This window comes from Vibrio fluminensis (genome assembly GCF_015278125.1).
Classification (GTDB): domain Bacteria; phylum Pseudomonadota; class Gammaproteobacteria; order Enterobacterales; family Vibrionaceae; genus Vibrio; species Vibrio fluminensis.
Map to the genome: position 1 here is coordinate 1 of NZ_JADILO010000018.1, position 57,671 is coordinate 57,671.

48 protein-coding genes are annotated in these 57,671 nt (G+C 44.2%); 16 read left to right on the forward strand and 32 right to left on the reverse strand.

Features of this window, described 5'->3' with window-relative positions:
• Positions 1-194 precede the first annotated feature (194 nt).
• Complete coding sequence (locus IRQ95_RS13075; protein ID WP_194437343.1) at positions 195-506, forward strand: c-type cytochrome; 312 nt, start codon at positions 195-197, stop codon at positions 504-506.
• 293 nt (positions 507-799) lie between these two features.
• Entirely contained in the window at positions 800-1,726 is a 927-nt protein-coding gene (locus tag IRQ95_RS13080) for an LpxL/LpxP family Kdo(2)-lipid IV(A) lauroyl/palmitoleoyl acyltransferase (RefSeq protein WP_194437344.1), read from the forward strand.
• A 94-nt stretch (positions 1,727-1,820) separates the two neighbouring features.
• On the opposite strand, the gene ppiC is transcribed toward IRQ95_RS13080, so the two are convergent.
• Positions 1,821-2,099, reverse strand: a complete 279-nt coding sequence (gene ppiC / locus IRQ95_RS13085) for a peptidylprolyl isomerase PpiC (RefSeq protein WP_005472248.1) — start codon at positions 2,097-2,099, stop codon at positions 1,821-1,823.
• A 238-nt stretch (positions 2,100-2,337) separates the two neighbouring features.
• Here ppiC and IRQ95_RS13090 point away from each other — a divergent pair, with 238 nt between their 5' ends.
• The 3 genes from IRQ95_RS13090 to IRQ95_RS13100 all read left to right on the forward strand — a co-directional run bounded on the left by IRQ95_RS13090 (position 2,338) and on the right by IRQ95_RS13100 (position 4,827).
• Complete coding sequence (locus IRQ95_RS13090; RefSeq protein WP_194437345.1) at positions 2,338-3,252, forward strand: chemotaxis protein; 915 nt, start codon at positions 2,338-2,340, stop codon at positions 3,250-3,252.
• A 217-nt stretch (positions 3,253-3,469) separates the two neighbouring features.
• Positions 3,470-4,486 (forward strand): GGDEF domain-containing protein, encoded by a 1,017-nt coding sequence (locus IRQ95_RS13095; protein WP_194437346.1) that lies wholly within the window; start codon positions 3,470-3,472, stop codon positions 4,484-4,486.
• 56 nt (positions 4,487-4,542) lie between these two features.
• Entirely contained in the window at positions 4,543-4,827 is a 285-nt protein-coding gene (locus tag IRQ95_RS13100; RefSeq protein WP_228481410.1) for a putative hemolysin, read from the forward strand.
• 6 nt (positions 4,828-4,833) lie between these two features.
• Here the strand turns inward: IRQ95_RS13100 and IRQ95_RS13105 are convergent, their stop codons facing one another.
• The gene (locus tag IRQ95_RS13105; RefSeq protein WP_194437347.1) at positions 4,834-5,661 is read right to left on the reverse strand and encodes an ElyC/SanA/YdcF family protein; all 828 of its coding nucleotides are present in this window, start codon (positions 5,659-5,661) and stop codon (positions 4,834-4,836) included.
• A 300-nt stretch (positions 5,662-5,961) separates the two neighbouring features.
• Here IRQ95_RS13105 and IRQ95_RS13110 point away from each other — a divergent pair, with 300 nt between their 5' ends.
• Both IRQ95_RS13110 and IRQ95_RS13115 read left to right on the forward strand, forming a co-directional pair.
• A complete protein-coding gene (locus tag IRQ95_RS13110) occupies positions 5,962-7,338 on the forward strand; it encodes an L-serine ammonia-lyase (protein WP_194437348.1) in 1,377 nt (458 codons plus the stop codon).
• Positions 7,339-7,609: 271 nt separating this feature from the next.
• Entirely contained in the window at positions 7,610-9,088 is a 1,479-nt protein-coding gene (locus IRQ95_RS13115) for a peptide MFS transporter (protein WP_194437349.1), read from the forward strand.
• 117 nt (positions 9,089-9,205) lie between these two features.
• Here the strand turns inward: IRQ95_RS13115 and IRQ95_RS13120 are convergent, their stop codons facing one another.
• On the reverse strand, positions 9,206-9,562 hold the full coding sequence (locus tag IRQ95_RS13120) for a DUF3316 domain-containing protein (protein ID WP_194437350.1): 357 nt from the start codon (positions 9,560-9,562) through the stop codon (positions 9,206-9,208).
• 422 nt (positions 9,563-9,984) lie between these two features.
• Here IRQ95_RS13120 and IRQ95_RS13125 point away from each other — a divergent pair, with 422 nt between their 5' ends.
• Positions 9,985-10,185 carry a DUF2986 domain-containing protein gene (locus tag IRQ95_RS13125; protein WP_194437351.1) on the forward strand — a complete coding sequence of 67 codons (201 nt, stop codon included), beginning with the start codon at positions 9,985-9,987 and terminating at the stop codon, positions 10,183-10,185.
• A 106-nt stretch (positions 10,186-10,291) separates the two neighbouring features.
• Here IRQ95_RS13125 and IRQ95_RS13130 read toward each other — a convergent pair whose 3' ends face one another.
• The 11 genes from IRQ95_RS13130 to IRQ95_RS13180 all read right to left on the reverse strand — a co-directional run bounded on the left by IRQ95_RS13130 (position 10,292) and on the right by IRQ95_RS13180 (position 20,758).
• On the reverse strand, positions 10,292-10,774 hold the full coding sequence (locus IRQ95_RS13130; protein ID WP_194437352.1) for a LabA-like NYN domain-containing protein: 483 nt from the start codon (positions 10,772-10,774) through the stop codon (positions 10,292-10,294).
• 125 nt (positions 10,775-10,899) lie between these two features.
• Entirely contained in the window at positions 10,900-12,024 is a 1,125-nt protein-coding gene (locus IRQ95_RS13135; protein WP_194437353.1) for an HD-GYP domain-containing protein, read from the reverse strand.
• A 215-nt stretch (positions 12,025-12,239) separates the two neighbouring features.
• A complete protein-coding gene (gene cobA, locus IRQ95_RS13140) occupies positions 12,240-13,016 on the reverse strand; it encodes a uroporphyrinogen-III C-methyltransferase (RefSeq protein ID WP_194437354.1) in 777 nt (258 codons plus the stop codon).
• Positions 13,017-13,124: 108 nt separating this feature from the next.
• Positions 13,125-13,976, reverse strand: a complete 852-nt coding sequence (locus tag IRQ95_RS13145; RefSeq protein WP_194437355.1) for a formate/nitrite transporter family protein — start codon at positions 13,974-13,976, stop codon at positions 13,125-13,127.
• 119 nt (positions 13,977-14,095) lie between these two features.
• Positions 14,096-14,419, reverse strand: a complete 324-nt coding sequence (gene nirD / locus IRQ95_RS13150; protein WP_194437356.1) for a nitrite reductase small subunit NirD — start codon at positions 14,417-14,419, stop codon at positions 14,096-14,098.
• A 12-nt stretch (positions 14,420-14,431) separates the two neighbouring features.
• Positions 14,432-16,993 (reverse strand): nitrite reductase large subunit NirB, encoded by a 2,562-nt coding sequence (gene nirB, locus IRQ95_RS13155; protein ID WP_194437357.1) that lies wholly within the window; start codon positions 16,991-16,993, stop codon positions 14,432-14,434.
• A gap of 247 nt (positions 16,994-17,240) precedes the next feature.
• Complete coding sequence (gene yjjG, locus IRQ95_RS13160) at positions 17,241-17,921, reverse strand: pyrimidine 5'-nucleotidase (RefSeq protein ID WP_194437358.1); 681 nt, start codon at positions 17,919-17,921, stop codon at positions 17,241-17,243.
• 132 nt (positions 17,922-18,053) lie between these two features.
• On the reverse strand, positions 18,054-18,722 hold the full coding sequence (locus IRQ95_RS13165; protein WP_228481411.1) for a flagellar basal body-associated FliL family protein: 669 nt from the start codon (positions 18,720-18,722) through the stop codon (positions 18,054-18,056).
• 85 nt (positions 18,723-18,807) lie between these two features.
• Positions 18,808-19,140: a 4a-hydroxytetrahydrobiopterin dehydratase gene (locus IRQ95_RS13170; RefSeq protein WP_194437359.1), complete on the reverse strand. Its 333-nt coding sequence runs from the start codon at positions 19,138-19,140 to the stop codon at positions 18,808-18,810.
• A gap of 12 nt (positions 19,141-19,152) precedes the next feature.
• The gene (gene phhA / locus IRQ95_RS13175) at positions 19,153-19,941 is read right to left on the reverse strand and encodes a phenylalanine 4-monooxygenase (protein ID WP_194437360.1); all 789 of its coding nucleotides are present in this window, start codon (positions 19,939-19,941) and stop codon (positions 19,153-19,155) included.
• A 235-nt stretch (positions 19,942-20,176) separates the two neighbouring features.
• Positions 20,177-20,758, reverse strand: a complete 582-nt coding sequence (locus IRQ95_RS13180; protein ID WP_194437361.1) for a class I SAM-dependent DNA methyltransferase — start codon at positions 20,756-20,758, stop codon at positions 20,177-20,179.
• Between the two features lie 336 nt (positions 20,759-21,094).
• Here IRQ95_RS13180 and IRQ95_RS13185 point away from each other — a divergent pair, with 336 nt between their 5' ends.
• From IRQ95_RS13185 to IRQ95_RS13200, 4 genes are all read left to right on the forward strand, one after another.
• A complete protein-coding gene (locus tag IRQ95_RS13185; protein WP_194437362.1) occupies positions 21,095-21,973 on the forward strand; it encodes a LysR family transcriptional regulator in 879 nt (292 codons plus the stop codon).
• A gap of 184 nt (positions 21,974-22,157) precedes the next feature.
• Entirely contained in the window at positions 22,158-23,051 is an 894-nt protein-coding gene (locus IRQ95_RS13190; protein ID WP_194437363.1) for a cation diffusion facilitator family transporter, read from the forward strand.
• A gap of 159 nt (positions 23,052-23,210) precedes the next feature.
• Positions 23,211-24,815, forward strand: a complete 1,605-nt coding sequence (locus IRQ95_RS13195; protein ID WP_194437364.1) for a response regulator — start codon at positions 23,211-23,213, stop codon at positions 24,813-24,815.
• A gap of 48 nt (positions 24,816-24,863) precedes the next feature.
• A complete protein-coding gene (locus tag IRQ95_RS13200) occupies positions 24,864-25,055 on the forward strand; it encodes a hypothetical protein (protein WP_194437365.1) in 192 nt (63 codons plus the stop codon).
• Positions 25,056-25,104: 49 nt separating this feature from the next.
• Here the strand turns inward: IRQ95_RS13200 and IRQ95_RS13205 are convergent, their stop codons facing one another.
• The 11 genes from IRQ95_RS13205 to IRQ95_RS13255 form a co-directional block, all read right to left on the reverse strand.
• Positions 25,105-26,385 carry a glycosyltransferase gene (locus IRQ95_RS13205; protein ID WP_194437366.1) on the reverse strand — a complete coding sequence of 427 codons (1,281 nt, stop codon included), beginning with the start codon at positions 26,383-26,385 and terminating at the stop codon, positions 25,105-25,107.
• A 116-nt stretch (positions 26,386-26,501) separates the two neighbouring features.
• On the reverse strand, positions 26,502-27,311 hold the full coding sequence (locus IRQ95_RS13210) for a family 16 glycosylhydrolase (RefSeq protein ID WP_228481412.1): 810 nt from the start codon (positions 27,309-27,311) through the stop codon (positions 26,502-26,504).
• A gap of 48 nt (positions 27,312-27,359) precedes the next feature.
• On the reverse strand, positions 27,360-28,313 hold the full coding sequence (locus IRQ95_RS13215; protein WP_194437367.1) for a hypothetical protein: 954 nt from the start codon (positions 28,311-28,313) through the stop codon (positions 27,360-27,362).
• Complete coding sequence (locus IRQ95_RS13220) at positions 28,310-29,692, reverse strand: DUF3131 domain-containing protein (protein ID WP_194437368.1); 1,383 nt, start codon at positions 29,690-29,692, stop codon at positions 28,310-28,312. The genes IRQ95_RS13215 and IRQ95_RS13220 overlap by 4 nt, the downstream gene beginning before the upstream one ends.
• 11 nt (positions 29,693-29,703) lie before the next feature.
• Positions 29,704-31,104 carry a DUF3131 domain-containing protein gene (locus IRQ95_RS13225; protein ID WP_194437369.1) on the reverse strand — a complete coding sequence of 467 codons (1,401 nt, stop codon included), beginning with the start codon at positions 31,102-31,104 and terminating at the stop codon, positions 29,704-29,706.
• 16 nt (positions 31,105-31,120) lie between these two features.
• Entirely contained in the window at positions 31,121-32,446 is a 1,326-nt protein-coding gene (locus tag IRQ95_RS13230; protein ID WP_194437370.1) for a DUF3131 domain-containing protein, read from the reverse strand.
• The gene (locus IRQ95_RS13235) at positions 32,436-34,295 is read right to left on the reverse strand and encodes a glycosyltransferase family 2 protein (protein ID WP_194437371.1); all 1,860 of its coding nucleotides are present in this window, start codon (positions 34,293-34,295) and stop codon (positions 32,436-32,438) included. The genes IRQ95_RS13230 and IRQ95_RS13235 overlap by 11 nt, the downstream gene beginning before the upstream one ends.
• Before the next feature lie 61 nt (positions 34,296-34,356).
• Complete coding sequence (locus tag IRQ95_RS13240) at positions 34,357-34,824, reverse strand: ATP-binding protein (protein ID WP_194437372.1); 468 nt, start codon at positions 34,822-34,824, stop codon at positions 34,357-34,359.
• Between the two features lie 18 nt (positions 34,825-34,842).
• Positions 34,843-35,964, reverse strand: a complete 1,122-nt coding sequence (locus tag IRQ95_RS13245; RefSeq protein ID WP_194437373.1) for a nucleotidyltransferase family protein — start codon at positions 35,962-35,964, stop codon at positions 34,843-34,845.
• A 10-nt stretch (positions 35,965-35,974) separates the two neighbouring features.
• Positions 35,975-36,307 carry an STAS domain-containing protein gene (locus IRQ95_RS13250; RefSeq protein ID WP_194437374.1) on the reverse strand — a complete coding sequence of 111 codons (333 nt, stop codon included), beginning with the start codon at positions 36,305-36,307 and terminating at the stop codon, positions 35,975-35,977.
• On the reverse strand, positions 36,259-37,512 hold the full coding sequence (locus tag IRQ95_RS13255; RefSeq protein WP_194437375.1) for a PP2C family protein-serine/threonine phosphatase: 1,254 nt from the start codon (positions 37,510-37,512) through the stop codon (positions 36,259-36,261). Before IRQ95_RS13255 ends, IRQ95_RS13250 begins: the two co-directional genes overlap by 49 nt.
• Before the next feature lie 241 nt (positions 37,513-37,753).
• On the opposite strand from IRQ95_RS13255, the gene IRQ95_RS13260 reads away from it, so the two are divergent.
• Together IRQ95_RS13260 and IRQ95_RS13265 are read left to right on the forward strand one after the other, a co-directional pair.
• Complete coding sequence (locus tag IRQ95_RS13260) at positions 37,754-38,722, forward strand: hypothetical protein (protein ID WP_194437376.1); 969 nt, start codon at positions 37,754-37,756, stop codon at positions 38,720-38,722.
• A gap of 145 nt (positions 38,723-38,867) precedes the next feature.
• A complete protein-coding gene (locus IRQ95_RS13265) occupies positions 38,868-43,730 on the forward strand; it encodes a beta strand repeat-containing protein (protein ID WP_194437377.1) in 4,863 nt (1,620 codons plus the stop codon).
• A gap of 161 nt (positions 43,731-43,891) precedes the next feature.
• On the opposite strand, the gene IRQ95_RS22440 is transcribed toward IRQ95_RS13265, so the two are convergent.
• The 4 genes from IRQ95_RS22440 to IRQ95_RS13285 all read right to left on the reverse strand — a co-directional run bounded on the left by IRQ95_RS22440 (position 43,892) and on the right by IRQ95_RS13285 (position 48,533).
• Positions 43,892-44,104 (reverse strand): pentapeptide repeat-containing protein, encoded by a 213-nt coding sequence (locus IRQ95_RS22440; RefSeq protein ID WP_194437404.1) that lies wholly within the window; start codon positions 44,102-44,104, stop codon positions 43,892-43,894.
• Between the two features lie 718 nt (positions 44,105-44,822).
• A complete protein-coding gene (locus IRQ95_RS13275) occupies positions 44,823-46,130 on the reverse strand; it encodes an HlyD family type I secretion periplasmic adaptor subunit (RefSeq protein ID WP_194437378.1) in 1,308 nt (435 codons plus the stop codon).
• A gap of 9 nt (positions 46,131-46,139) precedes the next feature.
• On the reverse strand, positions 46,140-47,831 hold the full coding sequence (locus tag IRQ95_RS13280) for a type I secretion system permease/ATPase (RefSeq protein WP_194437379.1): 1,692 nt from the start codon (positions 47,829-47,831) through the stop codon (positions 46,140-46,142).
• Positions 47,832-47,897: 66 nt separating this feature from the next.
• Positions 47,898-48,533: a hypothetical protein gene (locus tag IRQ95_RS13285; protein WP_194437380.1), complete on the reverse strand. Its 636-nt coding sequence runs from the start codon at positions 48,531-48,533 to the stop codon at positions 47,898-47,900.
• Between the two features lie 256 nt (positions 48,534-48,789).
• On the opposite strand from IRQ95_RS13285, the gene IRQ95_RS13290 reads away from it, so the two are divergent.
• The gene (locus IRQ95_RS13290; RefSeq protein WP_228481414.1) at positions 48,790-50,217 is read left to right on the forward strand and encodes a DUF3131 domain-containing protein; all 1,428 of its coding nucleotides are present in this window, start codon (positions 48,790-48,792) and stop codon (positions 50,215-50,217) included.
• Between the two features lie 35 nt (positions 50,218-50,252).
• Complete coding sequence (locus IRQ95_RS13295) at positions 50,253-52,667, forward strand: hybrid sensor histidine kinase/response regulator (protein ID WP_194437382.1); 2,415 nt, start codon at positions 50,253-50,255, stop codon at positions 52,665-52,667.
• A 339-nt stretch (positions 52,668-53,006) separates the two neighbouring features.
• On the opposite strand, the gene IRQ95_RS13300 is transcribed toward IRQ95_RS13295, so the two are convergent.
• The 3 genes from IRQ95_RS13300 to IRQ95_RS13310 form a co-directional block, all read right to left on the reverse strand.
• Entirely contained in the window at positions 53,007-54,671 is a 1,665-nt protein-coding gene (locus IRQ95_RS13300) for a BCCT family transporter (protein ID WP_194437383.1), read from the reverse strand.
• 190 nt (positions 54,672-54,861) lie between these two features.
• Positions 54,862-55,575: a 3'-5' exonuclease gene (locus IRQ95_RS13305; RefSeq protein WP_194437384.1), complete on the reverse strand. Its 714-nt coding sequence runs from the start codon at positions 55,573-55,575 to the stop codon at positions 54,862-54,864.
• Between the two features lie 33 nt (positions 55,576-55,608).
• Complete coding sequence (locus IRQ95_RS13310; RefSeq protein WP_194437385.1) at positions 55,609-57,495, reverse strand: DUF294 nucleotidyltransferase-like domain-containing protein; 1,887 nt, start codon at positions 57,493-57,495, stop codon at positions 55,609-55,611.
• Positions 57,496-57,671 lie beyond the last annotated feature (176 nt).

The following is a 57,671-nucleotide window of genomic DNA, read 5'->3' on the forward strand; positions in this document are numbered from 1 at the left end:
TTCCATCGTTACCATTTCCAGTTCGTATTGTTGCGGAGTCGGTTCTTGAAGCATATCGGAGTATCCATATTTCGATACCCCTATTAGATCAAAGGTCTAGCTCGAAAGCTAGACCTTTGTCAGCAGTCTGAGCTTCCCCCAAGGGGAAGCTTTATTATTTGCGCCAGTTAAATCATAGTTTCATACGACATTTTATGCGCAAAATCTATCTGCTGGCTTTACTCTCCATTTCTAGTGTTACTCAAGCGGAACCTTTCGGCGATGCCGAACTCGGAAAAGTCAAATCACCAAGCTGCGTCTTTTGCCACGGCCCAACCGGTAAGGCTGCTAATCCAAGCTATCCAAATCTAAATGGACAAAACGCTCAATACCTTTACCAGTCGATGCTTGACTATCAACAAGGTAAACGTACAACATCCATGGCTCAAATGATGGCAGCGCAGCTACGCCAGCTTAATGACCAAGATTTAAAAGATATCGCAGCCTTCTACGCACAACAGCAGTAATCTGATTATGTTATGTGAAAACAAGCTTGAACTCTTCAAGCTTGTTTCGGTGTGCCGTTCAACGCAAACAGCCCTCTAAACAACGCAAAACTCATAACAACATTCACGATGCAAATGTATAATTTCCACACACAAGATTTACATTTATCTCATTCGAGCCGAGGTTTTAAATCGCAAAAAACATAGTAAAATCATCAATATCAAACATATTGCGAGCAGCATCCATTTTTTAATTTGTTCTTGCCACAACTTCGATATAGACTGCGCGCCCTTTTAACCTATTTTTACAACGAATGAAATACAGCGCTCCTGTTTTTAAATGGCAATTCCTTCTTCCAAACTACTGGGGTACTTTATTGCTCATCGCTTTAATGTACTCATTAAGTTTGCTACCGTTTAAGGCCCAGTTAAAGCTCGGAAAGGCCATCGGCCGATTCGCACTAGGACGGATGCAAAAACGCTCTAATACTATCCGACGCAACTTAGAGCTCTGCTTCCCAGAAATGAGTGAGGCAGAAAAACAGCAACTCATTGCCGAAAATATTGAGAACACAGGTATCGCGCTTTTTGAAACCGCTATGGCTTGGTTTTGGCCAGACAGCCGCGTTAGTAAACACGTGACTATTGTTGGCATGGAGCGTTTAGAAGCTCTAGAGAGAGAAGGTAAAGGCGCATTGATGCTCGCAGTACATTCAATGAACCTCGAACTTGGCGCGCGCGCATTTGGTATCAAGAAGTCAGGTATGGGTGTATACCGCCCTAACAATAATCCATGTTTTGATTATTTTCAGTACCAAGGCCGTTCACGCTCAAACCGCACGTTAATCGACCGAAAAGACGTAAAAAGCATGATTCATGCTCTACAAAATGGTGAGCGTGTTTGGTATGCACCCGACCATGACTACGGACGTCGTCGTTCAACTTTTGCCCCATTATTTGCGGTTGAACAAGCGTGCACAACAACAGGTACTAGTCTTCTGGTGAACGCGGCTGATTGTGCCATTGTACCGTTTACTATGGTACGTGATAGCAATGATCACTACATCTTGACGATTCACCCAAGCCTTGAAGAATATCCGACAAACTGTGAGATTCAAGCAGCGGCGTACACCAACAAAGCCGTCGAAAACTCGATTATGGCAGCACCAAGTCAATATATGTGGTTACATCGTCGCTTTAAGACTCGCCCAGAAGGCGAAGCTTGTTTGTATAATGTTTAGTATCAGTCAACATCAGTCTTACTGAACTACATTCATAGCGATAAAAAAGGTCAAGCAATGCTTGACCTTTTTTATTAAATTCAGAAAGTTAAACTCAGGTTCTGTAAAGAACCTTTACCACGTGCCAGCCAAATTTAGTTTTAACTAAATGCGGTACGAGTGTTTCACCACTAAAGCACACTTTGTCGAACTGAGGTACCATTTGGCCTCGACGAAACTCGCCTAAATCACCACCCTTTTTACCAGATGGGCATGTCGAGTACTTCTTCGCAAGTGTTTGGAATTTTGCGCCCTTTTTAAGCTGTTTGATAATATCTTCAGCTTGTTCTTTATGCTTTACCAATATATGTAAAGCCGCTGCTGTATTTGCCATGATAGTCTTTTGAGTAACCTAACTAATCTTCAGATTGTATCTAAGATTTATGAGATCTTCATCAAACCTTTTCATCATTCCTGTATTGAGGGGCACTTCAACGGCCAATCTCTGATCTGTTTCAACGAAAACTTACTGATTTACCCTAATATAAATAAACTAAATAATCACAACTCAGGTAAACTTTGGTTTATTTTATGTGGTTAATCAGAGCAGTTCTCAGTATATGGATGTGGTAATGGCGGTAAAAAGTAAAGCGAATCAATCGCAAGGCATGTTGATGTTTACCTTAACTTCAAACCAGCAGATGTTTGCTATCGGTACGCTCAAAGTGCGTGAAATTGTTCCTTTCTTACCAACCACGCAAATTCCCTACTCACATCACCATGTTGTAGGCACTGTGACTATTCGAGAGCTTAACGTCCCTGTCATCGATATGCCTGCAGCAATCGGTTTTCGTCCTATCCAGCCAGAAGAATACCAATCTTGTTTTTTAATCGTAACCGACTGCTTGCGCACAGTTGTGGCATTTATGGTACGAAGCATTGAGAAAATCATTGATTGCGATTGGCGCAATATCGAACCATCGCCTTCAACTGCGGGAAGTAATGTTTTCATCACAGGCATTACCCGCTATGAAGAACAAATCGTACAAATGCTGGATGTTGAATTACTGCTTTCAAAAATCTACCCATTATCTGAATCTGCACGTATTCCGATTCTGACTGACATTCAACGCGAACGTCTCAAAGCACTGAATATCTTACTCGTTGATGACTCTAGCATCGCGCGTCGACAACTGTCTGATGCATTAGATAGCATCAATATTCCATACCAAATATGCACTAACGGTGCGGAAGCTCTCTCCTGCATGCGTGATGCGGTTAGTCATGGTAGAGCGATAGATTTACTCGTCAGCGACATTGAAATGCCCGGTTTAGATGGCTACGAATTGGCGTTTGAAACCCAGAGTGATCCTGAATTACGTAGCGCCTACATTATTTTGCATACTTCGCTTTCCAGTGAAATTTGCGTTAACCGCGCCCAACAAGTTGGCGCACATGAAGCTCTAGAAAAATTTAATGCTGGCGATCTCATCAACGCGATGTTGAGAGGGGCTGATATCATTGCCAAACAAAAAAGCATCGCTTAATTAAATAGATGTAATTTATTCCTATTTGCCAATGGGTTATGGGCTTAGTTCACAAATATCTGATGTACAAAGCAATGCTCCTGTACCTCGTATTTAGGATTGTTTAATGTTAATCAATAGTCGATCTTTTTTGGCTTCGCTGTAACGAGAGTTTGATAGTTCCTCTTACTTACTAGTCAAAACTCTCATGCCGTACTAATTTGGTTTACATAATAAAATGACAGAAGACGTATTTAAAAAGTCTACCGCTAACTTAAAGAAAGCGGTTCCGCTAATGATGAAAAATCATGTTGCCGCCACTCCTGCTAACTATGCGCTTTGGTACACCTATGTTGACAATACATCCCCGCAGCTCAACTCCGAGCTAGAAAATATTGTCGATAATTTTGGTATATGTCCGCCGAGTGAAGGGGAGAAACTCTACAGTAAGCATATCGCTCCTAAAGCAGAGATAAGGCTCAGCGATCTTAGAGCCAATATTGAGATATTGTTGGGAGAGCTCGCCACTTCAATGAGTGACACTCTTAGTGATACGTCTCAGTTTTCAGCAATGATTGATAAGAGTTTCGACAACCTCGAGCGAGTCGAAAATGAGAGTATGTCGCTTGATGAAGTGATGGTGATCATCCGCCAGCTTGTCGCCGAATCAAAAGGAATCCGTCATTCAACCGGTTTTCTAACCCACCAACTTTCAACCGCAAGTGAAGAAATCCATCGTTTGAAAACTCAGCTTGCTGAAGTACAGAAAGATGCTCTATTTGACAGTATGTCTGGCTTGTATAACAGACGTTCATTCGATAATGATATCAAGATTCTGTGTCAGAGCGAGCAGCACTTCTGCCTGATCTTAGCCGATATCGACCACTTCAAGAACTACAATGACAAATACGGTCATTTATTTGGTGACGCGGTCATTCGCGGTCTTTCAAGACGGCTGCAAACAAGTTGTCGTGATGGGGCAACTGCGTATCGCTTTGGTGGTGAAGAGTTTGCTATCGTTGTACCGAATCGAAACATCAGAGTCGTAAGACAGTTCGCCGATAGTTTGCGCCGAGCGGTAGAAAAGCTTTCGATAAAAGATCGCCGCAATGGTAAACAAGTAGGCAATATTACCGCCTCATTTGGGGTCACCGAATTTCAACAGAATGACACGGTTGAATCATTAATTGAGCGCGCCGATAAGTTATTGTACGAAGCCAAGCAGCTTGGCCGTAATCGAGTGATGCCAATTTAGGCAACTTGATGAAAAGTCGTCTATTCTTTAGCCTTAAGCATTGCTGGAGATAAATTATGGATAATATTCAAGTTTCGCCTGCCCTTTCAATGCTGATTGTCGCGGGCGTGTTTACCACTCTAATTGGCTGCACATCAGAAACGTCAAGATATCAAAAAACCGAATACCAAATGGCGTCAAACCCCGCAGCTGTTTATTGCGTGCAACAAGACGGCAAATTAGATACTGTTTCTGAAAATGCGCAAAGGGTCACTTACTGTGTTTTGCCCGATGGTACTCGAACAGAACAGTGGGACTACTATCGTAAAAATCACCAACAAAGCGATACTGCCTCTAAATAGCAAACGTTAATGAGACTCCGGATCAAGTTGCTGCTTTAGGTCAACGAGGATCTGACCAAACTCTTTCGACAAACGTTTCACAACGCCAATTTCTGCTGTAGATGGCGTCAATTCAATAAGTTCGGCCAACCGCATGATCAACGCATCATGCGGTGACATTACCGTTAACTGCCCTAGCTTTCGCAATGCCCTATTCGCAATGTATTCTGGGTCTTCACGAACAATAAATATAGCGCGTTGATAAGCGGAATTGACTACGCCTTCCAAATAGACACGATAACTCGTTAGCTGATCGAGCAATAAAAACGCATCGCTTTCCTCTGTGTTATAGGGATAAGGGGCAATTAGGTGTTGATTAATATCCAAAGGGATCGTTAACGCAAGTCCTGCCCTTTTTCCTGCACGTAAACATTGCCCAATCAATCCCTGCTCAGGCAAGATTTTCTCTATTTCAACGACACGCTCGATATGGTAGTCATTCGAAACAAGCCGTAATTGGAGATAATCGCCCGCTAGACAGAATTGGCTATCCATGAGTTTATTCAAGGCGTTGAGCAAGTTCTCGACCGTTGTTGTCGACTGATCTTCTACTAACACTCTCTCGTGACTTATTTTCTGAGCCAGTTCTGGAAAGTGCTGGTAGAAAAAATTGCGCATAGCGTCGCCTTCAGACATTGCCATCGCGCCCTGCTTTCCGCCACAAAATACGATAGCAAGTCGACTGACATTCGTCTCGGCAAGCATCTCGGCCAATTCCACTACTCTTGAGCGGCCTTCGAGCGTCAGTTGACCGTCAACCAAACGCTTTCCAAGCACTAAAAAGACTTCGCTCACATTCTCTTTTGTTGAATTGCTCAATAACTGAATTGCCACTGCCCTATTTGTCCTTCAATAGCTATAGTTAAGTTATATACCCAAGTGACTTCAAGATGCAGGATTCAGAGCGTTGTTATTGATTTGAGTTCAAGGAAAACGCCGCGGTGAAATAGTGTACTATTTCCAAGTCGTTTGACGCCGAAGTCGTAGGAATAACACGCTCCCGAAGGGCGAGTTGCCTTGTCTGCCAACCAAGGCATTCTTGCTGAACCAAGCACCTTGAGGTTACTTGGGTATATATTACACAAGGATACCGTGATGTTGTCGATATTCGATATATTTAAGATAGGCGTTGGACCTTCCAGCTCTCATACCAATGGCCCAATGCTGGCTGGGTATGATTTATCTCAATCATTGATTAACAAGCAACTTATCACTCAAGTTGCTCGCCTAGAAGTCAATCTATATGGCTCTTTGTCTCTAACTGGCATAGGCCATCACACTGACCGAGCAGTGATACTAGGTTTACTTGGCAATCGTCCCGATACGATTAAAGTCAGCAGTGCCAAGAAAGCGCTACAAACCGCACTAGACCAAGGCTCACTTACCCTTACTGAGCAACACTCGATCAGTTTTGACTATGATAAAGATATTCTTTTTCATACCAATAACCTACCGCTGCATGAGAATGGCATGACTATCATTGCATTCGATGGCGATCAAAAGGCGATTTACAAGCAAACCTACTATTCCATCGGTGGTGGTTTTATTGCGACTGAAAAACAGATGCTGGAAGGTTGTGATGAACAAAACATTGCCGTCCCATTTCCTTTTGAGAGTGCCGAGCAGCTCTTGAATGATGCGGAAGAAAACGGCTTAAGCCTAGCAGCGTTAGTTCTACGCAATGAAGTTTGCTTTCAACCAATGAATGATATCGAACGCCGCGCTGATCAAATTTGGAAAGTGATGCAGCTGTGTATGCAACGAGGCTTCGATACAGAAGGCATTCTGGAAGGCGGTTTGAACGTGACAAGACGCGCCCCTAACCTACAGAAAAAACTTGAGTCAAACCAAGAATTTGAAACTGACCCGATGGCGGTAATGGACTGGGTAAACTTGTTTGCATTCGCTGTTAGCGAAGAAAATGCCGCGGGTGGACAGGTTGTAACCTCGCCCACAAACGGCGCAGCTGGCGTTATTCCCGCCGTCTTAATGTACTACCATAAGTTTATTCGCCCGTTAGACACCAAACAGCTGAAAGACTTTCTCGCCGTTGCTGGTGCTATTGGTATTTTGTACAAAACCAATGCCTCGATTTCCGGTGCCGAAGTGGGCTGTCAGGGGGAAATTGGCGTTTCATCCTCCATGGCGGCGGCAGGGCTTACCTCGTTAAGAGGTGGCAGTAACGAACAGATCTGTATCGCTGCAGAAATTGCGATGGAACATTCGCTCGGTATGACCTGCGACCCAATCGGGGGGCTTGTTCAAGTCCCGTGTATAGAACGCAATGCAATGGGGGCAATGAAGGCAATCAACGCTTCACGCATGGCACTCAAACGCACCAGTAAAACTCTAATTTCCTTAGATAAAGTTATCGAAACCATGTATATCACGGGTAAAGACATGAATCGTAAATACCGTGAGACATCCCTCGGAGGCTTGGCATTGATTCACCTTGCGCCTCCGTGCGAGTAAACATTACCTTTATCAAATCAATTGCCGAAGCCACTTTTTCTGAGTGCTTCGGTGATTTCACCCTATTCACCATCCATTGCTGATGCCACTTCCTCCTAACTGCCACTGAGCAATGAACTTCATTTAATATAAAAACCCAGCCCGCAAACGTTTGCTAGTAAATTCAGGATAAAATCCTACTAAATAGTGGGGAAATTTCGTGCATCAAAATGATTTTCTGACATAATCGTCCGCCTTCCCATTTATTTGAACTAAATCACAAGAGAAAGTTATGTGGAATAGGCTAAACAAGTCGATGATGTTCTGCCAAATGATGTTTGGCTTGTCTTTCTACGGTGTCATGGTGATCTTGACTCGCTTCTTCCTAGAAGATCTAGGTTATAGTGAAGCGGATACTATGATGGTTGTAGGTGCATTCTCCTCAATCGGTCCACTATTCGCGATTGCGGGTGGCTTTATTGCCGATAAATTTTTAGGCGCATATCGTTCGCTCACTATTGCGTATTTAACTTTCGCTATTGGTTATCTGCTGCTAATCCTAGGTTCATCGGCAACGAATGTTCCAATGAGCTTAGTGGGTATTGCACTAGCAAGTTATGGACGTGGCCTCATGTCGCCATCATACCCTAGCCTGTACAAACGTACTTTTGCTTCTCAAGAAGATTTTGAGAATGGCTATCCGGTGAACTACTCAGTGAACAACATCGGTGCACTGTTAGGTCAATACCTATTCCCTATGTTCGTACTTGTGATTGGCTTCCACGGTAGCTTTACTCTATCTGCAGTAATGGCAACTTTGGCCTTGGTTACGCTAATCATCTTTAGAAAACCATTGGTCGGTGTCGCTGCAAATATCGATCAAAAACCGGTTGGCATTGCAAACTGGGTAGCATTTATCGCGCTATCTGCAGGCATGGTTGGCTTAGTATTCTTCATGTTCTCAAACATGGATATTGGTCAAAACATCGTTTATGCGATTGGCGGAGCGGCAATCCTGTACTTCATCTCTTTGATGTTTAAGTCAGGTAAATCTGCAGCACTTAAGATGGGTACTATCCTTATCATGACCGTGCTCACGACCTGTTTCTTCGTTTACTACGGTCAAATGATGACATCAATGACAATGGTAACGATCAACACCATGCGCGGCGATCTCTTTGGATTCATTCCAATTGCTCCAGAAGCATCAATGGCGATGAACCCATTATGGTGTATTCTTGCCGGCCCAGTCATTTCCTACACATTCTCTAAACTTGAGAAGCGCGGTATTACATTGTCTACCGCGAGTAAGATTGGTATTGCGTTTATCTTTACTGCCATTGCATTTGGTATTCTGACCATGGCGGTAATGAATGTAGGTACAGACGTCATTATTCGTCCAGAGACCTTCTTCGTGATCCATTTCTTCCAAGCGTTTGCGGAAGTTATTGTCGGTAGCTTGGTGGTTGCATTTATCTTGTCAGTCGCTCCAAAGCACATTGAGAACTTCTCAGTATCTCTGTTCTACATCGCGATGGCGCTAAGTGGCATTATTGGTGCGGTGTTCTCAACATCGATTGCCCTTGAAAAAGGTCAAGCAATTACCCAAGAAGTTGTTCAAACCGTTTATGGTGACTACTTCCAAATGCTGACAATTCTTGCAGTAGTGATGGTGGCAATTGCATTTGTATCTTCGTTTATTATTCGTAAGATGTTAGAAAGTGCACAGCGCCATGAACCAGAATTGGTAGAAGCTGACGCAACAGCATAGGCACAAAATAATAGAAAGCCCCAGCACAATGTCTGGGGCTTTTTGCATAAGGGTGAAAATGTTCACAAAACCTTATTAGAATTTATCTCATTCTGTTCGGTGCTAGCGAAAACAGAATTAATCACGCTCTCTTGCGCGGTATTCGTAACTTAGACTAATCACTGGTTGATAAGCAATTGCCCCTTCGCTGGTCACGATTTCTTCAATCTGAACTTGTGAGTTAAGGATCTCGAACGAATTTACGTCGACCAAGTCGTTACTATTCCAAGAAACATTTCTGCTTAACTCTAAAGATCCCATACGATTGACATCCACTATCATCATTCGTCCTGATTCTAGCGCTGCAGCTTTCGAATCGTATGCGTTCCCTGACATTGTACTTGATTGCATTACCGTAGAGTATGAACCACTTGTGCCGGCCATTGCTACAGAACTGAATAAAAGAACACTTGCTACACTGGCTAATTTAATCATAATTATCTCCTTTACTTACCAAAGTTCGGACTCCCTCACTGCTGCCCGAATACCTAAATAGTACGTTAGAGAAGACCCAATTGGTTTTGAATAAATTGCACGTGTTGAACAATTTTTTTGACCATCACCCATTTTCCATCTGTATCGATTTGATTAACAAAGCTTGGTCTAAATTCTGCTTATCACCTAAACAAGATGATTTATAACGGTTAATTTTATTCGCGAAGAAAACAATCTTAATCCTGTCAGCATTCTGTTTAGAGCGGATTGTTATATCGATGAACTAAATTCTTCTTAAAAAAAGATGAAGATTTCTGCAAGAAAAAGGATGGACTGGGTAAATTTCGCGTCATTTTCACAACTCATGCATTTGTGATTAATTCCTGCTATGATTCGCGCCCAACTAAATCAAGGGTGCTAGCATGAACCGTAAAAAGCGTATTAACCAAATTTTGAAATCAAAACAAAAGAAGGCGAATGCGAAACTGCATAACAGCAATAAGCCTCGCTATATCTCGAAGGCTGAGCGCGCTAAAATGGAAGCTGAGGCGCAACAAGATAACGTGATTATTGACGCTCAAGAAACAGAAATCACCGAGCAGCCAGCACAAGACAACGCTTAATTCATCGTTCAGCCTCTCGCATGTGCGCAGAGGCTGTATGAATACCAGTTGGTAAGCTAATTAGAAACTATCTAACTCTTGATTCTCTCCAGCGACCTCCGCATGGTCACGATCTCTTCAAGAGTAGCCTTTCATCAATGGCGATATAGTTATCACAGACATCAACCAAACTTTGCGCGGTCAAATCTGGTACTGAGTAAACATTAACTCTAGTATTAAAACGTTGTTGCACCCTTTCCACCAGCATTTCAAAATCGCCATCGCCTGACAATAGGATCACACGGTCAACATCAGAGGCAGCTTCATAAACATCTAATGCAATACCTACATCCCAATCGCCTTTAGCACTGCCGTCCATACGCTGGATTAGCGGCTTTAGACAAACCTTAAAACCAATACCACGCAAAATATGGTGAAACTGACGCTGTTTTGGGTCTTGCGATGCAATTGCATACGCGTTTGCACTTACAATATCAAATTCTTGGCTTACTTGAGCCCAAAATTTATTGTAATCAAAGTTCGCTTGATAGCGTTGTTTAGTTGTGTAGTAGATGTTTTGTACATCGACGAAAATCGCCACTTTTTCCATGGGTAGTATTCTCTGATTCAATTCGACGTTATTTTAACAGTCTTATCTACGTCACGCACGGCTCTCTACCCAAGCAAGGCAAGTGAGGCAATCATTATGACTGCCTCACTTGATTCTATCGATAACTAACTCGCATCCCTACCCCACTGTTCTGGCTCTGGGTATTTATGAATAATTTGCTTAAGATATTCTTGTTTAAGCCGCAACGCATCAACGCAAAGTGCATCCAATTTACCTTGCTGGACCATTTTCTCGAGTTCAAGCAAGGCGGCGGTGACTGAGCACGCTTGTTTATAACTTCTGTGCGTTGTCATTGAATCAAAAATATTGGCAACCGTCACAATACGTGCGGCCAAAGGCACTTCTTCTTGACTGAAACCATAGGGGTAACCGCTACCATCCAGATACTCATACTGGAATCGCATAATTTGATTGAGCAACGTAATACTTGGGTGATTTGGATTACCGACTGACGAAACAATTTCATCCATCAACTTGATGCCATTATCGATATGCGAGCGAGCAGACATCAGCTGCTGAGGTTCAAAGCGATTTGTGTCACAAATTAATGTGTCGGGTAACAGAGTTTTGCCTATGTCGTGGATTTGAGAAAAAGCAGCAATTGCATCTACCTGCTCATCATCCAAGTGACGATGATCCGCAACGTACTCAGCGATCAGCTTAGTGTAAGCACGCATGCGTCGACCATGGTAGTACGAATCACGGCAATAGACCGTGCTACCCGTTCTTAGCCGATCAGCGAACTCAACAATGGTGTTAACCACCTGGCTATGTGATTCAACTGCGAACTGCAGCATTTCTATGTATGGAGCGAGCGAGAGTAACGATTTGCTATCAAACACATTTGGCTCATAGGCATTTAAGAACACAAAGCCACTGAAACGATGGTTTTGAAAACAGGGAATCGCCGCCGAAGAGCGGTAACCTTTGTGCCGCAAAAATGCCAAGCGGTCACAGTGAGTCAAATAAGCTAAATCATCAATGATACGCGGAACACCCATAGCCGCCGAACGCTTTAGATGATCAAGTTTACTCAATCGCTTTTCATGATGTAATTCACTCCAAAGCTGAAACTCACTGTCAGCATAAGTCACTAGAGTGTCTTTTTCTCGATTATATTTAGCGTACGAGACTCTCGCGATTTTCGGCGCGTGGGCATGCATACGGTGCATTAACTGCTGTAACTGCTGATTAAGCGGTTTTGCGGTTTGAAAATAGTGATTGTTCATCTTATTCCCCTGCACTTAGCTCACTAAGCACATTGAGCAAAGAATCAACATTCGCAGAAATACCTCTGAGCGGAGGTCTCAATCCTTCTTACGAATGTCGCACATACCGATATATCTTATCTTTCAAACATACAAAACAACCGCTGGTTTCAGCCAGCAGAAATGGTGAAAATTCGTTCATCTCGTGATCACTATCAAATAGCGCAGTCGCTTGATTAGTGCTTGATATTAAACCAATCCAATTTTTCATGCAGGGAAGTCACACTACCCACCACAATTAAAGCAGGACTTTGTGCTTGTTTCGCTAGATTAGGCAGTTGCGCTAAATTACCACGAAAAACACGCTGTTCACGACGAGTGCCATTCTCGATTATCGCGCAAGGCATATCTTCGGCTATACCGTGAGTAATTAATTTATCGGCAATGTAACCACTTTGCTTTAGACCCATGTAGAAAACCAAGGTTGAATTCGACTGGGCTGCCGCCTGCCAATCAATTTCTTTACCATCTTTTTGCACATGCCCAGTAATAAATTGCACCGCTTGGGCGTGGTCTCGATGTGTCAATGGGATACCCGCATACGCTGTCGCCCCTGCTGCAGCGGTGATGCCCGGTACCACCTCAAAGCGAACACCTTGCTCGGCAAGCGTTTCAAGCTCTTCGCCACCGCGACCAAAGATAAATGAGTCGCCTCCTTTAAGGCGAACGACACGCTTACCTTCTAAAGCTTTGTCGACCAAAATTTGATTAATTTGATCTTGTGGCACGCAGTGATAATCCAATTTTTTGCCCACATAAATCATCTCAGCCTTCTCATTCGCTAGTGCGAGAATTTCTGGTGATACCAGACGGTCATACACCACGACCTGCGCTTGCTGGATCACGCGGTAACCTTTAACGGTTAACAAGTCAGGATCACCAGGACCTGCGCCTACTAGAGATACAAAACCTTGAGCGAGCGATGCTTGAGTAGAAATTAAAGTGGTCGTCATTGCGATACCTATCTCGAAAAATTTGGTTATAAAAAGTGCCACTTAAAACGGTTAAATAAGAACTTGTTATAGCCAAACTGCCCCGCACTACAGCGGGGCGGCTTAGGATTATTTGCTTAGCGCAGGCTCAGTGTTGAATTCTGCGTCAGCTTCAACTTCTAGACCTTTTGCGGTTTTAGCGTGAGTTAGATATAGCGGGACACAAGTAAATAGCAAACCACCAACAATGTTACCTAAGATCGTTGGGATTAGATTGTAGTTCAGCCAAGTTGCGATACCAAAGTCAGCACCTAACATCATGCCAAGTGGAAATAGGAACATGTTAACTACAGCGTGTTCGAATACGAGTGCGAAGAAGATAAAGATTGGCAACCACATTGCGGCAATTTTGCCCGCTACAGTGCGCGCGGTCATGTTACCGATCACGCCTAAACAAACCATCAGGTTACATAGAATGCCGCGCACAAAGCAGGTGATCCAACCGTCCATGCCTAGGTTTTCAAAACCCACGGTACGTGCCGTTGAAACTTTAATAAACGTTTGGCCAACTGCGTTAGGCTCTGCGCTAAAGTTCATGGTCAAAGAAAGAGCGATCAAAAAAGCCACTATCAAGGAACCAATTAGGTTACCTAAGCCAACGAGTCCCCAACAGCGAAGAACACGTCCCCAAGTGATGCCAGGGCGATCATCGAACTTAGCTAAAGGGGCAAGGCCAAATACACCCGTTACTAAGTCATAACCCATTAGGCTTAGGATACAAAAGCCCACTGGGAAGACCAATGCACCAACAATACCAATACCGGTTTGGGTGATGGTTGTAATCGCTACCACGACCGCTAATGACAAAATGATCCCTGCCATCGTGCCACGCAGAATCAAGTCTCGGGTCGAGGTTCGGACCTTAGTTTCGCCCGTCGCTATCATAGTTTGGACAAATTCAGCTGGTTTTAAGTAAGACATCATGTCTCTCCAAAAAGTTAAATTAAAATTGAATAGTGAAAGGCTCCCTACTCTCGTCCTGTGTCCCCCGCCAAGGGTAGGAAGCCTTTAAGCTATTGAATCTTTGTTAACTGATTTGACTAAGCTGTGATTTCCACTTCACCGCCCATCACACGAGCTTGGTAAGCTTTGACACTAAAACGCTCATCTTCCATACATTGTCCCGTTACTAGGTTGAAGCGCTGCTTCTTAAGAGGACTTGCTACCCAAAGTTCGCCTTGGTGCTGACAAATCAATCCGCGTGACAACACATTTGATTGGAAGAACGGATCGGTGTTACTAATTGCAAACACTTCTTCCGCTTCGGTTGGACGAAAAACCGCAACTTGCTGACCTTCCACTAGCGCACACACGCCTGTTCCCGGAACGATATCGCTGATATGACAGATTTTTTCAAATGACATAATTGACCTACCTTAATCTGCAACTGCTACATGAAGAATGTCGCCTTTCACTTCCGGGTGTTTTTCCGTGAAGGTGGCTGGACGGTGCTGTTCGCGCTCTGCGACGAACATTACGTTATCATCACGCTTATCTGAGTTAATGAAATGAGCAAAACGAGTCAGTTGCGATGGTTCATTGATGGTCGCTGTCCACTCACATTCGAAGTCATCCACCAATTTCGCCACATCTGCTTCAAGTTGAGCATTGATGCCTAACTTGTCATTTGTGATGACTTCACGCAGGTAGTCAACGCCACCTTCCATGTTTTCCATCCAAACCGAAGTGCGCTGTAGTGGCGCGGCAGTACGGATGTAGAACATCATGAAACGGTCAATGTATTTGATTAGAGTCTCTTGATCTAAGTCGCTAGCTAATAAGTCTGCGTGACGAGGTTTCATACCACCGTTACCACATACGTACATATTCCAGCCTGCATCGGTTGCGATAATGCCAAGGTCTTTACCTTGTGCTTCCGCACACTCACGAGTACAACCCGAGACGCCAAACTTCATCTTGTGCGGTGTACGGATACCTTTGTAGCGATTTTCAATATCTGATCCTAAGCCAACAGAATCTTGTACGCCGTAACGGCACCAAGTTGAACCTACACAGGTTTTCGCCATGCGCAGTGCTTTTGCATAGGCTTGACCCGTTTCAAAGCCGGCTTCAATCAACTTGCGCCAGATTTCCGGAAGGTCATCTTTTTGTGCACCAAACAGACCAATACGCTGCGCGCCCGTCACTTTGGTGTATAGACTGTATTCTTCGGCAACTTTTGCTAGTACGCCCAACGCTTGTGGCGTCACTTCACCGCCTGCCATACGTGGGATCACTGAGTAAGTGCCGTCTTTTTGGATATTGCCAAGGAAGTTATCGTTGGTGTCGTGCAGTTTAACCAATTGCGGCTTAAGGATGTGTTCACCCCAGCAAGAAGCAAGGATTGATCCTGCCAATGGCTTACAAACTTCACAACCATAACCTTTGCCGTACTTTTCTAATAGTTCGTCAAAGGTTTTAATCTCTTCAATACGAATCAGATGGAACAACTCTTGGCGTGAGTAAGCAAAGTGCTCACACACATCGTTTTTCACTTCAATGCCAGATTTTGCAAGTTCGGCATTTAACACTGAAGTCACTAGAGGAATACAACCACCACAACCCGTACCTGCGCCGGTCACCGCTTTGATGTCCGCAAGCGTATGATTGCCATCCGCAACAGCTTGAGCAATTTTGCCTTTAGTCACATCAAAACATGAACAAATGACAGCGCTCTCTGGCAGAGCATCCGCGCCAAGTGCAGGTTTTTCAGCACCAGCGTGCGCTGGAAGAATCAACGCATCTGGATGCTCAGGTAAGTCAATTTCATTGAGCATAAGTTGCAGCAAGTCACCATAGTCAGCGGTATCGCCAACCATAACGGCACCAAGCAACTTCTTATTATCTTCAGAAACGATCAGTCGCTTGTAAACTTCTTGCTCTTCATTCTGATATACATAGCTCTTACAGCCAGGCGTACGACCATTCGCATCACCGATTGAACCCACCTTCACACCCAGTAGCTTCAACTTGGCTGACATGTCCGCACCTTCAAAAGTGCTGTCGCTGTTGCCTAGCAAATGGTCAACCGCAACCGTCGCCATTTTATAGCCCGGCGCGACCAAACCGTAAAACATGCCGTTCCACGATGCACATTCACCAATTGCATAAATGTCTTGATCGGACGTTTGACAGTGATCGTTAATCGCAATACCGCCACGAGGCGCGATTTCTAGTTCCATCTGGCGAGCGAGTTTATCTTGCGGGCGAATACCCGCCGAGAAAACAATAAAATCCGTCTCAAGCTCAGTACCATCGGCAAAACGCATCACATTGCGTGCATCTTTGCCATCTGCAGTGATCTCTAGCGTGTTCTTACTAGTGTGGACGTTGACGCCCATACGCTCAATCTTTTGACGCAGTTGATTACCACCCGCTTGATCAAGCTGCTCTGCCATCAGTTTTGGCGCGAACTCAACGACATGCGTTTCCATGCCCAATGCTTTCAGTGCACCAGCCGCTTCTAAGCCAAGCAGACCGCCGCCAATGACGACACCTGATTTGCTCTTTTTCGCAGTTGCTTCAATGGCTTTAAGATCTTCGATGGTGCGGTATACAAAACAGTCCTTGCTTTCATTACCTTTGATAGCGGGTACAAAAGGGTATGAACCTGTCGCAAGAACAAGCTTGTCGTATTGAATCTCACGACCAGAAGAAGAGTAAACAGTGCGATTTTGACGGCTGATATTGATCGCACGCTCGCCTAGTAGAACTTGAATGCCATGTTTCTCATAGAAGCCCTCTTTGACCAATGAGAGTTCTTGAGCAGTGTGATGAGAGAAGTAAGAAGAAAGGTGGACACGGTCATAGGCGACACGCCGTTCCTCACAGAAAACCGTTACCTCAACATTTGAGATATCTGTTTTCTCAACGAGATCTTCGATAAAGCGGTGTCCTACCATGCCATTACCGACGACCACTAGCTTGAGCTTGCTCATAATCTTTTCCAGTTTTATTTGGTATCTGAGCAAGATTTTCATTTATGAAGAAAAATTAATACATGATGTAAATCAATTACTAATTTAAACTACCCCAAAGGGGTATAAGTACTACTTAAGGGGTATTTGAACGGAAATTTTAAGATAATTTGGTAATTATATTTCATAAATGGTATCTAATTTACCATCCGTGGAGAAAGATTATGAAAAAGGCGCAAAATGCGCCCTAACAAATATCTCGATTTATCTAAGCTGTCGCTAATAAAATCGCCTTAAGCTCAGACAAACATTTAACCGTGTAACTCGGGGTTATATCTTGGCAATGTGGTTGCTCTGCCGCGTTCAGCCAACAAGTATCAATACCAAAGTTTACACCACCCAGCACATCAGAGTGTAAGTTATCACCGACCATCAATACGCGGTTCTTCTCTGGCTGGCCCATTTGTTCCATCGCGTAACTAAAAATCCCCGCATCCGGCTTAGCTACACCGACTTCTTCAGAAATAACCACATGCTCAAACATGTCGCTTAAAGCCATTTTCTCAAGACGGACTTCTTGCAACTCAGTAAAGCCATTGGTAATGATCCCCAGCTTCGCTTTACCTTTTAATGCATCTAGCAACTCACGTGCTTGTGGGATCATCGTGCAGATATCCGCCATGGCATCAAGGAAAGCCGTGTTTAAATCGGTAGTCGTGGTATTAAACTGCTCTGCATAGCCTTTGAAGCGAATGTGCTTAATGTCAGCCGCTGTGATGGTGCCGTTTTGGTAATCCACCCACAATGGCTTATTAATTTTTTGGTATTGCTCGAAATCGTCACGCGTATACTCAACCCCCATGCGCTCGAACATTAGCTGCATCCCTTTGAATGCGTCGAATTTAAACAGGGTTTCATCCGCGTCAAACAGAATCCAATCGTACTTCATGGCTCTACCTACAAATAAGAAAAGAAAACGCCCGTTTGGGCAACAATGCGCGCGCATTATAACGCTAAAAACGACGGAAAACAAAAAAGGAGTTTACAATGTAAACTCCTTTTTTATCATAAGGTTAAACGTCTATCGGTAAAATATTTTCCCTGTATTTACGTTTAGATAAATTTTGTTGGCTTGCTTAATTCCACCACAATAAACAAAGTAAACATCTTCACTGTACCTGACCGATTTAACCCAACCTTTAAGCTCTTCAAAATCGGGGGGTAAACAAATACCTTCTCTAATCAAATCGTCCGTGGTTTTTATAAACACATCAAAATACTGTTTAAAATCATCAGACTCTTCTATATAGCTACTGATGGTTTTAATTCGTTCAGCTTTGGTTATTGTGGGCGGAACTTCAAGTAACTGATCCATAGGGATCCACTCAGCGACCTCGTCTTCACCTTCTTTATAAACATAATAGGGTGAGATACGCCCCCAGCCATCACGCTTTTCCAATATATGGACTTTGTCACCACGATAAAGCTCCGACTCAATGAAAGCACTCATGTTAGGGTGTTCTCTGATCCCTAGACGCTCAGGGCTAACGTAATAATCTGTCACTTCGGGCACTGGTGGCGGTATTTCTGGAGTGGTCACCTTTTCTTGAACCAATGGAACCCGCTGTTCTGCCTTCTGCTTAGCTGCTCGAGCAGCATCCTGCTCAGGTTTAAGATAGAACATATAATAGCCACCACCAGCTAGTGCTATGCCAACTAGTAGTAATACGACCATTAATATTTTCTTCATGCACTTTTTCCATGATATTGCTGTGGATCTAATTTACTTTATCGGCAACAGCGCAAAATCTTTAGCAAAAGTGATGACTTGGCGTCTAAGGTTCAATTAAGTCACATTTGGCTGCACAGATAAAATCATTCTTGTGTAACCCTTTAATCGAATGACTCCACCAAGTCACTGTCACTTTACCCCACTCTACTAATATCGCAGGATGATGAAACTCTTCTTCCGCAAGCTCCGCTATCTTATTGGCAAAAGACCAGGCAGAAAGAAAGTTTTTAAACTTAAACTGTTTTTCCAATTGAGGAATACCCTCTCTTTCAATAACCTGCCAATCTTTTAGCTGCTGCAACAATTCTTGCTGCTCATCATAGCTCACTGGCATCGCTTCTGGTGTGCAAGCCTCACATCTCAATTCGTTCAACATTATTTGCTTCCTTTACGTTGTTTGTTCCTTTGCGGGAAATAAGGGTGGGTACAATCCCTCTAGAGTCGCTTGTTCTACCTCTGAAACTAAGTCTAGTCGACTCAATTGGTACAACTCCGAAATATCATCCAGCATAAAATAAATTGGCTGCATAATATCAATGCGATAAGGTGTTCTCAGCACAGTGTTGAGTTCAAAAGTCGCTCTAACGGGTGTTTGTGAGTCAAGAGCATAAAGAGTTTCGCCTGGCGAGGACAAAATACCCCCGCCATAGATTTTCAATTCTTCACCTTGTTTTACCAAACCAAACTCAACAGTGAACCAATACAAGCGAGCTAAGAATGCACGCTGCTTAGGATTGGCATGGTAACCAAGCTGGCCATAAATGTGCGTGAAATGAGCAAATTGCGGATTGGTCAACATCGCGCAATGACCAAAGATTTCGTGGAAGAAATCGGGTTCTTGGAGGTAATCAAACTCTTCTCTACTGCGTAGAAAGGTTGCCACAGGAAAGCATTGGTTTGCCAGAAGTTCAAAGAAACGATCAAAACTGATTAATGCCGGGACAGGTACGACTTGCCACCCTGTTTCTTGTAGTAAGATTTTATTGATATCAGGCAACTGAGGCACGCGATCACGAGGCAAATTCAATAACTCGAGCCCCCTTAAATACTCATCGCACGCCCGGCCTTGTACTAAATTGAGCTGACGCGCGACTAAATCTCGCCAAATGGCATGCTCTTCTTCGCTCCAAGTGACATAACCTTGCTCGTCCACTGGGTTTGATACATAACACGTCATCGCTCCCTCCCTGCGGCGTCCTCCGCCGATCTTCTGTTAGTCCCTACCTCTTTTAAGCTTATTGAGACTTATACCAACAGACAAAGATGGCCTGATATTTTGATTACACAATTCGTGTAACATTTTTTTTACATATCATTTTTTAATACGATTATTCGGCCATATAGTTATGATTAACATGTAAAAAAAAGGGCATCTAAGATGCCCTGTTTCTATAAGTCATATCGTTGTAGTCTTACTTCACGGCTACTGCCATGAGAACTTTAAACACACCTTGCTCGGTGTTAATCTCAAATGGAACTGAGGTAGTTACCTCACTAAAACCAACACCAGTTAGCACTCGCTCAACGTGGTCAGGATACATCGCCATTTCTTCTCCAGGTTCAGCCGCTAACCAATCCCAATGAATAAAATGTCCGCCCTCTTCGAGCAAAGAGTAAATGATATCTGAAGTATCGGCGTAGTTTGCTAAGAAACCACACACAGATGAAGCTACGACTAAATCAAATTGATTACGAAATGCTGGGTGTATCGCAGCTAAACCGCGAGTAAGAGTATCAACTACCGCTTCAACGTTCGGCAGGGATTTATTGTCTAGCTGCTCGATCATCGCTTCAGAACAATCTAGTGCCACTATGTCTTTGACTACTGGAGACATTTTTTGGCTAAGTAACCCTGTACCACATCCAAAATCAAGCACATGCTTGCCTTTGATATTAAATGTTTTAATTAGTGAAGAATATGCTTCCTTTGCAAAGATAGTTGTCGCTTTATCTTTATCCCACGTTTCAGCATGTTCATCCCAATTGATCGCCATTGTGCTCTCCCTAAACTGCTTAAAAAGCAAAAATCTGTTATGTATACCCAAATAACCTCAAGAAACCCCGAGTAACCTCGAGTAACCTCGAGATAAAACGTTAAGACTTTGCTTTTATGACAAAGCACAAAGTCACTTGGGTATAGCGGCGCCATTATATGCTAGGCATTGCTGTGTGAAAATAGACATTTATGTTCTGATGCAGGTTTCAGACCCTTGTCACTGGTTTTATGTCACATACTTGACTCGATAGTTATCTATAGCTTTGAGTAAACTACTTGACGTAAAAGTAAAACCAGTGGAAAACTACCTCGTCGTCCAGCGCAGAGAACATCTATGAATTTGTCACAAATTGAAGCATTTTGTACCGTCGCAGATACGGGGTCGGTATCCGAAGCGGCCAGACACCTCGACTGCAATCGTACAAAACTGAGTATGGCAATTAAAGCGTTAGAGAAAGAGCTAACAGTTGCGCTATTTATCCGTTCGGGAAACCAACTTACGCTGTCCGAGGCGGGAAAAGCAATTTATCGCGACAGTCAAAACTTACTCATTACAGAAGCTCGTATTCGTCAAACCTGTGCTCAGGTATCCGGCGAATTTAGCGCTGAAGTATGGATTGCTCGTGACGACTCATTGCCCGATGACCTTTGGCAAGAGCTATCACATAAACTGAACAGTGACTTCCCAGCGACGTCGTTCAATATCGTACTTGCATCCTCTGGGGATCTGGCAAACCTCGTGGTTACAGGCCAAGTCGATTTTGCGTTTGGCGTCGACTACGAGAGAACCGACGATCCTCACGTAACCTATCAACCATTGGGTAAAATCCGCATGATGTCGGTCTGTGGCGCTGAAAACCCGCTCAGTAAAATGCGGCGTGTATCTGACAGCGATTTACGTAACTCTATGCAAGCAGCAATGGTCTACCTTAACGAAAAGGACAACCCTGAGCTCAAGCCGCTATCGCTGCGCCATATTGGATTTTCCAGTTTCGACTACATGCTGAATTCGATTCTTACTGAAAACGCTTGGGGCGTGTTACCCGAGCCACTTATTCGCCATCACTTACGCAAACAAGAGCTCGCGGTCATTAAGCATACCTATGGTTTAACCCAAGAAGACTACTGTATGTTTACCCCTTCCGGCAGAAAAGAGCACCCTGCTATGGCTTGGCTTGCTGAACAGCTTAACGAATACTTGTTCGACTTTTAAATGACAAGTGAATAAAAGTCAGTCAGCGTCAATTATATTGACAGCACAAAGCTAGTCTAACCAATTGTATTTAAACGATTTTATATATAAACCTTAAATTCCAAAAATGAAATCAGCAAGATCTAGTTTGTAAATTTCCTTAGAACTCACAAGAATAGAGTCAATTCTAAGGAGATTTTCAATCATGTGTGCCCAAACAAGTTTAAACGAAAAACGTATTCTTTCTTTCTCAGCCCTCTTAGCATCTGGGTTCGCGATCGGTGGACTCGTTGTCGGTGTAATCATGGGTTCACTGGTTATCGTTTTTGACGGTGTATACTCGTTAGTCAGCTTACTGTTAACTTTATTGTCGCTTGCGGCATCACGTTATATTAGCCGTCCTTCACAAGGTCACTTCCAATTTGGTAAAGCGGTCATTGAACCTGTCGTCATCGCAATCAAAGGTAGTGTGATCCTGAGTGTTGTTCTCTATTCGCTTTATTCAGCAGTCACCGCCCTATTTACTGGTGGACGCGAAGTCGATGCCTCATTTGCGGCACTGTTTGGTTTGGTGAACGTTGTGGGTTGTGGTTTTGGCTGGTGGTACATCCACAATAAATCAAAACGTTTTTCTTCTGGTTTGATCAAAGCAGAAAGCAAGCAGTGGCAAATGGATACATTATTAAGTGTTGCTGTCACTCTCGGTTTCTTTGCTGCGTATGGTTTAACGCTAACACCTTTAGCGCATTACAGTATTTATGCTGACCCTATGATGATGCTTTTGATGTCGTTCTACTTTATTAAAGTGCCAGCAGAAATGATTGTTCAATCAGCGCGAGAACTGCTGATGATGAAACCAGACCGTAAAATTCATGAGCGTGTGGGTCATGAAGTAGAAGAGGTTCGCAAACACTTTGAGCAAGAAATTGAACTAAATGGTGTTGCGAAAGTAGGTCAGGAACTATGGGTAAATATTGATATCCATAGTGACGCTAAACAACTTGACCTCGCAGAAGTTGAAAAAGCGCGTCGCTTACTAAAAGATAAGCTATCTTCGTTGAAACTCGACTTACAACTTACGATGAACGTCGCGATTTAATTAACTCAATCACAAAAACAAAGGCTCGCTAATGCGAGCCTTTGTTTTATACGTAGAGTTGAGCAATCACGTTTGCGATATAGCTTTTATGAAACTAGTGGACTAGTATTTATATTATCAAGCTATTACCGCTTTGCTCACTCGTTGCAGGAGGCACACTTGCGCAAAATTAATACTAGCTTTTTGAAAACACTTCGCGTACTCATCGTTGATGACTCCAGCACCGCGTTGTTGTTGGTAAAGCAGCAGCTAGTAAGCTTGGGCGTAGAACACGATAACATCGTAACTGTAGAACGCTATCAAGATGCAATTAAAGCGATGGAAACCCATCAATTTGGCGTTCTTATTCTCGATTATCACTTAGAACAACACTTAACCGGTTATGAGTTAGCAATGTTGTTATATCGTAATCGCTTGATTGGAAACTCGACTGGAGTGCTAATGATATCGGGTGATACAAGGCAAGAAACTGTACTTACCGCACTATCAGGCAAGGTCCGTCATTTCATAACTAAACCATTGAGTAATGCTTCACTCGCAGAAAAGCTCCATACTATCCATAGTGAAACACAAAAACTCAATCAAATCAGTGAAACGCTACGCGATGGAAAGCACCTTTCCGCAGCCAATATGTTCGAGCTGATTAATCGCTCTGGATTTAGCTTAAGTTTAGAGGCGTATTTAATTGAGCATCTAATGTGTAACAACCAGTGGGACTTCCTTGATGTCTATATCACGATTTCTTCAACGCCTTGTCATGCCGCTAAAGTATGTGCCATAGCGGGCTTACTTCATCGAGAAAACAACACACAACAAGCTTTGGAGGAACTGCATCAGTTTTTAACAGAAAATCCGCTATCAATACGAGTGATGGATCTGCTTACCGATATCTACGGAGAAACAGGACAATATCAACAAGCGGCAATCTGGGCAAACAAAGCATTTGAACTCACGCCGAGTATCGGTGAAAGAGCGACTAAAGCAAGTAAGTTTAGTATGCTCGCGAACAAAAAAGCTCAACTGTTAAAAGTAGGAATAACCTATGCTCAGCACATGTCTCTCGCAGACGTTAATTGGTTGAAAACCGTCATCACTCACTTTCAATGCTTATATTCGATTTATACTCTTACAGAGAGCACAAAGGCAAAAACTGAGATTATGGTTCATGCAAATAAGTTTACCCGTTTTGCTAGCCGCAAACTCACGCCTAAAAGGCTCCAGCAACTACAGGCAGTGCTATTACTCGCACAATGCCATGTACTTATTCATGAAAATAACGAAATGTTGGCTCATCAGAAACTATTGCAATCTTTATCGCACTTCTACGATGAGTTGTTTGAATGTCCACCTGTTTTATTAATGGAGTATCTACCTGCCTTGACGTTGTTTGGCGAATTACAGATCCACTCGACGATAAATCATGTACTCAAAACAAGACGTATAAAAGTCTCTCAATCTAATCACGCCACATCAAATACCTTTTCAGCTGTGATGCCGAATGACATTACATTGTTATCTCAAGACGGCCAATTTCTTAGTCACTACCCTCACTCTAGTGAAGCAAAAATGATTTACTTACATCAGAACGCCGTTAATCACTCAAATTCAGATAACAACAAAGTTAGCCGTGTATTAGCCGAATTATTGGTATTGGATCTACCACCAAATTGGCGCAACTGGCTTGTAACTAACAGACAACATGGTTTCTCTTCGGCTCCACCTGACGCTTTCTCTCTGTCAGCATCAGGACAAAATAAGGCATAAATATTCAAACTAGCTTATTTGTATCGCGACCTATATCGGGGGGTTGGTATGAATAACAAAGAACTACAGATTATCTACAGTATGATTGATTCTCTGACAGACGAGGAGAAAAAGAAAGTACTCGCGCATTTAGGCGCCTCTTCTCAAGAAGCAGGCTTTCGAGAAATCGTCACACAAGACGAACTCGATTTTTTGTACTCTACACTAACCCAAAATAGCGTCGAGAATAACGATAGGTAGCTATGTGAAATATGTGCTAGCGTTTTTATCTAGCACATATTTCGTCCCTTTACGCTTCTTGCGCGCGCAACGCTTTAGCACTAATAATCCAATGCCTGACGGCTTGCGGTGACATGACTTTCGGATTGCCCAAATCTTTATCATTGACCGCTGCTAGCTCAGGAGGCAGTACATCGATGATTAGCTCAAGATCTTCATGTGAATTGATTTCATTAGTAAAGACATCCGCCATCTCTTGGCTATATTCAACTTTCCTCGCCTTTGCAGCTTTTACCAGCCCATCCAGTAGCACATACCAGGTTGTCATTGGTCCTTGAACAATTGAAGCAGACTCAGCTGCGGAATCGATAAAAGCAAAGGGCGTTGTCGCAATAGGTTGATTCAACTCCATAGCAGCAAAAATCCAATCGGTATCAAATGAAAAATCGTAAACAGTTGGCTTCTGCAATATCTTTTCTAATACTGAACGACCATATAGCTTGAATGCCGCTTGAGTATCTTTGATTCCTCTCTCGAAGATTTGTGCACCTATCATGCGCTGCATATGACGTAGCGTTTTAATTCCGACACCCCAGCGTTCTTCTTGTTTAACCAAGATAGAGTCTGGATGCTTTCTATTACCTAATATCACTTGCTTGCCATCATGAATAAAAGGCTGTAGCAAAAAACCAATTTGTCCAAGGTGGACAGAGTTATCAGCATCGGTATAAACCACGGCATCAACTCGATCACTTAACGCTCGTTCACAGCCTAAAATAATCGCGCCACCTTTGCGCGAGTCATCGACACTATATAAGTTTCGCAATGGACCAGAACTCGTAGGAATCGCTGAGTTAAGCTGCAAAACGGTGACTTTCTCACAAATCGTCCGCGATTGCTGCTTGGCAATGCGCTTTGCAATATGCGCGCTATCATGAGGGCAACCATCATCAACACAATAAAGGTTCCATGTAACCTGTGAGTCCTTCGTCACCCATTCCAATTGGCGTATTTTGGTACGCAGTGAATCTTCACCATGAGGGTTGGTCGATGTTCTCTTTTGTAGGCGGTTGTGTTCGCCCCACATCGCAAACACAACCCCTATTTTCGTCGGTTTATCAATGCTTAGAACTTTGCGTCTAGAGCTGACTAACTTAATTGCAAGCTGGAACTCAATCGGCGCATCATGAGCATGCGCTAATGCGGCAAACTCTTGATCTGACAAATCATCAAGAGCGATGAGCTTATCTGCGAGTGTAAGTAAAGTTTGTTGTTGAGCGTTACTGGTAAGATCGAAATTGACACTTGAATTCTGCATCAAGTGCTGTGCAAGCGAAATTGATGATTTCATACTGATACCCTAGACTGACGTTATTATTATTTCCGTTCTAATCTAAGCTTAGTATGCAATAGGTTGAATACAAGTTGGTTCAATTACTCTTTGACAGTGTCTAATCAAACATCAACTTATTTGCAGAGAGCATCTGGTGTATAAGAGAAATTTCGGTAGCTGGCAGTGTGCTTCGTTCTACTCTCTGTATTAAAGTGTCCAGCCCAATTGGCTATGTCATGATCTGTAGCCCATACATTTGCCATCACACGAAGCTTTGAGTGTGTCGCATTAGGGGTCGGATCAAAGCGATTGTTACGAATTTTAAGTACTGAGCGACCGTCAATAAACCATTCTAGATACTTTTCTCCCCAATAAATTCCATAGCGATGAAACTCTTGTGATGCATCGAAATCAAGAAATATTAGGGTTTCATGAGTGTTGGAGTAATCGTCATCGTCAGTCCAAAAATTGAACTGCACCATGTTTGTATTTGCCCCAAGAAATTCAATATCAATTTCATTGTGGCGGCCATTGCCATCAACGGGTTTATCGTAAGGACCTGAAAACAAAAAAAACGAACTCACTACACCAGGAGCACTAACCGGTTTCATGTCGATTTCATAACAGCCATAGGAGTAAAAACCTCGGCTCCTTAACTCTCCCGAGTAGAAAGTACGACTGCCTCCTTCATCCAAAATTTTATCTGGGGACAGTGTTATTGTCATACCTTTAGAGTTAAAGCGCACCGCTTTTTCTTCCCACCGATTAGCAAATGGGTAACCATTTTCCCAACCATCAGCAATCTGCCAACGACTAGAGTCAAAGGCCACAAGTGGGTCTGTTATTTCATCGGCATTGCCCGCGCTGACTGCCAGTGGCATATGCGCGAACATGGTAGAAACCACACACAATGGCAAATATCGTTGCATAGTCGATTGACTCATATCCTCGGGCTGTTCTTTAAGCCTAATTCAATTCATCAACTTTGCATTTTAATTATTTTCTGTTGGCGCAAAGCTTCTTCTCTGAGTTGCACTAACTCCTTGGCTGCTTTGAGCTTCTAAATTACCACGGAATTTAACGGCCTCTCCAATATCATCATTTCTGTTGATCTCCTTATGGTTCTTTCGCATTAGAGATGAATCCGTGTCTTGCTCTAAAAACTCTTGTTCAACGCCTAAAGGTGAAACTACCACTGTAGGTTGGGTCTCTACCTTCTGAACTTCACGTTCAGTTTTAACGATAGCCTTACTTTCCTCTGTATTTTCTAACGGTTCAACTGGATTAAATGTTTGGGTTCTGGTGAAGCCTGAATTAAGGTTCAATGGGTTGGTTGGAGAGTATTGCCGTAACTGTGAACCGTTTGACTCTAGTGTTGCACCACCCGCTTGTTCTAAGCCGCCGCTTTGAGACAACGCTGTTCTTTGTGCTAAATCCGAAGACGGCTGACGATAACCAAAATAATTTAGCCTCTCTTGCCACACCTCTACCAATGAGAAAAGTTCGAGCCAAACGGTATCGACAGCGACCCCTCCATCATTAGACACCATGCTCGCTTGTAAACGACTATTCGATTGCTCAAATTCTTGGTGCAACATAGACTGTATCTCTTGCCAACTGCTGCCTGACATCAAAAAATACCTTACGCTATTGGCCCAATACTCGTAAGCAATGGGATCGCTATTTTTCTCCGCCGCAATTGCGGCCAAACCCTCAGATAAACCCGCCACTTGCCACATTAACTTCGTGCCTAGTCTTTTCTCTAAGGTTAGCGCCAAGTTACTTTGATTATGAAAGCTTTCGGCCGCTTGAGCATAGCGGCCTTTGCTTAAAATCAAGGTTGGGGCCACCAGAGTATCAATCGCTGTTTTCGGTAACATCGGCTGACTAAGACTCATGGTAGAGTAACTGAGTAAACAAAATGCAATCAGTAGTACTTTTCTCATCGGAAAGTCTCCACTAAGCAATGTCCAGGATGGCTAAAGCGCGAGTTAAATTGTACATCTCTATACTCTTTGTCTTCAGATTTTACGTAGAGCTTTCCTCGTTTTTTGTACAATAGGGCCTCTAAAACCCCTGCGTTTGTCTTTAGACTCAAACTTTTTTCATAAGCACTCGTCATTTCATATCGCCCTTCATACCAACCTCTTTGCGGATCATAGAGCTCTTTAACTAACGTCATTAAGCGGTCGGTATAATCGGTTTTCCATAGTGCCCACATTTGAAACGCGACACGAGTCGAGACCAATGCAAGATGATCATGAGAGGACCCATCTTCAGCAAGCGTAATCCATGGTGTGCCTAAACCATATATCGCATCATAGACAAAATAGGGTTCACCCGAGACAACGTGCTCTCCACGCGCAGTATAAATACGCTCATTCTCCCAACGTAACTCTTGTACTTGGTATATAGCATCGGCCATTGCTGAAAGGGTATTGTTGCTGTGATTGGCATCGTTAGAACTGTCGTCACCAATATCATCCCAATTAAATTCCAGCCCTAGCCATAGGTAAGGCGAGCTATAAACTGGCCTAAGAACATTGAATATTCGCGGATCTCGTCCATCAAAGATCAAATCAACACCATAAATTGTTGCAACATCAAAGGGCTCTATATTAAAGGCTTTTTTGGGTACCACCTGCCAATCTAGGTAACCATACGAGGTATATTCTTCGATACCCAATCGCCCCTCTTTGTAACGGTGCACTTGACCATCATTTACCGCTGCACCATACAATTCCCCATCTTCACTCACTAACTCACAGAAATTCCAACGCAACACGGCTCTATCGATATATTCCGTAAATTCGGGAGAATGACGCTTTACAATTGCGAGAACAATCAGCAGTCGCCCCATATCGAGTGAAGACCAGCCAATATCTTGAGGTTGATTACCATAATTGACCATTTGACCATGTTGAGTACTGTAAACTTTATTAGGCACTTGTCCTTGGCTTAAAGGCATTTTGTTTAAAAATGTCAGGACTAGTGAGAGCCGCTCGTCATACTCTTTATTGGTAATGAATTCAAATTCCTTGGCGGCAAGCAAAGCAATCAGATAGTCTGCTACCCCCGACATATTCGTAGTCGGATAATTATCAAGGTTATTCACCAAACCGGTCGCAAGTTGAGTGTTATTACTCACGTATTTCCAAGCCGTCGCCGCCCAAGTTAACTCTTGCTCAGTTAACTCCCCATGGCGACCCTGTCGGAGTACCTGTGATTGATTGATGGCATCAAACCCATCATTTACCCCTTGATAGATAATCCCGCAGGCCGTCAATAGGTAAATACTTGCTAAAACAACACAACTCTTTAGCATTATCACTCTCGCTATTCTACCGGCGTGATTTTTTTACGTGGTAAACATTGCCCTTCATAACCGAATGGCGACTCCAATGCTTTCTCCCATAAACTTGGTGCTGGATTATCCTTATATTTAAGTAGTTTACCCTCTTTTTTATACAACAGAATTTCTAAAGTAATGCCGTTATTATTAGAGGTAAAAGTGTTAATTAGCCCAGTACCATTCTCGAATATTCCTTCATAGAACCCTTTGTCGCGATCATAAGCAGTCGACACATGGCTAAATAACAAATCGGTGTATTCTGTATCCCACAGCACCCACATACCCATCGCGCCTTTAATCGCCACGGCAGAATACTGAGGTAAGAAATCACCCACTTCAGAGATGGTATTCCACGCAAAGCCATCGGTATAAATTGTGTCGTAAACGAAGTAAGGCGCTCCTGCTAACTGATGCTCGGTGCGTGCAGTAATAATACCTGTTTGTTTATAGCGCTCTTCTTGAACTCGATAAATCTGCAACGCGAATTCCGCCATCCAGTCGTGCGAGTACTTTTTATCAGGTGGAGAACGATCTGAAACCACATCCCAACCAAGCTCAATACCATCTAACACATAGCTTTCCGTTACAACGTAACTGTGAGCTTTGAGTTTACGTGGGTCTCGCGTATCATAAGGTACGTCATAGCCATACAAATTAATCGTTGAGTATGGCTCTGGCATTATGGCTTGAGTCACGTCAAAACCCCACAGTTCAAACCCCTTGGCGGCATACTCTTCGTAACCCAAACGCCCCTCTTGGAGATACTGAACGTCTTTCCCGGGTTCCAGTAATGCGCCAAACATAGTGCCGTTTTCATCCACAACGTTACAAAAGTTCCAACGTAGAACCGCGGAATCGATACTTGGAGCAAACTCAGGAAAACGATTTTTGACAATATGTAGCCAAATCATCAAACGCCCCAAATCGAGCGCTGAATAACCAATTTCTCCTGGTTGGTTACCATAATCCACTTTGGCAGCGGTTTGGGTGTTATAAGCTTTATTCGGCAGTTCACCACGAAATAGGTCTAAGGTATTTAGAGTGGCAAGAAAACGCGTTAGACGAGAGTCTAGCTCTTCTTTTTCAATAATACCTAGCTCATAGGCGCTGACCATACCAGCCAAATAGGACGCAGCATCCCACCATGTGACTGAAGGGTAGTTATTTACCGCATTAACTAACCCTGTATTCTCTTGATAGTTGTTCTCGAAATATTTCCACGCGATTCGCGCCATCTCCATCTCTTGCTCAGTCAGTTCACCAGAACGCGGTTGAGGGATATTCCAGTGTGACTTTCTATCGATGATATCGTCTGAAAAATGGTTATATTTATTGCCACAACCTACGAGAGCTAATGTGATTAAACCTAAACAAATACCGCGCATACAACCTTCCTTAGTCCTAATTTTGTTTCTCACCTATAGTTAGAAGCGGCCCATTTTCGATATATGCCAGTGACTCTAAAACAATACCATTGGTATTGGCCGTAATTGCTTTATTGGTGCGGCCATCTAATTCATATTTTCCTGAATACCACCCCTTTTCATTGACATATAAGTCACTGGCTTCTTGGATAAGCAAATCGGTATATTCTTCATCGTACAGCGCATACCAACCAAAAGCGGTCTTGGTAGATAATGTCTTTAAATGAGACTGATCTTTGCCGTCATCTGAAATCGCATTCCATTTCTTACCATCGGAAAAAACCGTGTTATAGACAAAATAAGGGGCTTCATCGACGTTATCTTCGCTAACTGCAGTTAAAATGCCAGTTTCTTTATAACGACGTTGTTGGGCTTCATAAACTCGGTGAGCAAAGATCTTTGAGACGCTATCGGCTCCAAATTCTATGCCATCAAGAATATAGGATTCACTGACGACATAGTTATGGGCGTGATACTCAGCGGGATCGCGTTTATCGGTTGGAATTTGGATTCCATACACATCGACCATCTGTAGAAAATCAATGTATTTCATTGAATTGAATACATCGCGCCCCATTAATGCTAGAGATTTAGACGCGTATTCTTCATAACCTATACGCCCTTCTTGTACCAATTCCATGTGGTTATCTTGTGTACTTGGCCTTGCGCCGTACATATAACCATCTATCAGCATTTCGCTGACTCTCCAATGTATTAGTACATTGTTCACTTTCTGATTAAATTGAGGATATTGCCAAATCACAATATTCAGTGGTACCAGCACTCGGCCAATGTCAATTGCAGACCAACCAATACCATTTTCTTTAGGATTATTTTCATAATCCACCATCTCAAGTGTTTGCGTGTTATACGCTTTATTCGGTAGCTTGCCATTGACCAAAGGAAGGCGCGCTAACGTGGTAAGCGCTTTTTCCATGCGCATATTAAATACTTCTGTAGTCACTACATTAAGCTTTTCAGCGGCGATCAGCCCCATCAAATATGAAGCTGTATCCCACATGGTTGTCGATGGATAACCATCAACCGAATTGACCAGCCCTGTATTCTCTTGGTAATTATTTTCGAAATATTGCCAAGCGATATTTGCCCATTCATACTCTTGTGCGGTCAAGACTCGACTTTGTTTGAGTGGAATGTTTTCCGGGGCATCAAAGATTATATTGCCAAGAACCTGTCCGCTTTGTCGGGTCTCAATTGCGAAAGCAATAATTAACGCAGTGGTTAAACCAAGAATAAATACGATGTGATGTCGAGCATTAACTAACGCTTTTTTAAACTCCATATTTTAGCTCCTCTGCATCCGTTGCTTCTTGTTGGTCTTCATCGGTTGATGGTGGTGTCCAAAATGCGGCAGCCATCATGCCCCACATCGCCATCATGTTATTAATTATCCAGAAGGTGTTCAGTACTAGCCCACCAAATGAGTAGTTCCCCCAAGATCCCGTGTTGTAGCCCACCCAAGCAAATATCAGCGCAAATAGACTGACAAAAAATACCAACGTTTGAGGTATCACGAGTTTGAAGAAGTTACCGGTTTGGCGCTCTTTTGGCGTAGTGGGGAAACTGATTTTTCTTCCGCGTAAAACCGTCCACAAAGCCCGTAAATTGACTGGGAAAAATGAGAGGAAATTGGTTTTTCCTTTGTACCCAGCAACTCCCCACGTACCTATCATCATCGCTAGCTCTGCGGTAAGTACATACGGCAAGAAGTGCATATAGAAAGTCACATCATAAGCGCTGACTGGCGCAATTGAAGTAAGAAAATATACGATTGGACAAGCTAAGAAAATGATGTTCCAAATCGCAGAAAGGTTTGACCAAAAACTCGCGCCATACATAAGCTTTTGTTTCAAGTTCAATCCTTTACGAAAAACCGGATTGTCATTCATGAATATGTCGATTGAACCACCAGAATATTTAAAACGCTGCACCGTCCAAGTTTGCAAATCTTGAGGTGACAACATTTTACTTTCGACTCGCGGATGCATCACTGACCGCCAATTTCGTTCTTGATCGGAATGGAGCACAATCGATGTGTAAAGATCTTCCGAAACATGAAATTTATATGGTGTGAATTCAGTGTCGAATAAGATTTCGTCTCGCAGGTTGTCCGATACGTCTTTATCCACTTGCTTCTCTTTAGTCAGACGACGGATTTGGCGTTCTACTTCGTCTTGCTCTTTGGTAATTTGCTCGGCATAAGCGCGCAATGCAGCTTCCATCACGGCTTCTCGGCGGTGAATCGAGCCAGCGCCGCAGCAAAAAGAGGCATTTGCCCAATTACGACGACGCTGAATAACGTCATAGAACATTTGCGGATCATTCACAAAAGGATCTTCACCAAGCGTCACCGGTCCATAGAATTTCTCTATACCTTTTCCTAAAGGCATCGCCCAATCACCGAGCTTTCGCTTAAGAAAGGCAGGCAGCCGCTCACCTTCGGGTAAGTCAAAAAACCACTGAGGCGTTTGTACCCAAGCAACTTTGGGATCACGAAAGTACCCTAACGTATTTTCTAATATGGTGGGAAATGGCCGCGTATCAGCATCGCAAATGACGACAAAGTCACCGTATGTTTGCTCCATAGCATTACGTAGGTTACCCGCTTTAAAGCCAATATTGCCGTCACGAGTGATGTAGCCGACCCCCATCTCATCAGCCATTGCTTTCATTTCTGGTCGATTCCCATCATCCAAAATATAAATGTTTATCTCTATATCGTGAGGATAACGAATACGCTTAGCATCAATAATACTAAGCTGAACTAGCTCGGGCTCTTCATCATAACTCGGAAAGAAAACATCGACATTTATCGGTCTATCTTCATCTGTATTACTCACACATTCTGCAATTTTAAAAGGCGGTTCACGCTTTGGCTCATCTTTAACCTTCCATAAGTTATACGTGAATAAGACAGAACCAATAAAGGCGCACGACTCCGCAAACGCGAGCGGCAAAGAAAACCACAAAGCATCATAATTGAGCGCAAAGGACCAACGCCACCACAAATACCAAATGCCTAACGTCAAGTTACAGGTTGCTAAGTATTGATATAGCAATTCACGAGGAATGCTATGAGGTACGGGTTCTGGCGGAACACGATGCTCGAAGCTCTTAAAATAGTGATCCATCCTTGTTCTCCCTATTATAATTTTTGTTCTCTAGCCAATTGTTTGGATCTTTGAACTGTGTTTAATCGCTACCAACTAGCTCTTTCGTCATGACAAAAGTGTTCTTGCCATCTTCTATTTTCAGCGCGACTGAATCCATTAAACTTGAAACGATAATGAAGCCACGTCCTGAGGTGGTCCACGTTGAGTCATCAGCAGGATCCGGCTCAATAAAATCCCTTGATAACTTCATTGCTAACTCTTTCTGGGACATTGCAGTGCCGTGATCTGAAATTGAAAGCTTCAGTTGTTGCGTTATCTCACCGTCAATTTCACACATTAACTCTATTGGTCGTCCCTCTTCCTCTGCATAGGCATGCAAAAAAGCATTATTCATTATCTCAACAATACAAAGTTCAACTTGTGCAGACAGTTCGTCTTTAATCCCCGTTTGTTGCCAGAACTCATTGAGTTCAACACATGCGTCTCGCGATGCCTCTAAAGAGCTCAGATAAGTACTGCCAAAACGCCGTATCTGGCTATTGGTCATCCTTATATTCCTTTGTTGTTAAATCGATTTAAGTACATCGGATACTCTATCTTTTGGACTTGAGCGCATATGACGCCAACGTTGGTCTGTACAAGGCTCACCATCATGTCCAATGCAGTAGTTGCCAAAGATCGTCTGCTCATCCACGATTGCACCTTCGCTAACGTGAATGTTGTCGAAAATCAGGGATTCTTTAACACAGCAGTTAGGGTCAAGCACACAATTCGCTCCCACCAATGCCGGTCCCACAATTGTCGCGCTATCATCGATTTTGCAACCACTGCCAATCACAACCGGTGGCGTTAAATTACATTTGTCCAAATCAACCACCGTGTTTATGCCCAGCCAAACACCCGCTCTTACCTGCGTCCCTGGAATACGATAGCCCGGCACTTTGCCATCAAGAATGTCGCGAGTAACGCCCCAAATATCTTGAATATTACCCACATCCAACCATTGAAACTTCAAATCAACCGCATAAAACGGTACATGCTTTTCAACTAGTAATGGGAAAAGCTCACTACCAATATCAAATTCCTGATCTTGTGGGATATAGTCAAAAATAGCCGGCTCAAAAATGTATATTCCAGTGTTAATTAAGGTAGAAAGCGCTTCTTCTTTAGCTGGTTTCTCTTGGAAACTGGTGACTTGCCCGCGTGAGTTCGCAACGACAACTCCATATTTTTCCACCTCATCGAGTAACACGTTTTTGGTGATAATGGTTGCGATACCACCGAGTTTCTTGTGTTGGCGTATCGCCTCGGTCAAATCGAGATCAATCCACGCATCACCACACACAACGACAAAGGTTTCATCAAAGAAGCCGGAAAACTCTTGGATTTTTTTCATCCCACCAGCAGATCCAAGTGCCTTACTGACATACTCGCCATTGACTAATTCACCTTCATAGGAGTATGAAAGCTGCACATCGAAGTGATGTCCATCGCCAAAATACCCTTCAATGACTTCAGCTAAATGGCTAGTATTAACCACTATCTTGCGGACATTATGCTGGGCAAAAAGCTCAATCATCGACTCCATAACAGGCTTGCCTAAAATGGGAATCATCGGTTTAGGAATAGATTGGGTAATAGGTCTTACCCGCGTTCCTTTACCTGCAGCTAAAATCATGCCTTTCATCACCCGCTCCTTAAGCCGCCGTTGTGAGTGCCGATTCGACACTATCGTACGTCTTAATCAATCGGTCCATACGAGTCAGTTTGAACAAGTCTTGCACAGGCTTTTGCGGTTTAGCGACACTAATTCTCTTATCGCGTAACAACTTATACACCCCCATCACAGCACCAAGACCACTGCTATCCATAAACTTAACCGCACCAATATCCACCACAAGATGAGGCGACAGTTCATTCGTAATGTTTTCTATTAAGGCGCGAAACTCCGGCGCTAGTTTTGCGTCAAAACGCTCCTCATCTATTCGAAGAACTGTGCTGTCGCCTTCTTGACTAACTTGATATCGCATAGGTTGTCTCCTTTGGTTGAACCCTTCCATTCCGCCACCAGCAAACTGACATCATCATCAAAATTGTCATTTTGTCGCCAGTCTTGTACCGATTTCACTAGCATCGTAGTTTGTTGTTGAGTGGGATATTGTTTGAGATTAGCGATGGTTGAGCGCAACCCATCTTCGGTAAATTGATCTTCACCATTGTCCGCTTCGGTTATACCATCTGAGTAAAACCAAACTCGGTCACCTGCCTCAAGTTGAATGGTGGCAGCCTGATAATCAACGCCATCAAATGCGCCTACGACAAAATTATCATGTCCAATTAATTCAGTAGACGTCGTGCTATTGCGGTACCAAACTAAAGGCGGGTGGCCCGCACAGCAGTATGACAACACACCAGTTTTTGTATTGAGCACAGCGTAAATCATAGTGAAATAAAGCCCGTCTGTAGACCCACTCGCGTAGATTTGATTAAGCCGATCGATGACGCCCTCCGGAGGGACAATCTGCTTGCCTTCATGGGTACTGCGCACGACAATCGAGCCTTCCCCACTTAATAACGACAAACTTTGCTGTACAGAAAAGGACATTAATGCTGAAGATACACCATGACCTGCAACATCAATTAGGTAGAACGCCACATTGTCGCCATCAAGCTGCATATAACCCAACATGTCTCCGCCAATTTGTGCGCTGGGAATAGAGATATAGCTTAATTCAAGGAAGGGGAAGTGCTTCTGCTTAGGTAAAATCTGCTTAATCAAATCACCCGCAGATTCAAGGTCGCGCTTAATGGTCTCATAAGCCGCATCGAGCTCGGTATTTTTTTGTACAACCTCATTATGAAGAGCCAGCGTTCTAAAACCTGCATGAATTCTTGCCTCCAATTCGTCTACCGAAGTCTTTTTATCTACGAAATCATCGGCACCAGCGTCGATACCAGTGATAATTGACTGTTGGTCGTTATTTGAGGAGAGAAGTACAAAGAAAATATAACGCCCAAACTGGCGATTTTTAAGCGTTTGGCACAGTTCAATACCGCTCATTCCAGGCATGAGCCAATCAGAGAGCACAAACTGTATCGTGTCTCTTTCAGCAAGTATTTGTAAGGCTTCTTCACCACTGGTAGCAGTGAAAACTTTAAAGCCCTTTGACTTCAGAACCGAACCCATGAACACCAATATGGTTCGACTGTCGTCAACCAGAAGTATTTCCTTCATCCCTAGCCTTATAATTATTCTATTCGTTTCTGTTTGCTCTAACCGCGCTGAAAATGTATCTAGATCACTGATTAGGCTAATTTTTAGCAAGCTCTATAACTTTAGGTTAGACTCAATCAATGGTAATGCAAATTATTGAATAACTTTTTCTTCACATTGAGCAAAAAGTGTTAGAAAACTAGATCGCGGTTATAAATATGGTAGCGGAAGGTCAAAATTGGTGAGATGGAAAACCCGCATAATGTTTTTTTACCCGCTATTGTTAGCAGGGAAGCATGCTTATGCCGATCTTTACCATGCGAATACCAGTCCTCATGCGGTCAATCCTTCCCAGCATGTATTAACTCAATCACCACCAAGAGAAGTTGAACAGCCACAACCTGAACCCAGTGAAGAAATCTGGAAAGGCGTGAGCAGCTCGTTTGCTTTTCCCTATCAGGAATGGGAAAGCCGAACCTTTCTAGATGGCTTAAGTGGCAATATTGGTTACCATCATCCCCTTGCGGAAACAGAGTCTGCCAACTTACCTGCAGGGGCAACAAGTGGACCAACGAACGCCAATACGACCTCTACCCTGTCATTAAAATATTCGATAGCTGGCGCATGGTTTGTCTCTGGTACCGTCTATTACTACTGGGACAGCGAGCAACAGCAAGCATGGAATCCAGACTTTACTTATGTATTCGGATACAGTGATTGGCGCCCCTATACCTTTAGTTTGGTTTACTCCAACTACGGTGGAAATCGATTTTCACCAAGCGGTGAAGAACGTGTCACCAACTTCAACCAAGGAACATGGTCGTTAGGTTGGAAATTTCCGATCACTAACCCGGTAAAAGATTGGCTGACCTTCACGCCTGAAGGTCCTATTGGCTGCCAAGTCGACTACAACTACACGCCCGAGTTTTTCGATCTCGCCTCTACCTCTTATCAAGCTGCGTTGCAAACTGTTAGCCTTGGCTGCAAATATTCCATTTTTGGCAATTGGTATATCAACGGCACTGCTTTTTACTATTTTGACAAATCTCAGCAGCAGCCTTGGAACCCAGATTTTACCTATGGTTTTGGTTATTTTGACTGGAGACCTGGGACAATTACTTTGCAATATAATAATTATTCTGGGAATCGCTGGCGCTCCTCAGAGCGCGGAGAAGACACCGGCAGGTTTAAAGATGGTTCAATAACTCTTGCATATAGCTTCTCATTTTAATCCTATCTATTTGTTTTCCCGTCACGAATAAACTTTCGTAGCAAATCTAAATCTAGCGACTAGGCTTTAAAAATAAGCACAAATATGAATCTGGTATCACTATTGCTATATACAGATTCTACGCAGTCAGGCTAGGAGAAGGCATATGGAAGGCACCAAACACGATGACGTAATCGTTGGCACAGGCGAAGATGATGCAGTAAACAGCCGCGCTGGCAATGATGAAATTTCAACCCTCGCTGGTGATGATTTTATAGCCGCTGGTGAAGGTAGCGACACAATATTAGCAGGCGAAGGCGCGGACACGGTTCTTGGTGATGTTGAATATGAACTCAATGAAGAGCAACCAGCCCAAAACAACGACGACCATTCATGGGGTACCGCTGCAACTATATACGAACATACCTCTGAGCAAGGCGAGAAAACCAGCCACACACTGAAACTCGACAACTTTGCCGTCAATCAAGCTGTACAAACCTCAACCTCAGCGGGTGGTTTTGCTGAACACGATGAAATAACTGTGCAGATTACGGATGAGCAAGGCAATGTCATCGCAACACACATTGCGACAGTAGACCAAAGCGGGCAAATCAATGTCGACATCGATATTCCAGAAAATGAACTTCCTGATAATGGAAGCGTGGTGATCAGTTTTCTTGATCCGCAGAACAATCCAATCTCGCAAATTGATGATATGAACGTGCAAGTGCGCAATATCTTTAATGACACCATTGATGGTGGCGCGGGTGATGACATCCTGAAAGGGCAGCAAGGTGATGACACCATCTATGGCGGTGAAGGTAACGACTTTCTCGATGGCGACATTAACAACGATACTCTGCACGGAGGTTTAGGTGATGATGTACTCGTCGGAGGCGCTGGCGAGGATACGCTTTATGGCGACGAAGGTCACGATACCCTACTCGGCTCAGATGGCAATGACAAACTCTATGGGGGGGATGGTGATGATCTCCTTATGGGTGAACTCGGTGATGATTACCTTGAAGGCGGTGATGGGAACGACACACTGATTGGCGACGATGGCGAGGACACCTTACTCGGTGGTGAAGGTCACGACAAACTGTTTGGCGGTAAAGGTGCCGACAGCTTAACAGGTAATAGTGGTAATGATGAAATCCATGGTGAAGACGGTGATGACACCATCCTAGCAGGCGAAGGTAACGACTTCGTACTGGGCGGTAGCGGAACAGACACGATTAGTGGCGGCAGCGGTGAAGACTTACTGCTCGGTGGCGATGGTGATGATATTGTCTCTGGCGATGCTGGTCACGATACCTTAGTGGGTGAACTCGGGAATGATCAACTGTCGGGCGGTGAAGGCAACGATACATTATATGGTGATGTCGGTGACGATACGCTACTCGGTGGAAGTGGCGATGATCAACTCTACGGCGGCGAAGGTAACGACACCATCGATGGTGGCGAAGGTAACGATATCATTCATGCCAACGAAGGCATTGACACTATTACCACCGGACTCGGGGATGACCAAGTATACGCGGGTAGTGGCGACGATGTTATTGACACCGGTGAAGGTCGTGACACCATATTTGGCGAGACCGGTAACAACACCATCGATTCCGGTAGTGATGACGACACAATTTATACCGACTCAGGTAATGATGCCATTACCAGTGGTGCAGGACACGATACCATCTATGCGGGCGATGGCACCAACACCCTCATTACTGGCGAGGGTGACGACCTCATGTATGCAGGTAGCGGTGCGGACTCAATCACAACAGACAGTGGGCGCGACACCATTTTTGCCGGTGATGGCGACAATACGATCGATTCTGGCAGCGACAATGACACTGTATATGCAGGAAGCGGTAGCGATTCCGTCTTACTCGGCAGTGGCGATGATAAAGCGTTCACTGGCGATGGGACTGATACGATTTACGCAGGTGAAGGTAACGACCAAGTATTTGCAGGCGGCGGTGACGATAAAGTCTATGGCGAGCAAGGCAATAACCAACTCTTCGGTGAGGCAGGAAACGATGAGTTGATCGCGGGTATCAACGCCAGTGAACTCTATGGTGGTTCTGGAAAAGATTCACTGCTCGGTTCCGAAGAGGGAGACAAACTTTACGGTGGCTCCGACGATGACACCATTACCGCTAACGCAGGTGACGATATTATCGAAGGTAATGACGGCAACGATACAATCGATGCCGGTCAAGGTAATGACACAGCCTTTGGCGGGCAAGGTGGTGACCATATCATCGGTGGGCTGGGTAATGACACCCTGATTGGTGATGGTGGCGACGATACTCTACTCGGCGGTGAAGGCGATGACGTTCTAGTTGGCGGCAAAGGCGCTGACACCCTTGATGGTGGCACGGGTCGTAGTGAGATCTATGGTGAAGATGGCGACGACACCATCATCAGTGCTGATCAAGATGATCTTCTTTCGGGTGGTTCCGGCAACGATACCATTAATTCAGGTCTGGGCGACGATACCGTTTTTGCAGGCTCTGGCGATGATACCGTCAATACTGGTGAAGGTAACGATACGGTTTATGGTGAATCTGGCACCAATACTATCAATACTGGACTCGGCGCGGATACCGTTTACGGTGGAACAGACGCTGACACTATCAACAGTGGTGACGGAGTCGACCAAGTTTACGCTGGCGGCGGTGTCGATGTAATAGACGCCGGTGATGGCGACGATCATATCGATGCGGGTGAAGGTAACGATCTTGTGCAAGGCGGTGCCGGTAACGATGCGCTATTTGGTGGTGGAGGTAATGATGAGCTTATCGGCGGCGAAGGATATGATTTCCTCGCAGGCGGCGCAGGCAACGACACCATTCGCGATGACGGGCAAGATACGGTGTTGGGCGAACAAGGCGATGATACGCTTTATGCCGCCCAAACAGGTAGCCACAACATCTTTGGTGGCGAGGGTGACGACACCATCATAGGTAGCGACGTGGCGGATACCCTTTATGGCGGTGCAGATGCCGATACCATTACGGGTGGTGGTGGTGATGATGTGCTATTCGCTGGCGAAGGAGCAGACAATGTTGATGCTGGAGAAGGCAACGATACAGTCTATGGCGAAGCCGGTAGCAACACTATTTCTCTAGGTAGCGGCAACGATACCCTCTACGGTGGTTCCGGAGCAGATACCGCAGCCGGTGGTGTCGGTGATGATACCCTTTCCGGTGCAGGTGGTAACGACACCTTAAGTGGTGAACAAGGTCAAGACCTCATCGATGCTGGGGAAGGCAACGATACAGTCTCTGGCGGCGATGATAATGACTTAATCTTCGGTGGTGCGGGTAACGACTCCCTATCAGGTGACGACGGGGATGATGAGCTCTATTCGGGGACCGGTAATGATCAACTCGATGGTGGCTTGGGTGCAGACAAATTGGTTGCCGAAGGTGGCTCAAACACGCTCTCTGGTGGTGCGGACGACGATATTCTGCTAGGTGGTAGTGGTGCTGACACCTTACTTGGCGGCGAAGGTGATGACTACATCGAAGATGATTCAGACAATAACACCATTGATGGCGGCACTGGACAAGACACCATCAAACTCTCTGGTGCTAACAACACTGTATTGGGTGCTGCAGGCGATGACACTATTGATTCAACTGGCGCAGGGGCAAGTAATATTGATGGTGGCGAAGGCAACGATACCATCAAAGCATCAGGAGACAATAATGTCCTTGCAGGGGGACTTGGCAACGACAATATTCAAGTCTCAGGCACAGGCTATAACCAAATTGATGGTGGCGAAGGTAACGATTCAATCACAGCACAGGGCGGCACGAATATTATCTCCGGCGGCTTAGGCAACGACTCTATTTCAGCGGCTAGTGGCACCAACACGATTGAAGGTGGTGAAGGTAACGACCAAATCACTACAGGTAGCGGGGTCGATGTGCTGCGTGGCGATGCTGGGCAAGACACGCTCAATGCTGGTGGTGGCAATGACTCACTTGATGGCGGCGTTGACAACGACAAGCTCTATGGCGGCTCTGGCGATGATAACTTACAAGGTGGGGACGGCAATGACTCACTATGGGGACAGAACGATCAAGATACCTTAGCTGGCGGTCTAGGTAATGATTACCTCTCAGGAGGCTCAGGTAATGATACGCTACACGGCAATCAAGGCGACGATACTTTACGCGGTGATTCAGGTAACGATGAGCTTTGGGGCGGTGACGGCAGTGACAATCTAAGTGGCGGAGGCGGCAGCGACACACTATACGGCGAGGATGGCAATGATACCCTCTCCGGTAATGGAGGGAACGATATGCTTTATGGCGCAAAAGGCGATGACAAACTATCCGGCGGATCAGGTGAAGATTATGTCTCTGGTGGCGAAGGCAACGATACCCTAAGTGGTAACGACAATGCTGACACATTAGATGGCGGCATCGGCAATGACTCACTCTCAGGTGATTCGGGCGACGATACTTTGTTTGGTCAAACTGGTAACGACCTGCTCGACGGAGGTTCAGGTGTAGACCAACTCTTCGGTGGCGCAGGCAATGATACCTTGGTGTTCGATTCAGAAGAATTTGAAGCTGGCGAAAGTAATATGGTCCACTTTAGCGGTGGTGCTGACTTTGACGTTCTGTTAGTCGGCGACGACAACGACACCAATCTCATTGATATGAGCCACAACGCTTTCCAAGAATTGGAAGGCGTCAATATCAACTCTAGCGACACGGAGTTAGCGCTGGCTCTAGATAAGATCGCAGCCAATAACACCGCAGGTGAAACCGCAGGGCAATTCGTTTGCACTGGCGCAAGTAGTATTGATTTGAGTGGCTGGGGCTGGCAGTTGACTGAAAGCAACATCGAAATGAGTGATTCACTACAAAGCATCTACCAAGCAAGCAATATCGACACTGGCTCACTATACGGCTATCGCTTCGAAAATGACTCTGGGCAGGAAGTGGTGCTCTGGAGTGACTTAGACAGCAACGATATTAATTTCCCAGAAACGAATGATGTTTAAAGGAACGTAAAGCAGAGCTTTACTTACGGAACGCAAGCTACGGATTAGGGAACGCGGCGCATAGCGCCGCTTACGGGGAGCGGAACTAGAACGGAACTTAAAGCAGAGCTTTACTCACGGAACGCAGGCTACGGATGCGGGAACGTAGAGCAAAGCTCTACTTACGGAGTGTTCTCACCTCCCGCAACCGTAAGAGAAGCAATCCGTAACGAAGTGTTCCCACATCCCGCATCAGTCAGCGAAGCATTCCGTAACGCAGTGTTCCCATATCCCGCATCCGTCAGCGAAGCATTCCGTAACGAAGTGTTCCCACATCCCGCATCAGTCAGCGAAGCATTCCGTAACGAAGCGTTCCCACATCCCGCATCCGTCAGCGAAGCGTTCCGTAACGCAGTGTTCTCACCTCACGCATCCGTGAGCGCAGCGTTCCGTAACGAAGTGTTCCCACCTCACGCTTCCGTGAGAGAAGCGCTCCGTAACGCAGTGTTCTCGAATCCCAAACCCGTAAGCGAAGCGCTCCATAACGCAGTGTTCCCACATCCCGTATCCGTAAACGAAGCGTTCCGTAACACAGTGTTCCCATATCCCGCATCAGTCAGCGAAGCATTCCGTAACGAAGTGTTCCCACATCCCTCATCCGTCAGCGAAGCGTTCCGTAACGAAGTGTTCCCACATCCCGCATCCGTAAGCGAAGCATTCCGTAACGAAGTGTTCCCACCTCCCGCATCCGTAAGCAAAGCATTCCGTAACGAATTGTTCCCACATCACGCTTCCGTGAGCGAAGCGCTCCGTAACGCAGTGTTCCCACATCCCGCATCCGTAAGCGCAGCGTTCCAATCTATACCAACTGCTTATAACACTTCTGCTCACAGTTAGGGCAATGATAGGCGTGGCGGTCGACTTTGGCGGCACAATGAGGACAATATCCATGTCTCCTATCTTGGCTGCACAGAATTAAAATCAGACCGATCGGGCCGAGAACATAACCAAGCAAAATGCCGGCGACAGTGTTGTTTTTGTAATACCCAACTATCGCGGAGACAAACATAAAAAAAGCATAGAAGCTTAACCAAAAAAGCATCTCATTACTCATTATACTTCCCTCATCGCTTTATTTAATCCGACCATAATTGGGCTAACTAAGTAGTCCCATAGCGTTCTTTCCTCACCAAGGATCAAAACCTCAGTCAGCATGCCAGGATAAAGCTCTACACCATGGTTAGTCGTTAAATTTTCAACCGCATCCGCGTCAAAACGAATGGTGACTAAATAACCTTGCGTTGCTTGCTCATCACCGCCCTGCACTACCCTATCAGCAGAAACATGCAACACTTGCCCTTCTACAGGTGGTGTATTGCGAGCACTGTAGGCGGTTAACCTCACTCTGGCATCCAAACCCGGTCTAACTACATCAATGTCTTTTGGCGAGACCACCGCTTCAACAATTAACTCATCACTATCAGGGACTATTTCCATCAAAACTTGTCCCGGCTTAATCACACCGCCAATACTTGCGATGTTCATCCCCACCACTTTTCCTGCGAACTCGCTGCGAATTAATATTCTTTCACGAATATCCAAAGCCGTTTTGATCAGTTGCTGGACATCTCTTAGCTCATCATTGACCGCCTTTAACTGAGTCGCGTATTCGCGTTGCAATTCGAGTACTTGATTGCGATAACTCTGATGTAAAGATTCCAGCTCTCGTTCAGTAACATCAATGGTTAAGGTGATTTCCGCTAACTCAGCATCTATCCTTGCTTTATGTCGTAGCAACTCCAGCATACGGGTTTTTGAGACATAACCTTTATCGACCAACCCTTTGGTCATCGCAACCTCTTGTTGAACTAAATCTCGTTGAGTTGCAATCGCTTTTTTTTGAAATTGATTACCTTTGATCTTCTCCTCAAACAGCGCCAATTTCTGCTGATATTGTGAATCAATCAACTGCTGCCGAAGTTTCGCCTGCTCAAACTGAACGTTTTCACTGCGAAGCAAACCGTCCACGACCAGCTCTTCATCGCTTGTTTCCAATAGATTTGACCAAGAAATTGTTGAACGACCTTCAGTTAATGCTCGCAAGCGTGCTTGTTGAGCAAGCAACGAATAGCTGCGGTAAAGAAAGCGACGATAATCAGCTTCTGCTTTAGTGTCCGAGAGTTCAATAAGCGCTTGGCCGATTTCTACCTGCTGCCCTTCTTTAACAAACACTTGTTTTACCCAACCACCTTGTAGATGTTGGATTTGTTTCCGCTTACTTTCGACGACTAGACTCCCCTGCGCAACAGATGCTGAGCTCAGCGCCATGTTCATAGACCACCATAGAAAGCCTCCCACGGTAAAAAGCGAGACCAAGGTTCCAAGAATAATCAGGCGCTTAGTGCTAAATAAGTTTTCCATAACGCCTCCTTAAGCGGTTTTTGTTTTGGGAGTAGAAACGCTTTCATTCTCTACATGCAAACCAAGAAACTGTTCACAAGTGCCCGCTTTTTCGACCTTGCCATCTTTAAGCTGTATCACCCAGTCCATCTGACGCAGAAAGCCTGGTCGATGACTGATCATCACAACAGTGATTTGATTCTCTTTGCAATATTGCAGCACAATCGCGAGCGCAGTTTCCCCTTCAGGGTCGAGGTTTGAATTGGGTTCATCTAACACCAAAACTTTTGGGTTGGAATAAATGGCTCTAGCAAGTCCAATACGTTGCTTCTGACCACCAGAGAGCAATACGCCTCCCTCGCCGATGTAAGTATCATATCCTTCGGGTAACGCGATAATCAGCTCATGAATACAAGCTAATTTCGCGGCGCGTACCACCGCTTCATCATCTCCCACCGTGAATCGACAAATATTCTGCTTCACCGTGCCTGCCAAGAGGCCAACATGCTGAGGAAGATAGCCAATGTATTGACCAAACTGGTTGAGATCCCACTTCTCAATGCTGGCGCCATCCACCATGATGTCACCCATGGTAGGTTGATAAATACCCATTAACAGCCCAGCTAACGTCGACTTACCTGAACCAGAATTGCCCATCACTGCCAGTGCGTTGCCCGCTCCCAGTTTAAAATTGATGCCATGAATGGTCGGTTTACGCGCATGAGCGAATTTCAAACTCACATTGCTAAATTGAATCTCACCTTTGGGTTCGGGCAAAAGCGTTTTAGGGGAGGCATCGGTCTCAATAACAATCTGATTCAAACTCTGCCAAGATTTGAACGCGCTGTACCAAGACTTCCAGCCACTGACCGCACTCTCAAACGGACTCAGCACACGACCAATTAAGATTGAGCTTGCAATCACCGCTCCTATACCAATATGTTGTCCTAGTGCAAGGTAAACGCCACAGGTTAAAACCGCGACTTGCAAAAGAGTACGAAAATAACGGCTAATCGCCAGTAATAGACTGGCGCGTGAATTGACCAACCATTGTAAATTGAGTACCTGAGCATTAGTTTTTTGCCATGATTTACCCACATTCTCACTCATCCCCATCGCTTTAAGGGTCGGTGCGTTACGCAGATAGTCGTTAAGCTCCATACTCACTCGTGCCGTTGTTTCTTGTGCCTCCGCACTCATCTTACGTCCACCAAGCATCATCGTAAGTGCCAGCAAGGCGAACACCACAACACCGGTTAAAGCAGCAAAACCGATATAAGGATGAAAACTAAACAACAGCAACAAAAACAGCGGAGTAAATGGTAAATCAAGAATAGAACTGGTTGATGGCGAAACGAGAAAATTACGCAGCGTCGTCAAGTTGTGCAATGCATGCTTTTCTATGCGGTTCGCTTTTGAAGAGGCAGCAATACTTCTCGCTAGCAGGTCGCCGCTTAGGCTCGCATCAAGCTTCAGAGCAGAGCGCTGCATCAACATCGTGCGAATATGCTCCAACAACGCCTGTGAACTTACTAAGAACAGAGTGATCAGTAGCAATGCGATTAACGTCTCTAGACTGGCACTGCTCATCACTCGATCGAATAGCTGCAAGCTGTATATTGGTACAGCAAGAACCAATATATTAATACCAAAACTAAAGCCAATTGCAGCCCAAATTTCTTTCCTTACTGCAGTGAAAGGATCCTTTCTATTCTGATACATACTCAAGCCAACTTTGTTGCATATAGTTATTTAGTTGAGTATAGACACTGTTAACTGACTCGCTAGCTAAAGTAGTTGATACCTTTGGCTAATTTCATATCCCGTAATCGTTTCGCGATGGCTCTCTTTAATCACCCAATTAATAGGATTACGCACCCAGGGTTGCGGGTCATCGTATGGAAAATGGTTAATTACGCGTAACGCCACGACTTCCGTCCCAAGCGATTGACACGTCTCCACACAACGTTTTGCATGCCAAGCTTGGGCTATTACACCCATCTTATTCCCAAGCGCGACACCGTGCGCTTTTTGCGCGACATCTAATGTGGTTTGATAACCCTCTTCCGCCAACACAACGAAACCCGAACTTTTACAATAGAGAGCGACCTCTTGTTGCACATAGAGTGGTATCTTCGGGTAACACTGAGAAATAACATCAACAATTTGAGCTAATTGAATATTGGTACTTGCTCCATCACCAAAAGAAAATCCAACAATAAACTCGGAATCTTCAAACGAACCAAAATCATTTAAGAACAAGGGCTGACGAGAAAGGTAATCAAAGACTTTTTTTTGCGAGCCTTTATCCAAAGGATAATCACACTCAGCATATTGAAACTCAGGCAGTGCCCAACCACTCGAGTGATTGAATTCCGATAACGATGGATTAATAAACGCTGCAAACTGATAAAATTGACGCATTATGGCTACCTAAGAAAGCTTAAACCCAACTAGCCATTATCATTCGTTGATAAAAAATATAAGTATTTAAGGCGATTAGATGTTTGGCAAAGGCTTCTCAGCCCTTCTACCCTATGTCCAAAATTAAACCAATTTTTTATAGTCTAGTCATCGCCGTCATCTCTGCCAGTACCATTTTATTTCTTTGAGCATAGCATCATTTAAAACTTGTATTATCATTATGTTAGGACTCATGTTAAATGGAAGTAAGCATTTCATGCCACCACATCGCTTATTAGCAATGATTCTAGGATCAACGGCTAGCTTGCCACTATATAGTTTGGCGAGCGAGAGCAGCGTTGCGGAAGAGATAAGCTTTTATGGTCAGCGTAGTGTCAATGCTAGCCAGCATGAAGAAAAATCCAAACAAGAGTTTTATCGCCGAGCCATCGCTCCGGTGATCGCCCCTTCAGAAAGCGATGTAGGAAAAGATGCAGAAAAAACAACCAAAGCGCATACTCCGCTAATCAAAGCGTCTACGCAAATCTCTCTATCACGCAATGAGTTGTTGTTAGCTAAAAAAGCCCAACACTACATTGAGACAAACTATCGAAAAGAAACAGGTTTGTGGGACTCAGTCCAAGGCTACCCTCATACCACTATGTGGGATATTGGCAGTGGGATTGGCGCTACCTTAGCACTTGAAGCCTTAGAGCTAAAAACAACAGAAGAAGTGCATATCGAGTTAACGCGGACACTCGCCACCTTACAAGCCATGCCACTCTACAAGAACCGACTTCCTAATCGTGAATACAACACCAAGACCGCCCTACCTTCCGGTAAGTTAAGCACCTCGAAAAGTAATGGTAACGGTTGGTCTGCTTTAGATATTGGTCGCCTATTAATCTGGCTAAAAATCCTCATTCAGATCCACCCTGAATTTCACGATCAAGTACTGGCAGTCGTGAATAAATGGCAATTAGATCAAGCCATTCACCAAGGTACCTTATTTGGTACCAAACTGCATAAAAACAAAGAGTACTATCGGCAAGAGGGTCGCCACGGGTATCTGCAATACGCCGCCAATGGCTTTGCGATGTTCGACTATCAAGTGACTCTGCCTGACTTAGAGAGTTTCATTTCAACGGTTAAAATCAATGGCACAAATCTCGAAATTGACACTCGTAATGTACCGTTTTTGACCAGCGATCCCTACGTATTAGCCAGCATTGAATTTGGTCAAGATACACAATGGAATCAGATCAATACGATCTATCAATTGCATAAAGATAAATCTAAACAAGCAGGCACTCTCTACAGCTATGCGGAAGATGCAATGAGTAAAAACCCTTGGTTTGCTTACAACAATCTCTACTACTACGGTAAACCGTGGACGAGCGTAAGCCCTGCGGGTAAGGTTATCGAAAATCCTCAAATTTTTAGCCACAAAGTGGCTATTGGCTTTAGTGTGCTATTTGATGACGAGTTTGCTCAAGATCTATTTGAATCTGTGCTAAATAACAGCTTACACGCCCGAAGTGTACCAACTGGTCAATATGAAAACGGGGGACTAAACACCTCATTCAACATCAATACCAACTCACTCGTTTTGGTCTCACTTTGGTTTAAACAAAATGGCTACCAACCAATTTACCAAGTCACAAACCCGAGCCTGTTATCTAGCAAGCAACAAAATATCGACTAGGCTTTGAATATCAACAATAAATTAAGTTGCTCGTCATGGCTAAATTAAAACAATCGATACGCTTACAAATGGTACTCGCCAGTGCTCTGATTCTCGGCTTAGTACTCACATTCGCTTCTTTTAATCATTATTACAAAGAATTGGAAAGCGAACTTAGAGATTTGCAAATTACCATGTCAGACACGGAATCATTGATGCTTGAAGTCCGTCGTCGCGAGAAAGACTTTCTTAGTCGAGTGGATGCAAAATATGTTGACGAGACTTTACTGCAAATCGGATCACTCACAAGTAGCATTAGCCACATACAAACCGTATTCAACAAGCATCAATTTGATTTTCAGTACTCAACTCAAGAATTATTAAACTCAATTACCAACTACACCAAGACATTCGAGCTTTTAGCGGCGCAAAAAATACTCATCGAAGGTGAAAACCGCACCGGACTCATCGAGGACTTTAAAGAAGCGTGGTTCAACTTGGAAAGAACCATGCTCATTAACGGTGATGAACGCTACCATGACACCATTATTTCGCTACAAGAGAGCACCTACTATTTCTTCCGCACCTTTAATCCTGAACAATTGGTTAACTCGCAAAATCTAATCTTCAAACTCTCATTTTTGTCCGCAGGTGACACACAAGCCGTTCGAGAGGCCATTTTAAACTATCAACAAAATTTCAATGCACTTCAACGTGCCTATCAGGCTCTCGGCTATGACCACAACTCCGGTTTACGCGGTGAACTGAGGCGTGAGATTCATGATGTTGAATCTAAATTAGAAATTATGCATCAACATATCCCAGCACAAATTCAAACTAAGCTAGATAATATCGACCGAGATACGCACATCATCATGCTTGCGCTCACCTTATGTTTGGCCGGTATCCTTGGCTACGCTACATGGTCAATAACACGCTTAGAACGCCGGCTAGTTAAATCTGAAGACGAGGCAAAAATCTCCAATAAAGCAAAGAGTACCTTTCTCGCCAATATGTCTCATGAAATTCGCACGCCGCTAAACGGTATTATCGGTATGTCTCAGATCATCGCGGATACGACGCTTACACCGAATCAACGTGACTACCTGCATGCGATAGATACGTCATCGCAAACGTTGTTGATGCTCATCAATGATGTCCTTGATCTGTCGAAAATTGAATCTGGGCATATCGAGATCACAGCCTACCCATCTGATGTTCGTGATGCGATTTATGATACGGCCGCTATGATTGCGGTGAAAGCCACGGAGAAAGATGTCGATATCGACATTCAAATCAGCAATGAAACGCCTTACAGCGTCAAAATTGACGAACACAGACTGCGTCAAATTTTAATGAACCTCGTCTCAAACGCCGTCAAATTCACAAGCCAAGGTAAAGTAACGATAAGTGTTGATACAGATATGGAAGATGGTCAATGCTTGCTCACTTTCGCCGTCACTGACACAGGAATAGGCATTGATAGCGATAAACTTGACGATATTTTCTCTCCATTTAAGCAAGAAGATAGCTCCATTACCCGCAATTTCGGTGGTACTGGCTTAGGCTTAAGTATCAGCAGTCAGCTAGCGGATCTACTTGGTGGTAAGCTAAAAGTTGAATCTAAGAAAGGTGAAGGCAGTCGTTTCTATTTCACTCTACCCGTTGAACTGTTGGAGCGAATCCCAAGAAAGCAAACCTCCGTAGCACAGCACGCATGTATTGTATGTGAGCAAGAGACTATTAGCCAAGACCTCGAACGTTCATTGCTATTCTATGGCGTCAATAAAGTAACACGGACAAACACCATATCTCACAGTGTAGATAGTGATATTTTCTTTTTATTCCATGGTGAAAACCAACGCACATTAGACAATATCGATAAGTTGCAAAAGCTTTCTCCTGCAACACCCATTGTCATCATTCAAACCTTAGCAACTGCGGGTATCGATTATGAGGACAAAGTGGATGGGATTGTTAAATACCCAATATTGGGTTCACGATTAATCACATCAATTGCACAATCTAAAGAAGCGTTACGTGAGCGTATGTTGCACTACAGCGCGAAAGTGCAAAGTCCCGTTAAAGAGCCTAGCCACAACGGCAGAGTTTTGATTGTTGAGGACAATAGCGTAAACCAACAGGTGGTTTCACTGTTCTTGAAAAAAGCCAGCTATCAGTACGATATTGCTAACAACGGTTTGGAAGCGTTAAACAAAATTAAGCAAGGTGAGCGGTATCAAATCTTGTTAATGGACTGCATGATGCCAGAAATGGATGGCTTTACCGCCACATTAGAGATAAGAAACCATGAAAAACTCAATAACCTGCCTTCTACGCCTATTGTTGCGTTGACTGCCAGCGTATTGGATCAAGATATAAAGCGCTGTATTGACGTTGGAATGGATGACTATTTGGCTAAGCCACTCAAAAAAGACAAGTTGTATTCGATTCTAGAGAAGTACGTTTGAACCCATAAGTGCAATTAAACTTTTGAATTAAAGTAAAGTAACCCAAAATGATTAGCAGAAAATGCTAATGAATTTAGAATGCGAATCACAGGATAAATGTAACTGCTGATTAAATTATTTACTAATTTATGGGAGCAAAGCCCCTATTTGTATAATTCATAACACGAATTAATGGGTTTTTTGTTGTTACAATTTACACAGCTCAATTTGAGTAGTATTTTCTTACTATAAACATAAAAAACCTTCGCTTGCCGACTGGAACTCCAAGTTTTTTGCTGACGCTTGGAGAACAAAAAAGCCGCTTTACGCGGCTTTTTTACATTTAAACAAATCTAATCGTTAAGCTTTAGCTTTTTGCGACTTCTTTGTGGTTGGACGCGGTTCATCCATCAAACCTTTGACTAGTGATACCGATGCCACCAATAGTACTAAGGTAAACGGTAAACCAGTCGTCACAGCCATTGCTTGAGCTGCTGCCAAACCACCACCTAGTAATAGCGCAATTGCAACTAAACCTTCGAATGTACACCAGAACACACGTTGTGGGGTTGGTGCATCCACTTTACCACCAGCGGCAATGGTATCGATAACCAGTGAGCCCGAGTCTGCTGAAGTAATAAAGAATACGACAACCAACACGATACCGACTAGAGACGTAATTTCTGATAGAGGCATCACATCAAGCATTGCGAACAGTTTCAGAGGAAGTTCTGCATCAAATACCGCTTGGTAACCATCGTTCACGTATTGGCTGATCGCTGTACCACCAAATGCCGTCATCCACAGCACACATACTGTTGAAGGGATTAGAATTACACAAACGATAAACTCACGCACAGAACGGCCACGAGACACACGTGCGATGAACATACCTACGAATGGTGACCATGAAATCCACCAAGCCCAGTAGAATGCAGTCCAGCCTTGCGAGTAATTCACATCTTCACGACCAAATGGCATTGATAGCGCAGGAATGTTCGCTAAGTAAGCGCCAATATTTTCAAAGAAACCTGTAAAGATCGCGACCGTTGGACCGACTACAATCACAAACAGTAGTAACAATGCCGCAAGACCCATGTTGATCTCAGACAGACGTTTTACACCACTATCTAGACCCGCAACTACAGAGATTAGCGCAAGTGCTGTGATGATAACGATAAGTACGATTTGCGTCGTATCTGTCATTGGCACGCCAAACAGGAAGTTTAGACCTGTTGCAGCTTGAGATGCACCGTAACCTAGTGACGTTGCTAGACCGAATACTGTTGCTACTACCGCAAGAATATCAATCACGTGGCCAACCCAACCCCATACTCGCTCACCGAATAGTGGGTAGAAGATTGAACGCATTGTCAGTGGCAAGCCTTTGTTGAACGAGAAGATCGCTAAACCCAGTGCTAATAAGGCATAAATTGACCAAGGGTGTAGAGCCCAGTGGTAAATTGTCGCCGCCATACCTAGCGCAGATGCCGCTTCAGTATCACCAATTGCGCCACCTAGTGGTGACCAGTCAGTGCGCACGCCGTTTTCAACTGTGACACCGTTTAGTGCTGCGCTGAAATGTGACATTGGCTCTGATACACCAAAGAATACCAGACCGATACCCATACCAGCAGCAAACAGCATTGCCAACCAACCCGCGTAGCTGTAGTCCGGCGTAGCTTCAGTACCGCCGATTCTCACGCGACCAAGTGGTGTAACGATCAGGATTAAACAGATGAAAACAAAAATGTTACCTGCCGATAGGAAGAACCAATCAAGGTTGGAAGTTAACCAGCCACGCAACCCAGCGAAAAACGGCTCTACTTGCTGTCTAAACGTTAGCGTTACGATAACGAACAGAACAATTGCCATACCTGAAATTGCAAAAACGCGGTTGTGGATATCTAGACCGAATGGACCTACTTTTAAAGCAACGTTATCTTGACCAATTTGGTAGTCAGTATCGATAGCGTTTACCTTACCGTCGGGACGTTGGATCCCGCCATTATTATCAGTGCTCACGATTTATCTCCTTAAAAACGTGACCATGGAGAGAGTTTTATTATTCTTTTTATTGAGATAGGTGGCTCTTTTCTGATCCAAACACTCAGAATAAATGAAACTATATGTATATTAGTCATTTATAAGACGCCAAGATAATAAACCCTAGCGCCCTATATTGCACTTTATTTTTACCGACAAATAACAATAATTACTGCAAAATTAGCGATATTGTCGCATTTTCACTCAAATTGTACTGAATTTGAGCCTGCAATAACTCCGCTGTCGCTAACGCGTCTGTTAAAGCGTGATGGGGCTGATAAGCCGGTAAACCATAGCGTTCACGAGATTGTCCTAAACGCACCGACGCAGGCTTTTTACGCTTCAACCAATTGAGCCAACCTTTACATTGCTCGTGTTGGATTGCCCACTCAATATCAAGAGTATCAACAACCGGAAACTCGATACCTTCACCAATACTATTGAGCAATGCTTGGTTGAAAAATTGCCTCTCAATGTTTTTGTAATGCACGACGACGACTTTACCAGCCAAAGCTTGCAGCACCTGTTCGAGGATTTCATCTAACTGTGGGGCATTCTTGACGTCAGAATCGGTGATACCGTGGATCACCACCGACTCTTCATTCAGATCTCGATTTGGATTCACCACCCAGTGTGCCGAGCCGTTACAGTAGATACGCTTTAAACTAAAAGGCACCAAGCCAATGGTCAAAATGGCATCTTCTTGCGCATTTAGGCCGGTGGTTTCAAAATCTAGCGCCACAAAAGGCACGTCACTAAGCGGTGTATCGCCGCTTACCGCACCTTGCGCATAGAAAGCTTTTAAACGGCTGTCCTTGGCCTGTTCAGCAAGCTGTTTAAAACGCTGAGACCAATCGGGTGTTGCCGACGTATCAACCTTCATATGAACTCCTTGTGACGAGCATCATGTATCCGATCATGATTTGGTACTACTTCTTTGGTAACGGAACTTAATAAAGCTTTGTGCATTACTCAAAATTTGGAAAGCCGCTTTTAGGTTGCGACGCTCAAAATCTGACATATGCTCAGGCTCGATGTTGTTATCCGGCTCATCTCCATTTTCGATATCCAATGCTTGGTGTCGAATACGCACCATATAGATAAGCTCCATCGCATCTTTCAAGTCCATGCCCCGCCCTTTCGGCAGGATGCCCGCATCATTAATATCATCGAGACGCTCAAACGAGTTCTGTGCTCGAGAGCCAATCGCGAGTGCATGAACACGGATCAAATCCGCCATAGGTGCAGTACCGCGACGCTTTAGGTTGATAGAATTACGGTGACGACCATCTTTTTCCATCACAAAATCTTTGAAGAAACCAAGTGGCGGTGTACGTCGAATCGCGTTATACGCCATCGCCGCAAGGAAGCGGTTATTGCGTTTAGCGCGGCGAACAATAAAGCTGCTGAGTTGTTCTGCCCATTTAACGCGCCCATAAACACCCAGCAGATCGAAGAAGATTGAACTGTTGAGTAATCTTTCTGGGTTCGGATTATCAATCCAGCTAGCGAAACACTCTTCCCACTCACCACGAGTTTTACGCCATTCGGGATTGGTTGCCATGATATCGCCAGTACAGTAAGAGTAACCGCAAGCAGCTAAACCATCACAAACAAACTTGGCAAACTGCTCGAAGTACTCGCCATGCATTTTCTCATCATAGCTGTTATCGAGGATTAGAGCGTTATCTTGGTCGGTAACGATTAATTGTTCATCACGCGCCATCGAACCCATCGCAACTAAGCAATAAGGAATAGGTGCCGGTCCAAACTCAATTTCCGCTAGTTCTGCTAGACGCTGCTTGAAGCTACTACCAATCACCGACATCGCGCGTCCAACCATGTGTGCGTTCGCATCTTCGCTTACCATGCGCACAAAACAGTCTTTAACCTGCCCTGAAACTTGGGCAAGATCTTCCACGGTGGTTTGCTGGAATATTGAGCTGACCAACAACAAACTGCTTTGCGACTCATAACGGACAATATCCGTCATGCCGATAACGCCAACTGGCTTTCTATCTTTGAGGATCGGTAAGTGATGGATGTTGTAACGCAGCATTGTGAGCATCGCTTCGAACACATACGCGTTGTAGTCTAACGAGACCACATCGGTACTCATCACATCCCCTACCGTGATGTTGGTATCAATGCCTTGAGCAATCACGCGAATACAGAGGTCGCGATCAGTCAAAATGCCAAGTAGCTGATCATCATCTTCCTCGGTGATTTCTTCACTCGGACGAACAATAAGTAGCGCCGTTACGTTTTCCTCAGCCATCAAGTTGGCTGCTTCTTGAATGGTCGCTGTCGCTTCTAATGTCACCGGTTCGCGATTGAGAATTTTGCGCGCTTTCGCGGTGGTGAAATCATTGCTCTCGTTAGAATTCGAGACAGCCGTTCTTAAACGAGCGCTATCTTCCAGCTCCATATAATCAGCAAAATGCTCTGACTCTTCACAAAGTTCGTTAAAAATTCGCTCAGGGATACAGTAAACCAGCGTGTCGGAAATCGCTTTCACAGGCATACGAACGCGATTATTCATCAATAGCCCCATTTGACCGAATAAACCACCCGCATCAATTCGGTTATAGAGCTCACCTTTACGACGATAAACCTCTACCACACCACTGCGCACCATATAGAGGTCACGAATATCATCACCAAACTTAAGTACATCAGTACCTTCTCGGTAATAGGCTATCTCAACATTAATGGCCAGTTCGTGTAAGCGCTCTTCTGGGAGATCATCAAAAGGAGGGTGTTGGCTTATGAAATTGAGTACTTCTAATTGCTCAGCTTCCATTCTTTATATTCCATGATTTGCCGATATTTCAGTGATAAATAGCACCAACCCTCTGTGTAAGCAACAAAATTTTATCAGTACTGCTTGTTAATCCGTTACAACAGCACAACATCTATCCACCACCCCATATGCAGCGTTGCGCTTATCTAAATCAACAGCTAAATTTGAAATTATAT

Bases quoted from the DNA above. Each gene is read 5' to 3' on its own strand.
- IRQ95_RS13225 (WP_194437369.1), bottom strand. From the start codon at position 31,104: ATGCGCGGTATTTGTTTAGGTTTAATCACATTAGCTCTCGTAGGTTGT.
- IRQ95_RS13205 (WP_194437366.1), bottom strand. From the start codon at position 26,385: ATGAAATCATCAATTTCGCTTGCACAGCACTTGATGCAGAATTCAAGT.
- IRQ95_RS13115 (WP_194437349.1), top strand. From the start codon at position 7,610: ATGTGGAATAGGCTAAACAAGTCGATGATGTTCTGCCAAATGATGTTT.
- IRQ95_RS13165 (WP_228481411.1), bottom strand. From the start codon at position 18,722: ATGAAGAAAATATTAATGGTCGTATTACTACTAGTTGGCATAGCACTA.
- IRQ95_RS13170 (WP_194437359.1), bottom strand. From the start codon at position 19,140: ATGTTGAACGAATTGAGATGTGAGGCTTGCACACCAGAAGCGATGCCA.
- IRQ95_RS13125 (WP_194437351.1), top strand. From the start codon at position 9,985: ATGAACCGTAAAAAGCGTATTAACCAAATTTTGAAATCAAAACAAAAG.
- IRQ95_RS13145 (WP_194437355.1), bottom strand. From the start codon at position 13,976: ATGTCTTACTTAAAACCAGCTGAATTTGTCCAAACTATGATAGCGACG.
- IRQ95_RS13190 (WP_194437363.1), top strand. From the start codon at position 22,158: ATGTGTGCCCAAACAAGTTTAAACGAAAAACGTATTCTTTCTTTCTCA.
- IRQ95_RS13100 (WP_228481410.1), top strand. From the start codon at position 4,543: ATGGATAATATTCAAGTTTCGCCTGCCCTTTCAATGCTGATTGTCGCG.
- IRQ95_RS13310 (WP_194437385.1), bottom strand. From the start codon at position 57,495: ATGGAAGCTGAGCAATTAGAAGTACTCAATTTCATAAGCCAACACCCT.
- IRQ95_RS13215 (WP_194437367.1), bottom strand. From the start codon at position 28,313: ATGAGAAAAGTACTACTGATTGCATTTTGTTTACTCAGTTACTCTACC.
- IRQ95_RS13290 (WP_228481414.1), top strand. From the start codon at position 48,790: ATGCCACCACATCGCTTATTAGCAATGATTCTAGGATCAACGGCTAGC.
- IRQ95_RS13275 (WP_194437378.1), bottom strand. From the start codon at position 46,130: ATGGAAAACTTATTTAGCACTAAGCGCCTGATTATTCTTGGAACCTTG.
- IRQ95_RS13230 (WP_194437370.1), bottom strand. From the start codon at position 32,446: ATGGAGTTTAAAAAAGCGTTAGTTAATGCTCGACATCACATCGTATTT.
- IRQ95_RS13075 (WP_194437343.1), top strand. From the start codon at position 195: ATGCGCAAAATCTATCTGCTGGCTTTACTCTCCATTTCTAGTGTTACT.
- IRQ95_RS13265 (WP_194437377.1), top strand. From the start codon at position 38,868: ATGGAAGGCACCAAACACGATGACGTAATCGTTGGCACAGGCGAAGAT.
- IRQ95_RS13200 (WP_194437365.1), top strand. From the start codon at position 24,864: ATGAATAACAAAGAACTACAGATTATCTACAGTATGATTGATTCTCTG.
- IRQ95_RS13260 (WP_194437376.1), top strand. From the start codon at position 37,754: ATGTTTTTTTACCCGCTATTGTTAGCAGGGAAGCATGCTTATGCCGAT.
- IRQ95_RS13180 (WP_194437361.1), bottom strand. From the start codon at position 20,758: ATGGCGATCAATTGGGATGAACATGCTGAAACGTGGGATAAAGATAAA.
- nirD (WP_194437356.1), bottom strand. From the start codon at position 14,419: ATGTCATTTGAAAAAATCTGTCATATCAGCGATATCGTTCCGGGAACA.
- IRQ95_RS13235 (WP_194437371.1), bottom strand. From the start codon at position 34,295: ATGGATCACTATTTTAAGAGCTTCGAGCATCGTGTTCCGCCAGAACCC.
- IRQ95_RS13305 (WP_194437384.1), bottom strand. From the start codon at position 55,575: ATGAAGGTTGATACGTCGGCAACACCCGATTGGTCTCAGCGTTTTAAA.
- cobA (WP_194437354.1), bottom strand. From the start codon at position 13,016: ATGACGACCACTTTAATTTCTACTCAAGCATCGCTCGCTCAAGGTTTT.
- IRQ95_RS13285 (WP_194437380.1), bottom strand. From the start codon at position 48,533: ATGCGTCAATTTTATCAGTTTGCAGCGTTTATTAATCCATCGTTATCG.
- IRQ95_RS13250 (WP_194437374.1), bottom strand. From the start codon at position 36,307: ATGCGATATCAAGTTAGTCAAGAAGGCGACAGCACAGTTCTTCGAATA.
- IRQ95_RS13095 (WP_194437346.1), top strand. From the start codon at position 3,470: ATGACAGAAGACGTATTTAAAAAGTCTACCGCTAACTTAAAGAAAGCG.
- phhA (WP_194437360.1), bottom strand. From the start codon at position 19,941: ATGACGTGTTATGTATCAAACCCAGTGGACGAGCAAGGTTATGTCACT.
- IRQ95_RS13080 (WP_194437344.1), top strand. From the start codon at position 800: ATGAAATACAGCGCTCCTGTTTTTAAATGGCAATTCCTTCTTCCAAAC.
- IRQ95_RS13110 (WP_194437348.1), top strand. From the start codon at position 5,962: ATGTTGTCGATATTCGATATATTTAAGATAGGCGTTGGACCTTCCAGC.
- yjjG (WP_194437358.1), bottom strand. From the start codon at position 17,921: ATGAAGTACGATTGGATTCTGTTTGACGCGGATGAAACCCTGTTTAAA.
- IRQ95_RS13295 (WP_194437382.1), top strand. From the start codon at position 50,253: ATGGCTAAATTAAAACAATCGATACGCTTACAAATGGTACTCGCCAGT.
- IRQ95_RS13220 (WP_194437368.1), bottom strand. From the start codon at position 29,692: ATGCTAAAGAGTTGTGTTGTTTTAGCAAGTATTTACCTATTGACGGCC.
- IRQ95_RS13130 (WP_194437352.1), bottom strand. From the start codon at position 10,774: ATGGAAAAAGTGGCGATTTTCGTCGATGTACAAAACATCTACTACACA.
- IRQ95_RS13280 (WP_194437379.1), bottom strand. From the start codon at position 47,831: ATGTATCAGAATAGAAAGGATCCTTTCACTGCAGTAAGGAAAGAAATT.
- IRQ95_RS13210 (WP_228481412.1), bottom strand. From the start codon at position 27,311: ATGAGTCAATCGACTATGCAACGATATTTGCCATTGTGTGTGGTTTCT.
- IRQ95_RS13245 (WP_194437373.1), bottom strand. From the start codon at position 35,964: ATGAAAGGCATGATTTTAGCTGCAGGTAAAGGAACGCGGGTAAGACCT.
- ppiC (WP_005472248.1), bottom strand. From the start codon at position 2,099: ATGGCAAATACAGCAGCGGCTTTACATATATTGGTAAAGCATAAAGAA.
- IRQ95_RS13240 (WP_194437372.1), bottom strand. From the start codon at position 34,824: ATGACCAATAGCCAGATACGGCGTTTTGGCAGTACTTATCTGAGCTCT.
- IRQ95_RS13090 (WP_194437345.1), top strand. From the start codon at position 2,338: ATGGCGGTAAAAAGTAAAGCGAATCAATCGCAAGGCATGTTGATGTTT.
- IRQ95_RS13185 (WP_194437362.1), top strand. From the start codon at position 21,095: ATGAATTTGTCACAAATTGAAGCATTTTGTACCGTCGCAGATACGGGG.
- IRQ95_RS13120 (WP_194437350.1), bottom strand. From the start codon at position 9,562: ATGATTAAATTAGCCAGTGTAGCAAGTGTTCTTTTATTCAGTTCTGTA.
- IRQ95_RS13255 (WP_194437375.1), bottom strand. From the start codon at position 37,512: ATGAAGGAAATACTTCTGGTTGACGACAGTCGAACCATATTGGTGTTC.
- nirB (WP_194437357.1), bottom strand. From the start codon at position 16,993: ATGAGCAAGCTCAAGCTAGTGGTCGTCGGTAATGGCATGGTAGGACAC.
- IRQ95_RS13135 (WP_194437353.1), bottom strand. From the start codon at position 12,024: ATGAACAATCACTATTTTCAAACCGCAAAACCGCTTAATCAGCAGTTA.